We start from the raw sequence: 57,671 nt of genomic DNA on the forward strand, positions 1-57,671 counted from the left end.
TAAGCAAACCATCAGCATCAACCTGGAACGTGACACGAATATGTGCAGCGCCTGCCGCCATCGGTGGGATACCCCGCAAGGTAAACCGCGCCAGCGAGCGACAATCCTGAACCAGTTCACGCTCCCCCTGCATAACATGAATAGCCATCGCAGTCTGGCCATCTTTAAAGGTAGTGAACTCCTGGGCTTTGGCGACTGGGATCGTGGTATTACGGCCAATGACTTTTTCTACCAGCCCTCCCATGGTTTCAAGACCCAGTGACAGTGGAATGACATCCAGCAGCAGCATTTCACTATCAGGCTTATTACCAACGAGGATATCAGCCTGGATGGCTGCGCCCATGGCAACCACTTTATCCGGGTCGATAGAGGTGAGTGGCTGGCGGCCAAAAAAATCACCCACTCGTTCACGGACCAGCGGTACACGCGTTGAACCACCGACCATAACGACTTCCAGAATATCTTCGGCCTCAACGCCTGCGTCACGCAAGGCACGACGGCAAGCGAGCAGTGTCCGTTTAACCAAACCGGCAATTAGCGTTTCAAATTGCTCCCGGGTGACCTCAGTCTGCTTACCGGCCAGTTCAACTTTCACGCTTGGTGCATCGCTAAGGGCGATTTTTGCCGAGGTAGCCGCATCCAGCAATTGACGCTGTAAGCTCAAGTCACCCTGGACATCAATGCCCAGTTTTTCGCCCAGCCAGTCAGCCAGAAGGTGGTCAAAATCATCCCCCCCTAAAGCGGAATCGCCTCCCGTGGCTAATACTTCAAACACACCGCGGCTCAGGCGTAAAATAGAGATATCAAAGGTACCGCCACCTAAGTCATAGACCGCGATAACACCTTCCTGACCGGAATCCAGACCATAGGCTATAGCAGCAGCGGTTGGTTCATTAAGTAAACGTAATACATGTACCCCTGCCAGCCTGGCGGCATCTTTTGTTCCCTGACGCTGGGCATCATCAAAATAGGCTGGGACCGTGATAACCACACCATCGAGAGGCCCGTCCAGACTTTCCTGAGCACGCTGGATCAGCGTAGCCAGAATATCGGCAGAAACCCGTACCGGATTCAGTAATCCTGCAGGGGTATTGATCAAAGGTAGTCCGCTTTCGCTGGCGCTGAACTGATAAGGAAGATGAGGATAGCGGGTTTGAATATCCACCAGTGAACGCCCCATCAGGCGTTTGACTGAACTGATGGTATTCACCGGATCTTGTGCCGCCTGAGCGCGCGCATCCCAGCCAACACGGTGACTTTCGGATTGATAATGCACGACGGAAGGGAGCAGATACCGTCCCTCACTGTCTGGCAACGTTTGGGCTTGCCCACTGCGCACGGTGGCAACCAGAGAATGGGTTGTGCCGAGATCAATACCCGCAGCCAGTCGACGCTGGTGGGGCGCAGCCGCCATTCCTGGCTCACTAATTTGTAATAACGCCATATTAAACTTCCAAAAATCCAGGCCCTAGATTAGGCATTAAAAATCGCTGAGCTTCTCTTCGAGTTGTTCTATGTGATGCTGTAATTTATCGAGAAAGCGTAGCTTACGCACAGTATCCGCCGCGAGTGTCCATTCCTGGCTGTCTAGCTCGCGCACCATTTGCGAACTGCGCGTTTTGACCATGTCAGCAACACGGGTAGCAAAAGCATCGAGCTTGTCACTGTCGCCAGATTGTTCGATACTGTCCAGCTCTTCACGTAGCTCAAGCTGTTCCATTAAGAAGACGGTATCACGAACAGTGTGCTGCTCATTTGCAAGATCAAAACCATTCAGCAACAGCAAATACTCAGCACGTAACAATGGGTGGCGTAATGTTTGCCATGCCTGATTGATCGTTGCAGATTGATTGACGGCCAGGAGCTGCTCCGCCTGAGGGCGGCTGGCATATTTGTCAGGGTGGAATTGACGCTGCAATTCTTGGTAACGCGCAGCCAGTTGCTGCATGTCTACAGCGTAGCCTGGTGCTAGTCCAAACAGAGTAAAATAATCCATAACAGACTCGAGTTTTATCAGGTAAATGCTGAATGGGTTATGTGGAGTCACAGGCTATCTGCTTGCGCGGATAGCCTGCTATGCTGATTCAGACGTGGAAGCTTTCGCCGCAGCCACACTCATCTTTCACGTTAGGATTGGTGAACTTAAACCCTTCGTTAAGACCTTCTTTGACAAAGTCGAGTTGGGTTCCGTTTAAGAATTGCAGACTTTTACCATCGACAACGACTTTTACACCTTTATCTTCAAAGATGGTGTCATCTGCCTGAGGTTCGTCAACAAACTCCAGAACATAAGCCATACCGGAACAACCAGAAGTGCGAACGCCTAAGCGTAAACCAAATCCTTTTCCACGATTAACAAGGAAAGAATTCACACGATCTGCAGCACTATCGCTGAGGGTAATTGACATACCACAACCTCAATCAGATATTATCTCTCGCCATACCTCTGTTGCATAAATAACAATGGTATTCATGCAACATCACCTACCTGAGTAAGCTTTCAGGGACTCCCGAGCTTGCCGTCTGACGACAAGCTCTTGCGTCTATTATTTTGAATCACGCTTGCTTTTATAATCCGCAATAGCTGCCTTGATAGCATCTTCTGCAAGAATTGAGCAGTGAATCTTAACGGGTGGCAACTCAAGTTCGTCAGCGATATCAGTATTTTTAATCGCCTGTGCTTCATCCAGTGACTTGCCCTTTACCCATTCGGTCAGCAAAGAACTGGACGCGATAGCAGAACCACAGCCATAGGTCTTGAAGCGTGCGTCTTCAATGATACCTTCATTATTAACTTTAATCTGCAACTTCATGACATCGCCACAAGCCGGGGCGCCTACCATGCCAGACCCTACGCTGGTATCAGCATTGTCAAAAGAACCCACATTACGTGGATTTTCATAATGATCGATTACTTTTTCGCTATAAGCCATTTTTACTTCTCCTGAGTCCGAAACGGATTAATGATGCGCCCATTCGATGGAATTAAGATCAACACCCTGCTTAAACATTTCCCACAGAGGAGAAAGATCGCGCAAACGACCGATAGAATTTCTTACCAGTTTAATGGTGTAATCAATCTCTTCTTCCGTGGTAAAACGGCCTAAAGAGAAACGGATAGAACTGTGTGCCAGTTCATCATTCATACCCAGAGCACGTAACACATAAGAAGGCTCAAGGCTTGCTGATGTACAGGCTGAACCAGAAGAGACTGCCAAGTCCTTCAGGGCCATAATCAGAGATTCACCTTCAACATAGTTAAAGCTGACGTTAAGAATAGTCGGAACACCATGCTCCAGGTCGCCGTTCAGATACACCTCTTCCATATCTTTCACGCCATCCCATAGACGCTGGCGCAAAGCACCCAGCCGCGCCATTTCCGTTGCCATCTCTTCTTTAGCAATACGGTAGGCTTCACCCATACCGACAATCTGATGAACAGGCAATGTACCAGAACGCATACCACGTTCATGACCGCCACCGTGCATCTGTGCTTCAATGCGGATACGCGGTTTACGACGAACAAACAGGCCACCGATACCTTTAGGACCATAAATTTTATGGCCAGAAAAGGACATCAGATCCACTTTCAACTGGCTTAAATCAATAGGTAATTTACCCACGCTCTGGGTCGCATCAACATGGAAAACAATGCCACGTGCACGGCACATTTCACCAATAGTCGCGATATCCTGTACCACACCGATTTCGTTGTTAACATGCATAACAGAAACCAGAATAGTGTCATCGCGCATAGCCGCTTCCAGCACTTTCAAGTCAAGGATGCCATTAACCTGTGGAGACAGGTAGGTGACTTCAAAGCCTTCGCGCTCTAACTGACGGCAAGTATCCAGCACCGCTTTATGCTCAGTTTTAACGGTAATGACATGCTTGCCTTTCTTCTGGTAAAAATTCGCAGCCCCTTTAATCGCCAGGTTATCTGACTCAGTGGCACCAGAAGTAAAGACAATTTCACGTGGATCTGCACCGATCAAGTCTGCAACTTGATTACGGGCAATATCAACGGCCTCTTCTGCTTGCCAGCCGAAACGGTGTGAGCGAGATGCCGGATTCCCGAAGGTGCCATCCATTGTTAAAAACTGCATCATTTTCTGCGCAACACGCGGATCGACCGGTGTGGTAGCAGAGTAGTCGAGGTAAATCGGTAATTTCATTGCTCTTAAGCTCCGTACATCACTTCAATATGAAGAACCAGACTTAAAAGGTTGTAGCCGTTATCAGTTGCGGTCTGCCTGTCTGATTCTAAAATTCGTTTTTCTGCTTATGCGCGCAGTTTTACGTCAATCGCATCCTGAGGACGCAGTGTACGATGATTTTCACTATGCTGACGGTCGGATACATCCAGAACTTCCTGGTGATTAACCAGTTCACCCAATGTGATATTGTTCAGGAAACCCGTCAGGCGATCACTTAAGTCGCGCCACAGGGCATGAGTCAGACACTTGTCTCCCCCCTGGCAGCCGCCTTTACCCTGACAACGCGTGGCATCCACAGATTCATCGACAGCGCTGATCACTTCACCAACGGCGATACTACCGGCTTCTTTACCCAGCAGATAACCACCACCCGGCCCACGGACACTAGCAACGAGACCATTTTTACGCAGGCGCGAAAATAGCTGCTCCAGGTAAGAAAGCGAAATGCCCTGACGCTCAGAGATGTCGGCCAGTGGTACTGGACCCGATTCCGAGTTCAATGCGACGTCAAGCATTGCGGTAACGGCATAGCGCCCTTTAGATGTCAGTCTCATGTCTTACTTAGCCTCAAATAGCCCCTCGTTCCGGGGGGTTCCAAAAATGATAGTTCACATAGCAAGAGACAAGTCTGACATTCCTGAGTGATTTGGTCAACTATTTAACCTAGTAATTTACTCAAGTATTATTTCTCTGATTTATTATGCTGTTCCAGTGAAGTGAGCATCCCACGGAGGATGTTCAGCTCCTGGCTTTCAGGGCGAGCGCGAGTAAACAGACGACGTAATCTGCTCATTACTTGCCCAGGATGGGTCGGACGAATAAAGCCACTATTTGACAGGGCTTTTTCCAGATGGCCGTAAAAACGCTCAAGATCGTCGACCAGAGGATAATGCTCCTCTTCCGGATTCTGTTGCGCCTCCTGGCCTTCGTTTTGTGTCGCCAGCCAGGCAATACGAACTTCATAAGCGAGGATTTGTACTGCCATCGCCAAATTCAGAGAACTGTATTCAGGGTTTGCCTGAATGGCAACGTGATAGTGGCATTTTTGCAATTCATCATTGGTTAGCCCGACACGCTCACGGCCGAAAACAATCGCCACTGGGGTATTCTGCGCTTCGGTAACGCTTTTAATACCACACTCACGTGGATCAAGCATTGGCCAGGGCAAGGTACGGGAACGAGCGCTCGTCCCAACAACCAGGCTACATCCGGCTAATGCTTCATCGAGCGTATCAACAATTTGAGCATTGCCAATCACATCACTGGCACCCGCCGCCAAAGCTATCGCCTGTGAGTCCGGTCTGACCAATGGATTCACCAGCCAAAGATTGGTTAACCCCATGGTTTTCATTGCGCGGGCTACGGAGCCCATATTGCCAGTATGTGAAGTTTCAACCAGCACAATTCGTACATTTTGCAGCATTATCATTCAAAGCCTGAAGAAGAATATCGTAATATCTTATCATATCATTGGGACATATTCCGAACGCTCTGCTATACTCCGCCGCGTTTTCCGTTCTTTAAAATCCAGTGAGAGAGACCGATGCATCCGATGCTTAACATCGCCGTGCGCGCTGCGCGCAAGGCGGGCAATTTAATTGCCAAAAGTTACGAAACACCTGACGCTGTTGAAGCTAGCCAAAAAGGCAGCAATGACTTTGTGACTAACATCGATAAAGAAGCCGAGCGCCTGATTATTGAAGTTATCCGTAAGTCTTATCCAAAACATACCATTATCACCGAAGAAGCTGGTGAACTGGCAGGTGAAGATCAAGATGTGCAATGGGTTATCGATCCACTGGATGGCACTACTAACTTCATTAAACGTTTACCGCATTTCTCTGTTTCTATCGCGGTGCGTATTAAAGGCCGCACCGAAGTTGCCGTTGTTTATGATCCTATGCGTAACGAATTGTTCAGTGCTGTCCGTGGTCAGGGCGCGCAACTGAACGGCTACCGCCTGCGTGGCAGTAATGCACGTGATCTCGACGGCACTGTTCTGGCAACAGGTTTCCCATTCAAACAGAAGCAGTACGCCGCGACTTACATCAATATCATTGGCAAATTGTTTACTCAATGTGCTGATTTCCGCCGCACAGGTTCAGCCGCTCTCGATTTAGCTTATGTCGCCTCTGGCCGTGTCGATGGTTTCTTTGAAATTGGTTTGAAGCCTTGGGATTTCGCTGCAGGAGAACTGCTGGCTCGTGAGTCAGGCAGCCTGGTTTGTGACTTCACTGGTGGCCATAACTACCTGCTGACTGGCAATATTATTGCCGGTAATCCACGTGTGGTAAAATCAATGCTGGCATTGATGCGTGATGAACTGAGCGAAGCCCTGAAACGCTAAGGTTTACCCTCATGTTCAAGTCCTCTTTGAGGGGACTGGCCTTTATTCAAAGGGGAAATACATTTCCCCTTTGTCTTTACTGGCCTTAAAAAGGACGTATGCCCCGGACTACGGGCTGTAAACTGTTCCACATGATCAGGGCCGCCACGACCAGGATTACACCTCCAGCCAGTGCCAGCGTTGACCACCCCACCTGTTGCCACAATACCGAACCACGATTTTTGCTCAGTCTGACAGCCAGAGATCTGCACCCCTGCACCAGCACTGCCAGCCCGGAAAGCGTAAGCGCCGTCCCCACGGCCATCGCGAGGACAGATACTACCCCCCAGCTAAAAACACCAATAATTTTACTGAACAGCAGCACCATAATGGCTCCTGAACATGGTCGTATTCCCATGGATACGACGACCATCAGGTGAGCACGCCAGTCATCCCCCGCGTTAAGCTGTTGTTGATTCGGGATATGCTGATGGCCACAACCACAATGTTCGTTATGGGCATGAACGGGAACAAAAGATCGAAATGTTGACGGTCGGCGGAGCAAGACCCGTAAACGCTGTATGGCACGCCAACAAAGCAATACGCCCAGTCCACCAACCAGTAAATAGCTGCCCTTTTCCAGCCAAAAGCTGCCAAGATGTAATTGCCGGGAGGATAACTGCAGCACAACCAGCATCACGGTTACCAGGGCAATAGCCACCAGCCCCTGCAACAGTGAAGCGGCAAAAGTCAGCTTTAAACTTGTTTTCAGTTTTGAGGGGTGTGTCGCAAGCCAGGTAGTAATAACAATTTTACCGTGCCCGGGTCCCAGGGCATGCAATACCCCATAACTAAAACTTACCGTTAAAAGTGTCCATCCTGCCTTGGCCGGGTTTTCAGCCATCAGACGTAATAGCCCACTCAACTCCTGATTAATAGCGCGCTGCCACTGAGTCGACTGCATTAAAATTTGCGGCCAATAGACCCAAAGTGAAAAGACAGAGAAAGTCGCCACAACAAGAAAAATCAACAATGGCCACCAGTGGAAACCCACCCGTTTCAGGGGCGTTATCATTGACATTGTAAGGTTACCTGTTGAGCGAATTGCTGGCCTAATGCCATATCTTCCGGTGGGGCGTCTTCTTTATCCAGCGCAGCGGCATAAAGTAGCATCTCTTCACTTGGCTCTGGTGTTGCAACAGATATCTGACAACGAGGTGCTAAAGATGGAGGTAAAAAAGCATCTGTATCATGGTCATATTTCATATCAACATAAAATGAGGGATCAAAAGTCGAAAACGTAAAACGGGTTCCCTCAAGCGCCAGGGGCCTGGCCAGCGGTAATACAAAACTAAGCATCGCCTGGTTCCCAACCCGCTCTAACCGATATTCTGGCGGGTTGGAGGTAAACTTCACTTTATTTCCTTGATGCCAGACTTCAGTAAAATAATGCTGCGCCAGCACATTAGCCATGACTTCAGCAGCCAGCTTCTTCCAGACAGGGGAATCTGGTGCCGCATCCCCCGCATCATAGAGCAGGTCTGCGGAGGTGAGGTCATCCATCAACCACTGCATTTTTAGCCCAGTAAACCGTCCCTGATCAATCACTGGGGTCGTTTTAAGGGAAATAAAGCTATGTGGATGGGCTTGTGCAGGGAATGAAACCAGCCCACTCATTAGCAAGATGAACCCAATAATCAGGCCCCGTTTATCATTCATAGATTCCTCTGGATGAATATTTTTTTCGTCAGTAAGGCAAAAAGATACACGCCCAAACCGTGTAAGCATTTCACCCCTGGAAACATATGGTCTGTACCATGTTAAAATCCAGAATGCTTACCGGTTTTTACTTTCACGATAAGCGAGGCAGGTACACCCTGTCTGTATCTGCCTTGATTATCAAAATACTACGATCTGGCACTGACTTTGGGACGTATAAACAGAGCGGGCAAGGCTATCAATGCCATGATCCAGAACATCTGCCCTTGCATATGCTGGTACAAATAGCCCGATAGTAAGGTCATAATTGCGATCCCCCCCCCCATTGCCACCGCTGAATAGACCGATTGCAAACGAATCACTTCATGACCATGGCGAGCCGAGATATAACGCATGGCAGCAAGATGGCAAACGGTGAAACTACCACAGTGCATGATTTGCGTGACAATTAACCATGAAAGTTCAGTGCTCGATGCCATTAACCCCCAGCGCAGAATCCCCGTAATACCCGAAAGTAACAGCAAATCACGCGTCGTCCAGCGGCGAAAAATTCGATGGCTCAAGGCAAAAATGATAATTTCAGCTACCACACTCAGCGACCACAGGTACCCGACCACCGAGGCAGAGTAACCTTCACTCTGCCAGTAAATGGCACTGAAACCATAGTAAGCAGCATGAGCCCCCTGCAATAAAGTGGCGCACGCTAAAAATCGCCAGTCGCCGATAATCAAACGCTTCCATGACGCCCAACCCATCGTTTCCTGATGGGCGATTTTCCCCTCAGGCATAATCGAGGGACGAAGCATCATACCAATCAGCATTGAGGCAATACCAATGCTCATTAACACCAGAATCGCCTGATAGCTGAACTCACTCACCAGTTTTCCGGTAATGGCTGACCCAATCACAAATGCCAGCGATCCCCATAATCTGACACGGCCATAATCAAGGGGAAACTGGCGCTGCCAGGTTCCTGCCAGGGCATCGGTGAGGGGAACCAAAGGTGAAAAGAAGAGGTTAAAACCAACCATAACCATCAGTAACCAGGCTGAGGTCTGGCCGAGCCAAAAGGCCACCATGAAAACAAGAGAGAGTAATGCTAACAGACGTAATGCACTAACCAACCAGCAAGGATTAGTCACCCTGGGGGCGAGTAATAAGCTCCCGAGAAAACGTGCGATGAGCCCTGCTGCCAGTAAAATGCCGATAGTTTCTGGTGATAAGCCGACACCTTCCAGCCACAAACTCCAGAACGGCAAAAAAATGCCGTAACTAAAAAAATAGGTGAAGTAACTCAATGCTAACCAAAGCGTGGATTGAACAACCATGTTTCCTCCCATTTTCAGGGAGCTAGTGTCGGGGATAAGTTATTGTCTTGCAAGTCATCTACGACAATTATGTGGCATATTCACAGGTCATGTGATGACCATATTTAAGCAAGTCACGTGGGACTCAGGTATGAAGATTTTCAGCGGCAGGAAAACAAAAAAGCCATCACACCATGGTGATGGCCTTTTTATTCATCCCATGTTTAGCAACATAGGGAAATTACAGGACCAGAACTTACGCATAAACCGGGAAACGAGCGCAGATATCAAGAACCTTTTGTTTTGTCGCTTCAATGATGGCTTCATCATTAATGTTGTCCAGGATATCACACATCCAGCCAGCCAGTTCTTTCGCTTCCGCTTCTTTAAAACCACGACGAGTGATTGCCGGGCTGCCAATACGAATACCAGAAGTGACAAATGGGCTCTTCGGATCGTTAGGCACACTGTTTTTGTTAACAGTGATATTTGCACGGCCCAGCGCTGCATCAGCTTCTTTGCCCGTCAGGTTTTTATCGACCAGGTCCAGCAGGAACAGATGGTTATCAGTACCACCGGAAACCACGTTATAACCACGTTCCAGGAAGACTTCTACCATTGCTTTAGCGTTTTTAGCCACTTGTTGCTGATAGACTTTAAATTCTGGCTCCAGCGCTTCTTTCAGGGCAACAGCTTTACCGGCGATAACGTGCATCAACGGGCCGCCTTGTCCACCAGGGAACACTGCAGAGTTAAGTTTTTTGTATAACTCTTCACTGCCATCTTTCGCCAGGATCAAGCCACCGCGTGGACCAGCCAGCGTTTTATGGGTTGTCGTGGTAACCACGTGAGCGTGAGGAACTGGGTTTGGATAAACATCAGCAGCGATAAGCCCCGCAACGTGTGCCATATCAACAAACAGATAAGCCCCGACTGAATCAGCGATTTCACGCATTTTAGCCCAGTCAACAACCCCTGAATAGGCAGAGAAACCACCGATAATCATCTTAGGTTTATGTTCTTTAGCCAGTTTTTCCAGCTCGACATAATCAATATGGCCGGTTTCATCGATACCGTAAGGGACGATATTGTATAATTTACCGGAGAAGTTTACCGGGGAGCCATGTGTCAGGTGACCACCGTGAGCCAGATTCATGCCCAGTACAGTATCGCCTGGCTCCAGCAACGCGGTGTAGACGGCAAAGTTAGCCTGAGAGCCTGAGTGAGGTTGAACGTTAGCATAGTCAGCGCCAAACAGTTCTTTAGCCCGGTCGATTGCCAGTTGTTCAACAATATCAACGTACTCACAGCCACCGTAGTAACGTTTGCCTGGGTACCCTTCAGCATATTTGTTCGTCAGCTGCGATCCCTGTGCCTGCATAACACGCGGGCTGGTATAGTTTTCGGAGGCGATCAGCTCGATGTGCTCTTCCTGACGTACTTTCTCTTGTTCCATAGCCTGCCACAATTCGGCATCATAATCGGCAATGTTCATTTCACGCTTTAACATTCGCATCTCCTGACTCAGCTGACGGTAAACTTTTACGACAATAATGGGGAGCCCTTTTGGGCGACAGGCAACAGTGTAAACCGAAATAGAGTTGGGTGATAGGGCTTGATTAAGGTTTTTACGCAAACGATTACCCAGGCATGAGATAAGGGTTCCTTGCAATAAAAAAATTTTCTGTTCGCTGGATAATTTCTCATCAGCATGATGCGCATTTTTCATGTTCAGTGCAACTTGTCCGCGCCTTTCACTGCTTGCCTCACCCTGTCATCCGCCACAGATAACAGCATAAAATAGAGAGTGAGATGAATCTTTAAATCAGAACAGTAGATAGTAGGGATAACGCTACATTAAACATGGTTAATATCTGATTTAATCCGATGATTCCTGCAGTGGAAAATAAAACCTGAAGTGACAGAAAAGGAAAACAGGAAGGAGTGAATATTAATTAACTGGCGAACCCTTAATTTAAAAATATGACAGCCCCTGGATCCGGGTTGAAACGCAGAGGCCTTTTAATAATCCGTTAAATCGCCGCGTCGTCTTCCTCACCGGTACGAATTCGTACCACACGAGCGACATCAAAAACAAAAATTTTACCGTCACCGATTTTCCCGGTCTGTGCCGTACGCACAATAGTGTCCACACAAATATCCACGATATCGTCAGTGACCACCAGCTCAAGCTTAACTTTTGGCAGAAAATCCACCATATACTCAGCGCCACGATAGAGCTCAGTATGGCCCTTCTGACGACCGAAACCTTTAACTTCGGTTACCGTCATCCCTGTGATACCCACTTCGGCCAGTGCTTCTCGCACATCATCGAGCTTGAATGGTTTAATAATTGCATCAATCTTTTTCATGTTATTACGCTTTCCCCAGACCCCATCGTATGCTGCTTTTTGTTATCAATCGGTGATCACTCACACTACCACAGCCTAGTCTTTAAAGTCATTGGCATCGAGTTCATGTCGGGCCAGTAGTTTATAGAACTCTGTTCGGTTTCGCCCAGCCATTCGGGCCGAGTGAGTAACATTACCTTTGGTGATATGTAACAGCTTGCGCAGGTAGTTCAGCTCAAACTGATTCCTGGCCTCAGCAAAGGTCGGCAGCGCACTGTTTTCCCCTTCCAGTGCCTGCTCGACCAATGCCTCATTGATAACCGGTGTTGACGTTAATGCGACACATTGTTCAATCACGTTAACCAACTGACGCACGTTACCCGGCCAACTGGCAGAAATTAATCGCTTCATGGCCTCAGTGGAAAAACTACGTACCAGAGGCTTATGCTTGTCAGCAGACTGGCGTAATAACTGACTTGCCAGCAAAGGAATATCCTCGGCACGTTCATTCAGTGCCGGTATCTTCAGGCTAACCACATTTAAACGGTAGAAGAGATCTTCACGGAACTCACCACGCTCCATCGCTTTTGGCAAATGACGGTGGGTTGCAGAAATAATACGCACATCAATATCTATATCTCGGTTACTGCCAAGCGGGCGTACTTTTCGTTCCTGTAATACTCGTAAGAGTTTCACCTGTAATGAGAGTGGCATATCGCCAATTTCATCAAGAAAAAGAGTGCCACCTTCAGCCGCCTGGAATAACCCTTCCCGCTGGCTAACCGCACCAGTGAACGCCCCCCTGGCATGGCCGAACAACTCTGACTCCAGCAGTTGTTCCGGTAACGCACCGCAATTAATCGCAATAAAGGGTTTTTTACTGCGCGGGCTCGCTTGATGCATCGCTTGCGCCAGCACCTCTTTACCGGTACCACTTTGACCATTAATTAGCACACTCACATCAGACTGGGCGACTTTACGGGCTTGCTCCAACAGACGTAGCATAATAGGGCTTCGAGTAACAATCGTGTCGTGCCACGTTTCATCCCCTGCTGGGATAGTCTGAGCCATGGCATCGTCAATAGCGCGATAGAGCGCGTCTTTATCGACGGGCTTTGTCAAAAAGCTGAAGACCCCTTGCTGTGTTGCCATCACCGCTTCGGGGATCGAACCATGGGCGGTGAGAATAATCACGGGCATGCCCGGCTGGGCTTTTTGAATTTCACCAAAAAGCGCCATCCCGTCCATTTCATCCATTCGCAGATCGCTAATCACCAAATCAATTTGGTCACGCCCTAATGCGCGTAATCCTTCCGCTCCACTCTCCGCAGTGGTGACAGTATAGCCTTCACTCGTCAGACGCATTCCCAGTAGCTTTAACAACCCGGGATCATCATCCACTAGCAATAAACGCGCCCGCTTATGTGACGTCATGGTTGAATCTCCTGAAGTGATTGGTCGCTTGTATCCTGGCTGTCCTTACTGTGGGCTTCTGGCACATAGTTACTGCCTGGTTTACGGTTGGAAAGTTGACGCTCAATATCAGATAGCGTCTCCAGTTTACGAGTGGTAACTTCCAGCTCACCGCTCAGTCGTTGCTGCGCCTGGCGCAGTTCATCAAGTTGTTCGTCTGTTACCTGCTGCAATTTACTGTAGCGATTACGCTCTTCTGACAGTTTTAGCTGTGAACGCTCCCCATCACGCCAGAGAATAAACAGGGATCGTACCTGCAGGGGAATGTCCGTTGCCAGCATATCGAGCTGCTGCATGTAGCGCCTTCTTTCAACCGGAGTTATTTTAGCCGGGGACAAAAGAATCCCCCGCTTAAAGGTATCTTGCCAGGTGAGAGCGGGCCACTCACGCGCCTCTGTTCTGGCCTCTGCAGGTGACAACCGCTGGGCGCACTCCATGCCCCGTAACCAGTAAAGCGGATTTGCCAGAGTTGACGGCTCTTCTTGTTGCCAGATATCAGCACATTGGGTCGAAAGATAATCCGGCAACTGCTTTTCAGGCTGGCGAGTCTGATTCGGGGTTTGTGGATGATTTAACTCAGGTAAAGACGCACAACTACTGAGCATACTGCACCCGGACACCAGTGTAATGGCTGCCAGACGTGATAATACCGTGCCACTTAACCGGGATAATAAACAGGCTTTCATAGAGTGACATTATCCTCGGGGAAAACAGGTAATTCGATGCGAAAACAGACGTCGGCTTTCCCATCATCGATTAAATAGAGTTTACCTTTCATACGATGAATACAATCTCTGGCAATACTTAACCCCAGGCCACTGCCTTTCACTGAACCTTTACGCTGTAACGTTCCTTGATAAAAAGGCTCAAAGATCATTTTTCTTTCTGATTCAGGAATCCCTTGCCCGGTATTAGCAACCTCAATATGCAACATACTGCCCGAAGGCCGGCTGCGTATGTAAATGGTACCGGATTCTGCCCCATAGTACACCGCATTGGAATAGAGATTATCCAGCACGCTCATTAACAGCACAGGCTCCGCAAGACAGGCAACGGTAGCCAGCGAGGATTCCGTATGCATATGCTTCGCCCTGGCAGGTAAACTATGGGCAGCAATAACGCCCTCAACCAAAGGAGTCAGGTCCACTTTTTCCCGTTCGACAATACCATCACTCACGCGGCGGTTATAATCCAGTAACTGTTCGATCAGTCTTTGTAAATGGCGGCTGCTGTTATCAAGAATTTCCACCACCTCTTTTTGCTCCAGGGTTAGCGGGCCGGCGACCTGATCAGCGAGTAATTCCGTCCCTTCTCGCATACTGGCAAGAGGTGTTTTTAATTCATGGGAGATATGCCGTAAAAATTCATGCCGCTGGGACTCCAGCCAGCGAAGACGTTCGCTTAACCATACAATACGCTGCCCGACGGAACGCAGCTCTCTGGGACCTTTAAAATTTTCATTCTCTTCCAGTAAGCGCCCCTCACCCAGGTGTTTAATCATTCTTTCAATGCTTTTGACCGGGCCGATTATCATACGGGTAAAAATGATCACCAGTGTCAGGCTCAGTAAGAACAAGACCAGGGCCTGCCAGCCAAAAAACTGACCTCGCTGGGCAATATCCTGCTGAAGTTGCTGTCCCCTGGAAAAGATGATATCCCGCGTCGCCTGAAGCATTTCCGCATTACTCGTGGCAAAGCGTTCCAGTTCATGGAGAGCTTCACTGTCCGGCGCATTATTATGGCACTGAAGCGTTGCGAGCTCGTCTAAGGTGTGGCTTAGTCTTTGGAGCAGATTAACATCCACAATGATGGTGGCATGCGCGTCCAGCATTTGAGCATAGCGCTTATGCTGATTCTGATAGACATTCGACAAACGTGAGTCATCCAGTACGCAATACTGGCGATAACTGCGCTCCATCTCCAGTGCAATATTCGTCATGGTTTCGCTACGGCGAGCATCTGCAAGCGTACTGCTGTTAGCTTGCTCAGCCTGAGCACTCAGCATATTCAGGCTTTGCCATGCCTGCCATGCAAGCACTAACAGGGGAACCAAAACCAAGAAAAAGGCCATCATCACAAGCTGTCGTAGTGATCGGGGAAAGAAATGCCACTGGTTCAATTGATTCATCTCATTTTATCGTTCAGACAAGATGCTAGCTGTGATTGAAACTGGTTTAAAGCTGAGTTTTCAGAAACAACAAAGGCAGGGTATAAACCCTGCCTTTGTTTATGAATTAGGCGGCGCCTTACTCAACGTTTCGCCCTGTGCATGATAAGCCCGAAAGCATTTATCAAAAGTTGGACGGCAGGCACCTTTATGTGCGTCATTCGGAGGTTTATGTAGTCTGTTTAAAAAACGCTGACATAGAAAGGTGAATGAGCAACGCACAGAATAATGCACGAAACGTGCCAGTATGTAAATACAATAATCAACACATTGATTAATAATAATTTTATTTATTAATAAAAAACATAAAGCAGGAATGACACCCCCTGAAGTGTCGCCAAAAAGAGACAAAAAAATGGCGTTATATTTATTTATATAAATAACAATATGTTACATGTCTCCATATTGAGACAGCTTACAGTGCTGGTGTCGTGATTTAGTGACAAAAAAAACCCTCGTGATTAAACGAGGGTTTTATTGATTTGTTACGTAGTTTATAACCGATTACAGCATCAGCCTAGCTGTTTGCGTGCGTTACGGAAAATACGCATCCACGGGCTGTCTTCCCCCCACTCTGCTGGATGCCAGGAGTTACTTACGGTACGGAATACACGCTCAGGGTGTGGCATCATAATCGTAACGCGACCATCTTCACTGCTTACCGCCGTAATCCCATCAGGTGAACCATTAGGATTCGCCGGGTAACGTTCGGTAACCGATCCGCTATTATCAATAAAACGCAAAGCGACCAGGCCTTTATTCTGCAGTGCCGTTAAGTGGGCTGCATCACGGACTTCAACACGGCCTTCCCCATGGGATACCGCAATCGGCATATGTGAACCAGCCATTCCCTGCAACAACAGTGATGGGCTGTCAGTAACTTCTACCAGGCTAAAACGTGCTTCAAAACGATCAGACTGATTGCGAACAAAACGCGGCCATAACTCGCTACCCGGGATGATTTCACGCAGGTTGGACATCATCTGACAGCCATTACAGACACCTAAAGCCAGAGTCTGTGGCCGCAGGAAGAATTCAGCGAATTCATCACGCACACGCGGATTAAACAGAATGGATTTCGCCCAACCTTCACCCGCTCCCAGAACGTCACCATAGGAGAAACCACCACAGGCTACCAAGGCCTGGACATGATCCAGCCCCGTGCGTCCGGCAAGCAAATCACTCATATGGACGTCAATTGCATCAAAGCCGGCGCGGTGGAATGCCGCTGCCATCTCAACATGGGAGTTAACCCCCTGTTCCCGTAAGATAGCTACTTTCGGGCGAGCCCCTGTGGCAATGAACGGCGCAGCAATATCTTCTGCGATATTAAAGTTTAGCTTAACATTCAGCCCGGGGTCCTTATCGTCCGCCTTCGCCTGGTGTTCCTGATCAGCACACTCCGGGTTATCACGCAGGCGCTGCATCTGCCAAGTGGTTTCAGCCCACCACATACGTAAAGTGGTCCGGCTTTCGCTAAAGACAGACTCACCGTCAGCGGTCAGGACAAAATGGTCCCCTGCGACGGCTTTACCAAGGTAGTGCACACAGCCAGCCAGGCCATGTTCAGCAAGACATTGCTCCACAGCTGGACGATCAGACTCACGAACCTGAATCACCCCGCCTAACTCTTCGTTAAACAAAGCAGCGAGTCGATCACGCCCAAGGCCGGTAATATCAGCCTCAATACCACAGTGACCACTAAATGCCATCTCAGCCAGTGTTACTAACAACCCGCCGTCAGAACGATCGTGCCACGCCAGTAACTTACGTTCAGCAACCAATGCCTGCATGGCATGCCAGAACCCTTTCAGCTGTTCAGTGCTACGGACATCTGCCGGTTTGTCACCGAGCTGGCGATAAACTTGTGCCAGCGCGGTTGCCCCCAGGGCATTGTGGCCTGCGCCTAAATCAATCAGCAGCAGTGCATTCTCTTCTGTGCTTAACTCCGGTGTCACTGTCCCACGGACATCTTCAACACGGGCAAAAGCCGTAATCACCAGCGACAACGGTGACGTCATCTCTTTAGTGGTATCATCCTGTTGCCAGCGGGTTTTCATCGACATGGAATCTTTGCCCACCGGGATAGTCAATCCCAGCGCAGGGCAGAGTTCTTCACCCACAGCTTTAACTGCTTCATAGAGACCCGCATCTTCCCCTGGGTGTCCGGCCGCTGACATCCAGTTAGCAGAAAGTTTCACGTGCTTAAGAGAACCAATTTGAGTCGCGGCAATGTTGGTCAGGGCTTCACCAACAGCAAGACGCGCCGATGCGGCGAAATCCAGCAATGCCACAGGAGCGCGTTCTCCGATGGACATGGCTTCACCGTAGTAGCTGTCAAGGCTTGCTGTTGTCACGGCGCAATCCGCAACCGGGATCTGCCACGGGCCAACCATTTGATCGCGTGAAACCATGCCGGTCACAGTACGATCACCAATTGTTACCAGGAAGGTTTTTTCAGCCACGGTAGGCAGGTGTAAAACCCGTTTAACCGCCTCAGCAAGGGTGACAGCACCCACATCCAGGGCGTCACCTTTGGCTGTCAGTGTTTCAACGTTGCGTTCCATTTTAGGCGTTTTACCCAGTAAAACATCCAGTGGCATATCAATAGGCTGATTGTCAAAGTGACGATCATTCAAGGTCAGTTGTCGCTCTTCGGTCGCTTCCCCGATCACCGCATAAGGTGCTCGCTCCCGGCGGCATAAAGCATCAAACAGAGGTAACTGTTCTGGCAGTACGGCCAGGACATATCGCTCCTGAGACTCATTACACCATACCTCTAATGGGCTCATTCCGGGTTCATCATTCAAGATGTCCCGCAACTCAAAACGACCACCGCGGCCACCATCACTCACCAGTTCAGGCATAGCATTAGAGAGACCACCCGCACCAACATCATGGATAAAGACGATGGGGTTCTGGTCACCCAGTTGCCAGCAGCGATCGATAACTTCCTGGCAACGACGTTCCATCTCTGGGTTATCACGCTGCACAGAAGCAAAATCCAGATCCGCATCAGACTGACCTGAGGCCATAGAAGAAGCTGCCCCCCCTCCCAAACCAATATTCATGGCCGGGCCACCAAGTACAATCAGCTTGGCTCCTGGAGGAATTTCACCTTTTTGTACATGGTCAGCGCGAATATTACCTATCCCGCCAGCCAGCATAACCGGTTTATGGTAACCACGGAGTTCAACACCGTTATGACTGTTGACTTGCTCTTCATAGGTGCGGAAATACCCCGTAAGGGCAGGACGACCAAACTCGTTATTAAATGCCGCTCCTCCGAGGGGGCCTTCAGTCATAATGTCCAGCGCACTGACAATACGGTCAGGTTTACCGAAGTCCTGCTCCCAGGGCTGTTCAAAACCAGGAATACGCAAATTGGATACGGAAAAACCGACTAAACCAGCCTTGGGTTTGGCCCCGCGTCCGGTCGCACCTTCATCACGAATCTCACCGCCTGAGCCTGTTGCCGCTCCAGGCCAGGGCGAAATAGCCGTTGGATGGTTATGGGTCTCTACTTTCATCAGGATATGGGCTTCTTCCTGATGGTATTCGTAGCTTCCTGAGTCATGGTCTGCAAAAAAACGCCCCACCGAGGAGCCTTCCATGACGGCGGCATTATCTTTATAAGCCGACAACACATGATCAGGCGTTTTTTCAAAAGTATTCTTGATCATTTTAAACAGCGATTTAGGCTGTTTTTCACCATCAATTATCCAGTCCGCATTGAATATTTTATGGCGGCAATGTTCCGAGTTCGCCTGGGCGAACATATAGAGTTCGATATCATTAGGGTTACGGCCCAGCTGGGTAAAAGCCGTTTGCAGATAGTCAATCTCATCGTCTGCCAGGGCCAGTCCGAGACGAATATTTGCTTCAACCAGTGCTTCACGACCTTTGCCTGACAGATCGACACTTTGAACCGGGGCTGGACTCTGCTGGACAAACAGCTGCGCGGCATCTTCAAGAGAGGGAAACACGCTCTCCATCATGCGGTCATGCAATAACTCAGCGACTGCTTTCCACTGGCTATCATTAAAATTGTCGGCATGAATGTACCAGGCAATCCCACGCTCCAGTCGTTTGATCTGTGGCAGGTCACAGTTATGTGCAATATCCGTGGCTTTAGAGGACCAGGGGGAGATGGTTCCAGGACGCGGTGTTACCAGCAGTAAATGACCACCAGGAGCGTGTTCTGCGAGGGTTGGACCATACTGAAGTAACCGTTGCAGGCGGGCAGACTCATCAGCATTTAGCGGAGCATCCAGATAAGCAAAGTGCACATACTCAGCGTAAATATCGCTGACAGGTAAATGAGCTTCGTTAAATCTGGTCAAAAGTTTGTTAATACGAAATGCCGAAAGTGCAGGTGAACCACGCAGAATTTCCATCATTAAAGATCTCTCGTCTTCAGGGCGAAGGGGGGGAAAACGGGGCCATTATAAAGAATCATCAGCTTCTACGAAACCGTTTGCGTATAAATATCCGCAGATGTTTTTATTGATTGTTTTTTGAACACCAATTTCTTAAATGTTGCTTACTGCCGTTTTCTTACGCAAAATGCGCCTCATATTATGAAGAGACTCCTCCACACTTATGTTTATTGTTGGCTAAGACCTTATCGTTGCAGACCTCTATTTCTTTGAAAAAAATTAAGATTTATTATCTGCTTATCGGTGTCGTCACCTTGTTGCTGGCAGTGGCATTATGGCCCTCCCTCCCAGGTTTCAACCAAACCGAAAACCGTATCGCCGCTATAAAATCGCGGGGGATTTTGCACGTCAGTACGATTGTTTCCCCCGTGACGTATAACATCATTAATGAAAAAGCCTCCGGTTTTGATTACGAACTGGCCCAGCTCTTTGCAGACTACTTGAATGTTAAACTGAGCATCACACCACGTAACACGATCAGTGATTTGTTTGATGATCTTGATAAGGGCAGTGCTGACTTACTGGCCGCAGGATTGATCTACAACACCAAACGCAGCCAAAACTATCAGCCAGGCCCAACTTACTATTATGTTTCCCAGCAGATGGTCTCCCAGGTTGGTCGCCCGCGCCCAAAAGATTTATCTGGAATGAATGGCAGTCAGCTACTGCTTTCTGCTGGGCATGGTGTCATTGACGTACTCGAACAACTTAAAGAGAGCCGCTACCCGGATTTGAGCTGGTCAGTTTCTGACAAACAGACCAGTAACCAGTTACTGAAAGATGTCGTTGACGGTACTGTTCCCTTCACCATTGCAGACTCCATTGCTGTTGGCCTGTTCCAGCGGGTTCACCCGCAACTGGCCGTGGCCCTGGATATTACCGATGAACAGCCGGTAACCTGGTTCTCTGCACGGGATAATGACGACAGCATGAGTGCGGCGTTACTCGACTTTTATAATCAAATAAGCAGTAACGGTACCCTGGCAAGGCTGGAAGAAAAATACCTCGGACATATTGGTAATTTTAATTATGTGGATACGCGTACCTTTCTTAATGCAGTTGACAGAGTTCTTCCGGATTTACAGCCGTTATTTGAGCAATATGCGGATGAGATAGACTGGACTTTACTCGCCGCCATCTCCTATCAAGAGTCACACTGGGATACCCATGCCACCTCTCCAACAGGAGTACGTGGCCTGATGATGCTGACAAGAAACACAGCCCAGAGTGTCGGCGTCACCGACCGTCTGGATGCAGAACAGAGTATCAGTGGCGGGAGTCGATACCTGAAGGATATGATGAGTAAAATCCCGGATTCAGTACCGGAAGATGAGCGCATCTGGTTTGCGCTAACGGCTTATAATATTGGGTATGCTCATATGATGGATGCTCGCCAACTCACATTGTTGCAAAAAGGCGATCCCGATAGTTGGGCTGAGGTAAAAACCCGTTTACCACTACTCAGTCAGAAGCCGTATTATAGCCAGACCAGTTATGGGTATGCCCGTGGTCACGAAGCTTACGCCTACGTGGAAAATATTCGCAAATATCACCTGAGTCTGGAGGGCTATTTGCTGGAAAAAGAGAAACAAACAGCACAGGAAGAAAAATTCGCCGAAGCCTATCCTCTGGTCACCCAGGATGAACTCGCTACTCTGCCACCTTATGGACCTTTTCCCTTAGGGCTTTCTTTTCCAGACGACGTTCGCGAAAAAAATCGCTCAACATGGATGAACAGTCCGCTGCCATTATTCCCTCAGTGATCTGGATTTTATGATTCATTCCTGGATGTCCTAACACATCCATCAACGAACCACTCGCCCCTGTTTTTGCATCTCTGGCACCAAAAACAAGCCGGCCTATACGGCTGTGTACCATGGCACCAGCACACATCACACAAGGTTCTAGCGTGACATAGAGAGTCGTATTCAGCAGGCGATAGTTTTGCAGTACCAGCCCTCCTTGACGCAGGGCCATGATTTCAGCATGCGCAGTAGGATCATGGTGACCAATGGGCCGGTTCCAGCCTTCACCTATTACTCTGCCTTCATATACCAGCACTGCACCTACGGGGATTTCACCCTCCTCCCAGGCACGCTGTGCCAGCGTCAGAGCATGGCGCATCCAGTATTCATCTGTTGCTTCGGTTTCCGACACTTTTGTCTCCCTACGGGCTATAGCGGGCGCGCATTATACACAGCCTGCCCCGGATACGAAATGGCGTCACTTCAGGGTTTGCAGTTGTCCATCAGCCGTAACGCGAAAACGGTGCTGACAAAACTGTAACACCACATCATCAAGCAGGCTGTCACTGTAACCACTATACAGTCGCAAGGGTTTACCGAGCCGTTGCTCTAACTGGATCACCTTTTCACTGGACAGACAGCGGAGGGTGAGTACGCGTCCACCAAAAGCCCGGGACATCTCACTCCCGATGGTTTTGACTTGCGGTAACCATTGCGTGTCACCATAAACCTGTTCGACCAGTGTCAGCGGCGATCCCGTCACGAGCCAAACTTCAGCATCATCCAGTAAGTAATCATGCAAGCGTTGTTGCACCAGTGGGAAAGGGGTGACATAAGCACGGAACTGACGGGTAAAATCCTTTTCCAGTTGCTGAAGATGGCGTTCACTGCGACCGAACGTCATCCCCCATAAAAGCAGGCTCATTGGCCAGCGAGTCGCACGCCCCTGAGCCATAAGACCAAAGGTAACTACGGGTAAGAGGCAAATGACCAGTGGTAAGTTCAGTGGAAGATGACGTAATAAATAGCGCAAAAAACGACCAAAAAGATCCTCCTGATGTAATGTGCCATCGAGATCAAAAAAGACCGCCCGCTGTGCATGGTTCTGTATCAAGGCTGACTCCTGAAGCTTGCTAGCTTATAATTATATCGAGTTTGCAAAGAGTAACAGATAGCACAATCCTTTTCTGAAACTATTATGTGCCTGGGGTCTGGTGAGCAAAAGCGACAATATATTTTCTCCAGCAAGATTGATATGCACTATAATTAATTGTTAAATCAGCTAATTAAAATAGTATGTGGACATTTAAAACGCTGCCTCGGAGATAGAATGAACTGTTTATTGCGAATAAGAACCCGCTACCCGACACTGGCGCAAAGTGATCGTAGACTGGCTGACTTTTTACTTGCCGATCCTGAACGGGTGCGACATTTAAATTCTCAACAACTTGCTGAAGAAGCAGGCGTAAGCCAGTCAAGTGTGGTGAAATTTTCGCAAAAACTCGGTTTCAAAGGTTTTCCTGCATTAAAGCTGGCGATCAGTGAAGCCCTGGCCAGTGGTCATAATCCACACTCAGTACCGGTTCACAATCATATTCTTGGCGATGACTCGTTACGTACTGTAGGCGATAAACTAATCAAAGAAAATACTGCTGCGATGCATGCGTCTCTGGACATCAATAGCGAAGAAAAATTGCTCGCCAGTGTCATCCTGCTGCGTAATGCTCGGCGAATATTAATAGCAGGCATTGGGGCATCCGGATTGGTGGCAAAAAATCTTTCGTGGAAGCTAATGAAAATTGGTATTAATGCCGTGGCTGAACAGGATACGCATGCTTTACTGTCAACCGTTCAAGCCATGTCATCAGAAGATCTGCTACTGGCGATTTCCTACTCTGGCGAACGGCGTGAAATCAATCTTGCCGCCGATGAAGCTTTGCGTGTGGGGGCAAAGATTCTTGCCATAACGGGTTTCACACCAAATGCCCTGCAGCAACGCGCAACAGAGTGCCTGTATACTATTGCAGAGGAACAAACGACTCGCAGTGCGGCTATTTCATCAGCCTCTGCACAAATGCTGCTGACGGACCTTCTGTTTATGGCATTAGTCCAACAAGATCTTGAAAATGCACCGCTGCGAATACGTCACAGCGAAGCATTAGTAAAACGCCTGCTTTAACGATAACGGTTAGCCGACTATATTTAGATTTAGTGATGCATAGCGATTATATATACAAAATCGTTCACACCGCAGGGAAAGGGTGACGTAAGGAGCCCGCGGCAACTAATAATAGCTCGTGCCTAAAGCCAGCCAGTAAAAATAAACTTCCCATAGCAGCAATGAATATTTATATCGTTACAGTTAATACGTCTCTACCCAAAAACCTGGCACCATTCATATTTTATATGAAATAAAGTCGCCCTCATTATTTAATCATGAATGTGAAAAATCACCGTTTATGATGTTAAATTGATATATTCATACTATTTACCCTTTCCCTTCCTGTTTAAAATAATAATACCTGAATAGCACGAAGAAATTAAATGGGTTCCATTCTTCAATTAACCAAATTGCAGAGTACCAACATTATAAGTAAGATCAGGAAGCCGCGCGTATTTTCCGGTTATCAGATTTTCAAGTGCAACCATGTCGCCCCAGAGCGCAGAGCTATGATGATAGCCCAATTTGGGAACCGAAATATGAAAATAACCTTCGTGTGAATTATGGGTCTGGCTGTTTACTTTACATTCAACCTCATGGTAAGCCATTACTTTTTTTATATACTGATCACGGTCATGAATGGTAAAGCCATCTTTTAAAATGCCATAAACTTTATCAGTATTTCTATTTACAATATTAAAAATAAACCCTCTCATTTTTGAAATTTCATTCTGCATATTTTCAATCTCACTGACTATTTCTTTTCTTAACCTAATAGTTTCTTTAATGGAATCACTATGACAAAATAAGTGCAGTAATGATAATACCTTGGTACTCATTGTTTCATCAGGATAATGATGTGGTTCCAGTTTAGTAATAAATGAATTTTTTATCCTTTCATTCATTTTACATTTATGAGCCAACAATGAATTCACATCATAATTAAATACATCATTAAAAGAAAGCTTATCCATAATATCCTCTGGCATTAACAATATTAAGCTTATGATAAAAACATTTCATCATTCTTTATCATCGCTTACATTGTCACTTAGTAAGGAATAAAACACTATAAAGAAACGCTTTCCTTTATTTACATTTAACCATGTAAAACAACAAAAACCTCGTTATTTAATAACATAAAGAATATAGTTACGTTATTAAAATTATAAATTTTTTGATCTTAATATCATCAAATAATAACTAAAACACCGCAATAATTGGGGATATCTTACTTATGTGCTAGAATGCAAAAAGTCAGTTACCCTTTACAGGCTTGCAGCATCTTATCGGTGTAATGTTGCCAGTCCTGCTTGTACATTAACGCACTCATTTTATATGAGCCTGAAGATAACCTTCTAAAATGTCATTACTTATTACTAAACGCTGTATCAATTGCGATATGTGTGAACCCGAGTGCCCAAACCAGGCAATCTCTATGGGGGATGTCTTCTACCAGATCGATACTGAAAGATGTACCGAATGTATTGGGCATTATGAGGCACCGACCTGTCAGCAAGTGTGCCCCATTGCTGGTACTATCATTAGTGACCCACATAACCCGGAAAGCGAAGAACAACTTTGGGATAAATTTGTGCAGCTACACCACGCTGACAAAATTTAGCTTTCAATAATGACTGTCGCGCAAGCGTAATGCCGTTCATCTGCCAGGGTCACATGTATCGAACGAACACCTAACTCTTGCGCCATACGCTGAGCCTGTTCATGAAAAAGCAATAATGGCTTTCCCAGGGGATTATTGCTCACTTCAAATTGGTTAAAAGCCAGACCATTACGAATCCCTGTCCCGAATGCTTTTGCAGCGGCTTCTTTAACAGCGAACCGCTTGGCCAGAAAGCGGGCTGGCTGTTGGTGAGCCTGGTACTGTGCCCATTCATCAGGACTTAATATTCTTTTAGCCAGCCGATCACCAGAACGAGATATTGCACCTTCAATACGTGCGATCTCTACAATATCGGTACCAATTCCCAGAATAGCCATTAACGACGCGCTTCTGTCATCAGGTGTTTCATTTCCGCGACCGCTTCCTGCAACCCACTAAAAACAGCTTGCCCGATGATCGCATGGCCGATATTTAACTCATACATTTCGGGAATGGCCGCAATCGCCTGAACATTGTGATATGTCAGGCCATGCCCGGCATTAACCTTAAGACCTTTTGATGCAGCATAGGCGGCTGCATCAGCGATACGAGCCAGTTCCTTCCCCCTGATGATGTCATCCTGAGCATCCGCATAACAACCGGTATGGATTTCAATATAGGGCGCTTTCACCGCAACAGCGGCATCAATTTGCTGATAGTCCGCATCGATAAACAGAGAAACTTGAATACCTGCATCAGCCAGGCGGGTGCACGCATCGCGCATTTTATCCAGCTGCCCAGCGACATCAAGCCCCCCTTCAGTGGTCACTTCCTGGCGATTTTCGGGTACTAAACAACAAAAATGGGGGCGTGTTTCACAAGCAATAGCAAGCATCTCTTCGGTGACTGCCATTTCAAGATTCATACGGGTTGCCAGTGTTTCTCGCAGAATGCGCACGTCACGATCGGTAATGTGGCGGCGATCTTCTCGCAGGTGTACAGTTATCCCGTCGGCACCGGCTTGTTCAGCAATAAAGGCCGCCTGAACGGGGTCAGGGTAACTGGTTCCACGTGCATTACGCAGTGTCGCAATATGGTCGATATTTACGCCTAATAATAACTGAGTCATGCTATCCCCCTATTTTCACAGTAGCCACTAATGTACATCTGGCTACACCATAATAGCTATGCTTGTCCGCAGGCTGGCAGCTATTTTGTGGCCAGCTGAATTATTTTTTAATACTCCACTGGCGAAACAACTCACGGCTTTTTAGCGGTTTGCCTTGCAGATAAGGTTTCAAAGCCATGCGGGTAAAACGTTTTGCTGCGCGTAATGTATCAGCTTCGGCAAAAGTTCTTTCTGCTAAAGCCTTAAGCTGATGCCCGGTAAAGCTGCGGTTATTATTTACCATACTGGCAATAAAACCTTTTTCTTCACGGTAGAGATAGGTCATGTCATCACTGACAACTTCACCACTCCCGGCGCAATGCAGGAAATCAACACCGTAACCAAGATGTGACAATAACGCGAGCTCAAAGCGCCGTAATGCAGGCTCCGGAGTCCCTTCTGCGGCCGCAAGTTCCTGGATACAATGGAGGTAGTCAAAGAATAGATCAGAAAAGCAGGTTTCCTGCTCAAGTACCCGGGCCAGTAGCTCGTTAACATACAGGCCGCTATAGAGTGAGATACCATTGAGTGGCAAAGCAAGGGAAACCGCTTCTGCACCGCGTAAGGTTTTTACTTCTCCCCTACCACCGAAACGTATCAGTAACGGAACAAAGGGCTGTAAAGCCCCTTTCAGATTAGAGCGACGGGCACGAGCACCTTTTGCTATCAAACGCACTCGCCCGGACTCTTGTGTAAAAACGTCAAGTAGCAGACTGGTCTCGCTCCAGGGGCGAGTATGCAGAACAAATGCCCTTTGCCAGCCTTCCATTGCCTGGCCTTTATAAGTCGTCGGTATAACCGAGACTACGCAAAGCACGTTCGTCGTCAGCCCAGCCTGATTTCACTTTCACCCACAGCTCAAGGTGGACTTTCGCTTCAAACATCTCTTCCATGTCTTTTCGGGCTTCAATACCAATCGTTTTAATCTTGGTACCTTTATTACCGATGACCATCTTCTTTTGCCCCTCTCGTTCCACGAGAATCAGGCCGTTGATGTCATAACCACCGCGTTCATTCGTCACAAACTGCTCAATTTCGACAGTGACGGAATAAGGTAATTCAGCGCCGAGAAAACGCATCAGTTTTTCACGGATAATCTCTGAAGCCATAAAGCGCTGGGAGCGATCGGTGATGTACTCTTCCGGGAAATGATGAATCGCTTCAGGTAAGTGTTTGCGCACAATACTGGCGATGGTATCCACATTCATCCCTGTTTCTGCAGAAATAGGAACAATATCAAGGAAATTCATCTGGCTGCCAAGGAACTGTAAATGAGGCAGCAGTGCAGTTTTATCTTGCACATTGTCCACTTTATTCACCGCCAGAATCACCGGAGCACGGCAATCACGCAGTTTATTGAGAACCATCTCATCATCAGCTGTCCAGCGAGTGCCTTCCACAACAAAAATAACCAGCTCAACGTCACCGATTGAGCTGCTGGCAGCACGGTTCATCAAACGGTTAATGGCTCGCTTTTCTTCCATATGCAAACCCGGGGTATCAACATAAATAGCCTGGTATGGCCCTTCTGTGTGGATCCCCATAATACGGTGACGTGTGGTTTGTGCCTTACGTGACGTAATGGAGACTTTCTGCCCAAGCAGCTGGTTTAATAACGTGGATTTACCAACATTTGGTCGCCCGACAATGGCCGCAAATCCGCAATAGGTTTGTTCTTCACTCATTCCAGCTCCAGCTTTTTAAGCGCCTGTTCAGCTGCAGCCTGTTCCGCTTTACGGCGGCTAGAGCCAACTCCGACAACCGGTTCAGACAGGCCACTAATCTGACAGTGGATAGTAAACTCCTGATCATGAGCTTCACCACGAACCTGTACGACCAGGTAAGAAGGTAAAGGCAAATGACGCCCTTGCAAATATTCCTGCAAGCGCGTTTTAGGATCTTTTTGTTTATCACCCGGGCTAATTTCATCCAGGCGTGTCTGATACCAGCATAAGATCAGACGTTCAACATTTTGAATATCGCTATCAAGGAAAACACCACCAATTAATGCCTCAACGGTATCAGCGAGAATAGACTCTCGACGGAAACCACCACTTTTTAATTCTCCCGGCCCCAGACGTAAACACTCACCGAGATCAAATTCCCGGGCAATTTCTGCAAGAGTGTTACCACGAACCAGTGTGGCACGCATACGGCTCATATCCCCTTCATCAACACGGGGGAAGCGAGTATAAAGTGCATTAGCAATCACATAACTGAGGATTGAATCCCCTAAAAACTCCAGACGTTCATTATGTTTACTGCTGGCACTACGATGAGTTAACGCTTGTTGCAACAGTTCCTGATGTTGAAAAGTATAGCCCAACTTGCGTTGTAATCTATTTATGACGATGGGATTCATGCGATACCAAAATTAATTAATACATCGACTATTTTCAGCACAGGAAACAGACCTGAAAAATACACAACGCTGTTTCGTGTGCTGTGGCTCCCTAATGGGAGCCATCCTTTAAAGCGGGGTTATTCTATACACAACGACCGAGGATGTCGTTAGTTTGTGGGATAAAATTGCTTAATGAATGCCACCGATACGATTTAAGCGAACACCCGTTGGCCATTCACCTTCTTGTTTCTCAAAACTCATCCAAATCGCTGTCGCTTTACCCACCAGATTCTGCTCAGGGACAAATCCCCAGTAGCGGCTATCAGCGCTATTATCCCGGTTATCACCCATCACAAAATAATTACCCGGTGGCACAATCCAGGTTGCTGGCGGTAAACCGGGTTGATGGTAGTACATCCCCACCTGATCCTGCGCGATCGGTAATAACAGGATACGATGTGTCACATCACCCAGCGTTTCGTTACGTACGTTAAGACGCTCGCCATTTTCCAGTGTTTTATCCAAAGGCTCACTGAAGAACCCAGATGTCGCTTCTGAACCGTCACGGTGTGTAAAGGTTTGCACGAACTCGCTGGGTTCAATGTTTGAGTAACTGATCGGCAACGTGGATTCACATGCCTGACCAGAGCGACAGTTCGGATAGATAGTCAACTCTTTAGACTGTGGATCATAACTTACGCGGTCACCTGGCAAGCCAATGATGCGTTTAATATAATCAAGACGTGTGTCACGCGGATATTTAAATACAGCAATATCACCGCGTTTAGGATGCCCTGTCTCTATCAAAGTTTTTTGATAGATAGGATCTTTTATTCCGTAAGCAAATTTCTCCACCAGAATAAAATCACCAATGAGCAACGTCGGCATCATAGAACCCGAAGGGATCTGGAAAGGCTCATAAATAAATGAGCGAATGATCAGAACAATCGCCAACACGGGAAAAATAGAAGCCAGTGTTTCCATCACTCCCTGTTTTTGCCCCACTTTTTTCAGCGTCTTTTTATCCAGCGTACCACCCGTAGCAGACTGAGCTGCTGCCTGCTGTTGTCGACGCTTTGGTGCAAAAATAAACTTATCCATACACCAAAATATGCCCGTGACCAGCGTGGCAAGCACGAGGATCAGGGCAAACATATTCGCCATGCAAACTCCTTAGATTATTTGCCGTCTTTACCGACATGAAGAATGGCAAGGAATGCTTCCTGAGGCAGTTCAACGTTACCGACCTGCTTCATACGTTTCTTACCGTCTTTCTGTTTCTGCAACAGTTTCTTCTTACGGCTGACATCACCACCATAACATTTTGCCAGTACATTTTTACGTAACTGCTTAACTGTCGAACGTGCAATGATGTGGTTACCAATCGCCGCCTGAATAGCAATATCAAATTGCTGGCGTGGGATCAGATCTTTCATCTTTTCTACAAGCTCACGACCACGATATGGCGCATTATCATTGTGCGTAATTAACGCCAGGGCATCTACACGTTCACCGTTAATCAATACATCAACACGCACCATGTTTGAAGCCTGAAAACGTTTGAAATTGTAATCCAGAGAAGCATAACCACGAGACGTTGACTTCAGGCGGTCAAAAAAGTCGAGTACTACTTCAGCCATAGGGATTTCATAGGTCAGCGCGACTTGGTTACCGTGATACACCATATTCGTCTGTACGCCACGCTTTTCAATACATAGCGTAATAACATTACCCAGGAACTCCTGTGGCAGCAGCATATGACATTCAGCAATAGGCTCACGCAGTTCGTCAATATTGTTCAGTGCTGGCAACTTGGAGGGGCTATCGACATAGACAGTCTCTTTGCTGGTAGTCAGGACTTCATAGACAACTGTCGGCGCTGTGGTTATCAAATCCAGATTGTATTCACGTTCCAGACGTTCCTGAATGATTTCCATGTGTAATAAGCCAAGGAAACCACAACGGAAGCCAAACCCCAGCGCAGTAGAACTTTCTGGTTCATAGAACAAGGATGCATCATTGAGGCTCAGTTTGCCCAGAGCATCCCGGAACCCTTCATAGTCATCGGAACTGATTGGGAACAAACCAGCATAAACCTGCGGTTTAACCTTTTTAAAACCCGGTAATGCTTTATCTGCCGGATTCCGTGCCAGTGTCAGGGTATCCCCCACAGGTGCACCAAGGATATCTTTAATAGCACACACCAACCAACCCACTTCACCACACTTCAGTTCCGGGCGATCAATTTGCTTCGGTGTAAAAATGCCTAATCGGTCAGCGTTATACGTCTGGCCCGTACTCATGACTTTAACTTTATCACCTTTACGCAAAGTGCCATTTTTCACACGAATCAATGACACAACGCCTAAATAGTTATCAAACCATGAGTCAATAATCAGAGCCTGCAGAGGGCCATCAGGATCACCTTCCGGTGGTGGAATATCCCGTACCAGACGCTCCAGCACATCCGGAACGCCAAGGCCAGTTTTTGCGGAGCAACGCACCGCATCCGCGGCATCAATACCGACAATATCTTCGATCTCTTCGGCTGCACGTTCAGGATCAGCAGCAGGCAAGTCAATCTTATTAAGGACCGGAACGACTTCCAGATCCATTTCCATGGCGGTATAACAGTTTGCCAGGGTTTGTGCTTCAACTCCCTGCCCGGCATCAACTACCAGTAATGCACCTTCACACGCCGCCAAAGAACGAGACACTTCATAGGAGAAGTCAACGTGCCCTGGGGTATCAATAAAGTTGAGCTGATAGGTTTCCCCATTCTTTGCCTTGTAATCCAGCGTTACGCTCTGCGCTTTAATAGTAATACCACGCTCACGTTCCAGATCCATTGAGTCCAGCACCTGAGCGGCCATTTCGCGATCGGAAAGACCGCCACAAATCTGGATAATACGGTCGGACAGCGTCGATTTGCCATGGTCGATATGGGCAATGATAGAAAAGTTTCTTATGTTCTTCATAGTTAGCGTTTTTTATGCCTTACAAATGCCTGAAAGCTCGGCGCTCGCGCTGTACTGCGCATGATGTGGTGGCTATCTCGTGCCTGAAACGCCGCATTCTACACTACAACCTTAAAACGGGGAAACTGCTCATTCCTCAGTCATTACTGAATGATAAGCAGAAATTTTCCCCGCCGGTCGATGTAAAAGAAATTATGGGTGATTTAAAGGGGGTGTGGAGGTCTCAACACGTAAAGCATCTGGCCCCAGAGCAACACTCAGAATAACAGGCTGCCAGTTATCACGCTGACTGAAACGGTGTGAAAAAATACGCGCCATAAGAAAACCACCTATGCCGCCAAGTAAAGCGCCAGACATTGCTGCTATATCCGTTCCAAAAAGCCATTGAAACAGTCCGGCAAAAATAAACAGTCCGGCAAGCGGAAGCATGTAAACGATGACCGCAGAGGTTAACAAGCTTTTTTCAGCGATGCCTAGCTCAACTTTCTGGCCGGCCATTAAGGGTTTATCACTTGTCACCGTCAAAAAATGTTCTGTTTGCGGCCCCAGTTTATTCAATACACGGGTACCGCATCCGGAGCGTGAAGCACAACCATTGCATGACGTTTTAACATCACACTTCAGCAGTGCCTCACCATTTTGCCAGGATACCACTGTTGCCCACTCTTTAATCATGGTGCTGTCTCAAATTTTACACTGTCTGCGATACGTTTAGCTGTCTGTGGTGGCAGCTCCCCAACGACGGTAATTTCTGCTTTATCACGGTGTTGAGTATCAATAGTACGACGTCCTGTACGGATCAACTGATCACTATGATTAACTGAGCCCGTTATCTCATTCACATTCACCGAGAAGCTAAATAACCCGTCGCTATAAAGGCGAGACTCAATCGGCGTGCCCACTACCGGCAAAGGCCGGCGACTACTGGAAATCTCTTTGAAACCTTCAGGTATCCAGGATACCTGCCAGGCAATACTCGACGTCTCGCTTTCTGGTACAGAAAACACAGGAGGTAAGTTAGCCTTTTCCAGTTCACTCATTAAGTGCACAAGACTTTCACCAACAGAAAAAGAGATAACCCTGAATTGCTCTAAGGTTTCGCCGTCTCTGTCCAGTAAATCGACTCTCAGTGGGAGCTTCGTTTCCGTATCGAGCCATACAATATAACTGTAACGCGTTCCATCCCTGGCGACGATACGTAACACGTCACACAGACGATTAGCAATACGGGTTCGCCCTACTGGGATGAAGTCATAATAGGCAGCTAACTGGCTAAAATTGCTATAAACAATGGAGGGTAATGAGTCGACAATGTAATCGCCGTTTAAGGTAAAAGGTTCAAGCCCTGGTTCAAAATAGCTAATTTCGTCACCACGCTGAACAACCTCCCGCAGTGGGCCATCCATTTGTAATAATTGGGCAAGCGTCTGGTCATTCAGTCGAATATGACGATAGCGCTGGGATTCGATTCCCTGTTTATTTACGCTTATGAAAGACAGCTCATAATTGAGTGACTGGCTAGCCTGGTTCATCTCCTGCAACAACGCCTCAGACGAATTTTCTTTCGCTGAGGCGCTTGCGGTAAACAACAGGCTGCTTGTCACGACAGACAGGACACACCAAAGTTGCTTCATTACTGCGATTGCGTTCCTAAAGTTTGCGTTCCAGGCACCTGGATTGCCGCTTGCTGAGGCGATACTTGTTCAAACTGTGATTGCCCGGCGTGTAAACGACGTTGCAGCTCATAATCTTGTAGCATCGCATTAATACGACGACGCTGCTCTTGTGCCTGTTGCTGTGTTGCACTCCCTGACATGGAGGTATCAGAAGGCACCCCCAGGCTCACAGGGCTAGCCTTGCCGATCATCGGCATGGTATTAAATACCGGAGAGTCTGGCTGTAACTCAGCCTCAGGCGAACCATGATACTGTTGCACGCCGACAATAACAGCCAGAGAAACACAAGCAGCGACGCCAGCCTGGGTTAAATGACTCGCCCAAGGGCGAACACGCCGCCAAAACGGCATTTTCTGCCACTGCTCTGGTTTAGGCTGAGACTCTGTTATTAATGGCACAGCACTTTTTGCTGATTCATTAGCAATTGCTGCCATCACATTGGTAGATATATCGAAATGAAGAACATCACTGCTGTCGCCACGCAATACGTCGCGAATTAGATGATAACTCTTCCAGCTTTCTTGCAGCGACGTGTCTTTAGACAAATCACTTAACAATTCACTGTCAAGAGACTCACCATCCATTAAAGCGGAAAGCTGTTCTTTCTGCATGTCTAATACCCTTCCAGTAATCCGACATCTCAACGCTTAATAAGCGGTTGAACTTTATTATCAATAGCTTCACGAGCACGGAAAATCCGTGAACGAACCGTTCCTACTGGGCAATCCATAATGGCGGCTATTTCTTCATAGCTCAATCCATCCAGCTCCCGCAACGTAATTGCCATACGTAAATCTTCCGGGAGCGACTCAATGGTACGGAAAACTATCTGCCTTAGTTCTTCTGACAACATTAAGTTCTCAGGGTTCGAAATTTCTTTCAGTGCGTTGCCACTTTCATAATTTTCAGCATCGCTGGCGTCCACATCACTTGACGGAGGACGTCGTCCCTGGGCGACGAGGTAATTCTTTGCCGTATTGACAGCAATACGGTACAACCAAGTATAGAATGCGCTATCGCCACGGAACGAATCCAGTGCACGATACGCTTTTATAAATGATTCCTGCACAACGTCAGGTACATCCCCGGAAGGTACATATCGGGAAACCAGACTGGCAACTTTGTGTTGATAACGCAACACCAGTAAGTTAAACGATTGTTGATCGCCCTTCTGGACCCGTTCGACGAGAACCTGATCTGTTAACTGCTCGCTCATCGAAGGTAACGCCTCCCAAAATCATATATCCACACATCAACAACTACACACCACTCGGGCCCTGCATTTTTGAGCAAGCTCAGGCTTTGAGTCGCCGTTATGCGTAAAGTTCCATTACACCTTTTTTTTCTTATATATTCAGCAGATTTCATTTTTTTGATTATCGGTTCCGCTATACCAAACGTGAATATCGATTTGTTTTTGAGTCAAGATTAAGAAAACCAACCGCCAGAGTATCGCATGAATACGCATTTTTCATCACTAAATCTGGCACCTCGGGCTATGTACCCGTGTTTTTTACTATCCAGTCATAATGATGTTCAGAAGCCACACACCAATAAGTTTAGTTTATAAAACAAATCATCAAAAAAATATTTATTTCTGGTTATTAAGTGATATTGTTTTTTTAATCTTGTTTAACGCAGTAAACAATAATGAATGTAAATAACAATCTGATTTGTGATGTGCTTATTATCGGTAGTGGTGCGGCCGGCCTTACTGCAGCTTTGCACCTGGCCCCTCACTGTCGGGTACTGGTTTTGAGCAAAGGGCAAATAAAAGAAGCGGCAACATTTTATGCCCAAGGTGGGATTGCTGCAGTTTTTGACGAAACTGACACTATTGAGTCACATATTCAGGATACCCTGGTTGCCGGTGCTGGTCTCTGTGATCCCCATGCGGTTAGTTTTGTCGCCACACATGCCAGAATGTGCGTTGAATGGCTTATTGCTCAAGGGGTGAAGTTTGATACCCATCCAGAAGATGAAGCTAAAAAAAGTTATCACCTGACACGCGAAGGGGGACACAGTCACCGTCGTATACTGCACGTCGCTGATGCAACAGGAAAAACGGTACAAACTACGCTTACGGACCAGGCATTAGCCCATCCCAATATCACTATTCTTGAATATCACCAGGCGACAGATTTAATACTTTCTCCTCCCCTGCCGGGAGCGACTCAGGGGCAACTCCAGGGGGCACAAGCACTTAATCACAAGACGGGCCATATTGAAAACTACTATGCCAAATCGGTTATTCTGGCCACTGGCGGAGCTTCACGTATTTATCAATATACCACGACCCCTGATATTGCTGCCGGCGAGGGTATAGCCCTGGCCTGGCGTGCAGGCTGTAGGATGGCTAATCTTGAATTTAATCAGTTTCATCCAACCGCACTGTACCACCCACTGGCTCGTAACTTTTTACTGACTGAAGCGCTACGGGGTGAAGGGGCATTACTCAAGCGTCCTGATGGCTCACGTTTCATGCCTGAAATAGATGAACGGGCAGAGCTGGCTCCTCGAGATATTGTGGCACGGGCAATAGACAATGAAATGAAACGTCTCAATGCTGAGTGTATGTACCTGGATATCAGCCATAAACCCCCTGCCTTTGTTCTTGAGCATTTCCCCAATATCTACCAGAGGTTGCTGGAGCTTGGCATTGATTTAACCAAAGAGGCAGTACCTATTGTTCCCGCTGCACACTATACCTGCGGGGGAGTGGTGGTGGATGATCATGGCCGTACAGATATTGAACGACTCTATGCGATAGGTGAGGTCTCTTATACCGGCTTACACGGGGCAAATCGCCTGGCTTCAAATTCGTTACTGGAATGTCTGGTGTATGGCTGGTCTGCAGCGACGGATATTCTGAAACACTTACCCATAATATCCCCCGTCAATGTTCCGGCTTGTCTGCCCGCACAACAAGCCGGAACCGATGATAATCAGGTTCTGCTACAGCACAGTATTGATGAACTGCGCACGTTAATGTGGAACTATGTCGGCATCATTCGTAGTGATTTGGGCCTTGAAAGCGCCTTGAGGCGGATTCAGCTTCTGCAACAAGAAATCGCACTACATTGCCAGACGTTCCCCCCCACCGCGCAACTATTTGGGCTACGTGATCAGACACAGGTCGCGGAACTGATTGTACGCTGTGCAATACTGCGTAAGGAGAGCCGGGGACTGCACTACTCCCTGGACTATCCTCCGCTATTGACAAATGGGGCTTCTCACCACGGTTCTCCCAGCATTCTGACCCCCATTACATCGATAAATAAAAATCCCCTGTCAGCTGGCAAAATGCCGCTGAATAGTGCTTGTCAGGCCCACGGATAACTAATCTTGTGTCCACCAGCCTGCCTTCCTGAAGAGACAGGGCCAATAATGTGCGATGTGGTGGGCGGAGCTCCGTCTCTGCCACATCGGTACGCTGACGCAGATGCCACCCCAGCTGAATGGCTTGTGCAATAAAAGTATCAGCAGTCTGCAGGGGTAACACCACACAAAACAGCCCATTGGCGGTGATCCTCTGCTGCGCACACCTCAACAAGGCCGGATAACTCAGGGTGGTCGTATAACGAGCTTGTTCACGAGCCTGGGAGGCACAGGCAACACCTTTCTCATAGTAGGGAGGATTACTGACGATCAAAGAATAGCGACGCCCTTCTGGCGGAATCCAATGCAGAATATCCGCTTCATGAACAACAATACGGGCCCCCCAAGGAGAGCCAAGGACATTTTCTCTGGCTTGTTGCATCGCTGCGGTGTCTAACTCAACGGCATCAACCGGGATAGTATCCGATGTTCTCTGTGCCAGCATCATCGCCAGTAATCCAGTGCCACAGCCAATATCAAGTATGCTATCAGCACGGGATACCGGTGCCCAGGCACCGAGCAATATGGCATCGGTTCCCACTTTCATGGCACAACGATCATGGGCGACAAAAAATTGTTTGAACGTAAAACCCCCGCCACGTAACGCTACCTTTTGCACCGATACCTCCCCAATAAGAACCGAAACCACCAGCATAAGTGAAATGGTTACTGCCCGGAAGACACAAACAGATGAAGATTGCCGCCATAACGTCTATAATCGGCGCCTCACATAGAGGTAGACCATGACTGTTAGTACATTTTCCGAACTCGAACTTGACGAAAGCCTTCTGGATGCACTCCAGGATAAGGGCTTTACTCGCCCGACAGCCATTCAGGCTGCGGCTATTCCCCCTGCGCTTGAAGGGCGCGATGTGCTGGGCTCCGCGCCAACGGGTACCGGTAAAACAGCAGCATATCTGCTGCCAGTGTTACAGCATCTGGTCGACTTTCCGCGCAAAAAATCTGGCCCGCCACGAATTTTGATCGTCACGCCAACCAGGGAACTCGCAATGCAGGTCGCTGACCATGCCCGTGAACTGGCTAAGCACACTCACTTAGATATTGCGACGATCACCGGTGGCGTAGCCTACATGAACCACGCCGAAGTTTTCAGTGAGAACCAGGATATCGTGGTCGCCACTACAGGGCGGTTGCTGCAATACATCAAAGAAGAAAACTTTGATTGCCGGGCTGTGGAAACACTGATTCTCGATGAAGCTGATCGCATGCTCGACATGGGCTTTGCTCAGGATATTGAAACGATCGCTGCAGAAACTCGCTGGCGCAAACAGACCATGCTGTTCTCTGCCACCCTTGAAGGGGATGCAATTCATCATTTTGCCGAACGCTTACTGGAAGATCCGGTGGAAGTTTCCGCCACACCGTCAACCCGTGAACGTAAAAAAATCCACCAGTGGTACTACCGTGCCGATGATGTTCAGCATAAAACCGCGTTACTGGTTCATTTATTACAACAACCCGATGTGACACGTTCAATTGTGTTTGTCCGCAAACGTGAACGCGTGCATGAACTGGTATCATGGTTACATGATGCAGGTATAAAAACCTGTTATCTGGAAGGCGAAATGGTCCAGGCAAAGCGTAATGAAGCAATTCTGCGCTTGACGGATGGCCGCGTTAACGTGCTGGTTGCAACCGATGTCGCTGCTCGTGGTATTGATATCCCGGATGTGAGTCATGTGTTCAACTTCGACTTGCCCCGTACTGCCGATATCTACTTACATCGTATTGGTCGTACCGGACGTGCTGGGCTTAAAGGGACAGCTATCTCATTAGTTGAAGCTCATGACCATTTACTGCTAGGTAAAATCTCGCGTTATATGAATGAGCCACTCAAATCACGCATTATTGACACGCTGCGCCCGGTGACCCGAGCACCAAGTGAAAAATTGAACGGGAAACCATCCAAAAAAGTACTGGCAAAGCGCGAAGATAAAAAGAAAGAGCAAAATAAAGATAAGCCCCGGGTTAAAGTGCGCCATCGCGATAAGAAAAATGTCGGTAAGCGGCGTAAGCCAAGTGAGAGTAAAACACAAGGCACCGAATAATCGTCGTCGTACCGTAACGATGGCTAGCCTGAGGCATCTGCACTCGCCTGATACAATAAAAAACGCCTGATATTTTTATCAGGCGTTTTTTATTGTGTATTCAAAAAGGATTACCCGCCTCTGCAGTGTCATTTCCCCCTTCCAACGCCTGCCTGACGTTTCACTTCCCCTGTTAATTAACCGTTTTGTGACGGAGACAAAAAATAGTGTAACCGATACCACTGCTTTGCTATTTATTCTGTTGGCAAAGATCTGCTATGTTATAGACAACCTATACTTAAAAGGTCACGGAGATAAAATGAGAGTTCTTGTTACAGGTGGTAGCGGTTACATAGGGAGTCATACTTGTGTACAATTGCTGCAAAATGGGCACGATGTCGTTATCCTGGATAATCTGTGCAACAGCAAACCCAGTGTCATACCGGTTATTGCACATCTGGGGGGGAAATCGCCCTTGTTCATTAACGGTGATATCCGTAATGAAGCCCTGCTGGCTGAAATCTTTCACGAACATCAGATAGATGCGGTCATCCACTTCGCGGGTCTGAAAGCAGTGGGAGAGTCGGTTAATAAACCGCTTGAATACTATGATAATAATGTCACCGGTACACTACGCCTGATTACGGCAATGCGTGCTGCCAAGGTCACTCACTTTATCTTTAGCTCTTCTGCTACCGTGTACGGCGACCAGCCAACGATCCCTTATATGGAAAGTTTCGCCACTGGAACACCTGCCAGCCCCTACGGCCGCAGTAAGCTCATGGTTGAACAAATCCTTAGTGATCTACAAAAAGCCCAGCCGGAATGGAACATTTCCTTGTTGCGCTATTTTAATCCGGTAGGTGCCCACCCTTCCGGCGATATGGGGGAAGATCCTCAGGGTATTCCCAATAACCTGATGCCTTACATTGCACAGGTTGCCGTTGGTCGGCGCGATTCCCTGGCTATTTTTGGCAATGATTATCCGACACCTGACGGTACTGGAGTGCGTGATTATATTCACGTAGTGGACCTTGCTGATGGACACGTTGCCGCCATGCAGGCCCTACAAGGAAAACCTGGAGTACATATTTATAATCTGGGTGCAGGTGTTGGCAGTAGCGTGCTGGATGTGGTCAATGCCTTCAGTAAGGCCTGCGGTAAAACGATCAATTTCCATTTCTCACCACGCCGTGATGGGGATCTGCCTGCTTACTGGGCTGATGCATCGAAAGCGGAACGCGAATTGAACTGGCGTGTCAGCCGTTCATTGCAGGATATGGCAGACGATACGTGGCGCTGGCAATCCCGTCATCCCGAAGGCTATGCAGACTAAGGAGCTCTTTATGACACAGTTTAATCCCGTTGATCATCCGCATCGCCGATTTAACCCACTGAGCGGGCAATGGATCCTGGTTTCCCCCCACCGCGCTAAACGTCCATGGCAGGGGGCACAAGAAACCCCCGTATTGACACAACTTCCGACGCATGATCCGGACTGTTTTCTTTGCCCTGGAAATACCCGAGTGACCGGGGATAAAAATCCAGACTATACCGGTACTTTCGTGTTCACTAATGATTTTGCTGCTCTGATGACAGACACACCAGAAGCAAAGCAAACTGATGATCCTTTACTTCGTTACGAAAGCGCCCGTGGCACGAGTCGTGTGATCTGTTTCTCACCGGATCACAGTAAGACATTGCCTGAATTGTCCGTGTCTGAACTGGAAGGCGTGGTAAAAACCTGGCAAGAGCAAACCTCTGAACTGGGTCAGACCTATCCATGGGTGCAGGTATTTGAGAATAAAGGAGCAGCAATGGGCTGCTCGAATCCGCATCCCCATGGACAAGTGTGGGCAAACAGTTTTATCCCTAATGAAGTGGCACGCGAAGATAAGCAACAACGCGAATATTATCTTAGCCACCATTCCCCCATGCTGCTCGATTATGTCCAGCGTGAAATGGCTGACGGCAGCCGCACCGTTGTGGAAACAGATCACTGGCTGGCCGTGGTGCCTTACTGGGCAGCATGGCCATTTGAAACCTTACTGCTGCCAAAAGCGCATGTATTACGCATTACCGATCTGACTGACGCACAGCGTGAGGATCTTGCTCTCGCCTTAAAAAAACTGACCAGCCGTTACGATAACCTTTTCCAGTGTTCTTTCCCCTACTCGATGGGTTGGCACGGAGCTCCCTTTAACGGCGAAGAAAATCAACACTGGCAATTGCATGCCCATTTCTATCCGCCACTGTTACGTAGTGCCACCGTGCGTAAATTCATGGTTGGCTACGAAATGTTGGCCGAAACACAACGGGATCTCACTGCCGAACAGGCCGCAGAACGCCTGCGGAGTGTCAGTGATATACACTTTCGCCAATCCGGAGAATAAACATGAGCCTGAAAAATATTACGCAACAGCTATTTAAAGAAAAATTTGGTTATGCTGCCAGCCATACCATTCAGTCTCCCGGCCGTGTTAACCTCATTGGTGAACATACTGACTACAATGACGGTTTTGTGCTCCCCTGCGCCATTGATTACCAGACCGTGATTAGCTGTGCCAAACGTGACGACGGCATCGTTCGTGTTATTGCCGCTGATTATGATAATCAGGAAGACAGCTTCTCTCTGAATGCGCCGATTACCCCCCACGAGACGCAACAATGGTCCAACTATGTCCGGGGCGTTGTTAAACACCTGCAACTGCGTGATAACAGTTTTGGCGGCGCTGATTTAGTTATCAGTGGTAATGTTCCTCAAGGAGCAGGCCTGAGCTCTTCAGCCTCTCTCGAAGTGGCCGTAGGCAAAACGTTCCAGCAGCTCTATCACCTTCCTCTCGATGGAGCACAGCTCGCGCTCAACGGTCAGGAAGCCGAAAATCAGTTTGTCGGCTGTAATTGCGGCATTATGGATCAACTGATTTCAGCATTAGGGAAGCAAGGTCATGCTCTACTGCTCGATTGCCGAGATCTCACCACCCGTGCGGTTCCTGTGCCAGAACATTCAGCCGTTGTCATTATCAATAGCAACTTTAAACGCACACTGGTCGGCAGCGAATACAACACCCGTCGGGAACAATGTGAAACCGGGGCAAAATTTTTTGGTAAAAAAGCACTGCGTGATGTTGCCCTCGACGATTTTAATCTTGCCGCCGATGCACTAGATCCCATCGTCGCAAAACGTGTTCGTCACGTACTGACTGAGAATATACGCACTCTGGAAGCGGCAGATGCCTTAGCAAAAGGGGATTTGGTTCGTATGGGGCAGCTGATGGCAGAGTCACATGCCTCCATGCGAGATGACTTTGATATTACTGTGCCACAAATTGATACCCTGGTTGATATTGTTAAAGCCGTTATTGGTGAACAGGGTGGTGTGCGCATGACTGGGGGCGGTTTTGGTGGCTGTGTTGTGGCACTGGTTCCTCAAGAATTGGTTCCTGCCATTAAGCAGGCTGTTGCCGAACAATATCAGGCAAAAACAGGCATTAAAGAAACATTTTATGTCTGTCATGCTTCTGCTGGAGCCGGTGAATGCTAAACAATACTCCAGGGCTGGCACCTGATGGCCAGCCATTTTGCCTCACCAGACTGCAGAATAAGTCAGGGATGGTAGTATCCGTCATGGACTGGGGAGCGACCCTGCTTTCTTGCCGGGTACCCATGAAAGATGGCAGCATCAGAGAGACGTTGCTCGGCTCACCTTCACTGGAAGCTCAGGTACAGCAGCACGTTTATCTGGGTGCCAGCGTGGGCCGTTATGCTAATCGTATTGCTAACGGGCAGCTACAGTACAAAAATGAAATCATTCATCTGGCAATGAGTCATCCCCCCCATCAGCTCCATGGTGGTCCTGAAGGGTTTGACAAACGACGCTGGCGTATCCTGAGTCAAGATCAGCAACATATTGTCTATGCGCTAGATTCTGTGGATGGTGATCAAGGCTTTCCCGGGAGATTACAGGTTACGGCCCATTACCACCTGACAGAAGACAACCGTATTCGTATTGCCTACCATGCCACTGTTGACAAGCCATGCCCGGTAAACCTGACTAACCATGCTTACTTTAACCTCGACAGTAAACCCGGAGATATTCGCCAGCACCAGCTCCAGATCAATGCCGATGAGTATTTGCCTGTGGACGGCACGGGGATCCCTACCGCTGGGTTAAAATCAGTCACAGAGACCAGTTTTGATTTTCGTTCCGCCAAAACTATTGCCCGTGATTTTCTCAAAGAGAGCGACCAGCTAATCGTAAAGGGTTACGATCATGCATTCCTGCTGCAAACCAAGGGGGATCTGACTCAACCTGCCGCCAGGCTTTGGTCGAATGATGGGCTATTGGAAATGGTGATGTATACCACTGCACCGGCACTCCAATTCTACAGTGGTAATTACCTTGAAGGAACGCCCGCACGTGAACAAGGCATTTACCATGATTACCATGGACTAGCCCTGGAGAGTCAATTTTTACCGGACAGCCCTAATCACCCGGAATGGCCACAGCCTGATTGCTGGCTACAGCCGGGAGAACACTATGAGAGTATTACGGAATACCAGTTCCTGCCTCAGTAACGCGTTTGCCCTCCATTAATGGAGGGCAAACTTTTTCAGCCCCTTCCCTCTCTGAATATATTTCTCAGAATTGAACTGGTTAAGTGCCGCTATTATTTTAACGTGATACACAAGAACAAGCCGTCTTCCCCTACTGGCGAGTCATCACCAGCAGGGAAATGGGGGATCAATTATGGGCAGGCACCGGAGTAGAGGCACTAATGCGCAAGCCATCGGCATTAAAAACCATACAGTTCATTGGGTCAAAACGCAGTTTAACATTCTGATAAGGCCGGAAGTGCACATCCCCTGGTAACAACATTTTAAAACTGTCATGCCCGTAACACTGCCCGAACAAATAGGTATTATTTCCTAAACGCTCCACGACTTCACAATAGAAATCAAGCACCGGTGACGCCGAATCAGCAACGGTTAAATGCTCCGGGCGCAGGCCAAGTGTAACGGTATCACCTGGTTGTAATGGCTCTGTTTTGATCCCCAGAGTCAAGCTTTCCGTCTCAGAAACCTCCAGCGTGATCTCATCCGGTTGCCAGTTTTTTACCACTGCCGACAGAAAATTCATTTTTGGTGAGCCAATAAAACCAGCCACAAATTTATTGACTGGATTATAGTAAAGTTCCATGGGAGAACCCATTTGCTCGACTTTACCGTAATTCATCACCACGATTTTATCTGCCAGGGTCATCGCTTCCACTTGATCATGGGTGACATACACCATGGTGGTTTTCATCTCCTGATGTAATTTTGCAATATGCAGCCGCATATCGACACGCAATTCCGCATCAAGGTTAGAAAGCGGTTCATCGAACATAAACACACGTGGGTTACGAACAATAGCACGCCCAATGGCAACCCGCTGACGCTGCCCACCGGAAAGCTGTTTTGGTTTTCTGTCCAGAAGATGTGAAAGCTGCAACGTTTTTGCCACCATTTCGACCTGATGGTTAATTTGTTCTTTTGGAACTTTATTAACTTTCAAACCGTAGCCCATATTTTCAGCCACGGTCATATGAGGATAAAGCGCATAAGACTGGAACACCATCGCGACACCACGGTGTGATGGAGCAACGTCATTAATCACTTCATCGCCAATCAGTACCTCACCACCGCTGATATCTTCAAGCCCGGCAATCATACGCAATAACGTTGATTTACCACAGCCAGATGGGCCGACAAAGACAGCAAACTCCCCATCTTCAATATCAAGGTTGATATCATGCAGTGTTTCGGTTTTCCCGAAGCGTTTAGTCACGTTCCTGAGTCTAATGCTGGACATTAGGTAATCCTCGAAAGTTATCAGTCAGATGCTATGAATCGTTATGCTGTCATCATTTACCTGAAGAATGTATTACGTATAACAACAGTATGGAAAAATACAGAGTACGGATAGCGCATGGAATAACTATAACTTCCCTTAATTTATGCCCCTATCCCACGATTTCATTTCTGCAACCACGATCACACAATAGCCACATTTATCTAGAGTTAAACGGCATCAAAGCGTAGCGTATAACATCGTAACGCATTATCAGTATCTTTACCCCACTCGCTGCAAACAGGGTTGCTGACATTGAATGACCTCATTTGCCGTTAGATAAAAAACAAAATAATGTTATACCTTCACAAGAGGTTCAGAATGAAAACAAAAAAAATAACCGCGATCGTATTAAGTGCATTAGCCATAGCTCAATGTGCCAGCTTCTCTGCACAAGCGGCACAAAAGCAACTCACAGTCTGGGAAGACATCAAAAAATCTGACGGCATCAAACAAGCCATTGCCGACTTTGAGAAACAGCATGATGTGAAAATTAAGGTGCAGGAGATGCCTTATGCCCAGCAAATTGAAAAACTACGCCTGGATGGGCCTGCTGGAATTGGTCCCGACATCCTGGTTATCCCCAACGACCAGCTTGGTGGTGCTGTAATACAAGGATTACTGGCACCACTGGATGTGAACAAAGCCACTGTCGAGAGTTTTACCGCGCCTTCTGTCGCGGCATTTACCATGGATAACGTACTTTATGGTTTGCCGAAAGCGGTAGAAACCCTGGTAATGATTTACAACAAAGACATACTGCCCGCGCCCCTCGCAAGTCTGGATGACTATGCTCAATTTTCAAAAAAACAACGTGCAGAAAATAAGTACGGCTTACTGGCAAAATTTGACCAGATTTATTACTCATGGGGTGTTATTGGCCCGATAGGAGGATATATCTTCGGTAAAAAGGCTGACGGAAGCCTGAATCCGGCAGACATTGGCCTGAATACCCCGGGCGCCGTCGATGCGGTTACCTATCTGAAAACCTTCTACACCGAGGGCCTCCTGCCGTCAGGTATCCTTGGGGATAATGGCCTTAATGCCATTGATTCGCTGTTTACCGAGAAAAAAGCCGCTGCGGTAATCAACGGCCCATGGGCATTCCAGCCCTATGAATCTGCAGGCATCAACTACGGTGTCGCCCCGCTACCTACACTGCCGAATGGTAAAGAAATGAGTTCTTTCCTTGGGGTTAAAGGTTATGTGGTATCAACCTGGAGTAAAGATAAACCGCTGGCGCAGCAATTCATTGAGTTTATTAATCAACCGCAGTACGTCAAAACCCGCTATCAAGTGACCAAAGAGATCCCGGCACTGACAGCAATGATCGACGATCCATTAATTAAAAATGACGAAAAGGCCAGTGCTGTTGCAATACAAGCCAGCCGTGCTTCCGCGATGCCCAGCATTCCAGAAATGGGTGAAGTTTGGGGCCCCGCTAACTCCGCACTCGAGTTAAGTGTCACTGGTAAACAAGCACCAAAAGAAGCGCTTGATAACGCCGTCAAACAAATTCATATGCAAATTGAAGCCATGCAAGCGAGTAATCAATAAGTCTTGTTATACCGGCGGCCCGTTGAGGTCGCCAAATATGATGACAGAAGGAGCAGTATGTGAGTATTAGTCCAGGCGATAACGTCGCACTCGCCCCACAACATATCCGCCATGCTTTGACTGGGGCACTCTGCGCAATAGTACCCGGCTTTGGTCAGTTCTATCATCGTCAGTGGGTGAAAGGACTTATCTTCCTGGTCTTGATCGGAAGTTTTCTTGGTGTTTTTTACGACTTTCTAAAACACGGGTTGTGGGGGCTGTATACGCTTGGTGAACAAGTCCCACGGGATAACTCTATTTTCCTGCTCGCTGAAGGGATAATCAGTGTTCTTATTGTTTGCTTTGGTGTTGGTCTCTATTTTCTGTCATTTCGTGACGCATGGATAAACGGTAAAAAACGCGATGCAGGCCTTCCCCTGAACAGTGTCCGTAAACAGTATCAGTTACTTCTCAGTGAAGGTTTTCCTTACCTGATGATAACACCCGGATTTATCCTGCTGGTATTTGCTGTCATCTTCCCCATTTTATTTGGTTTCTCTATTGCTTTTACCAACTATAACCTTTACCACACACCACCAGCCAAACTGGTGGACTGGGTGGGGTTTAAAAACTTTGTCAATATTTTCACGCTGAGTATCTGGCGTTCAACCTTCTTTGATGTGCTCCAGTGGACTGTGGTGTGGACTTTGCTGGCGACAACGCTGCAATGTTCCGTGGGTGTCCTGCTAGCTATTCTGGTAAACCAGAAAGATCTGCGCTTTAAGCCTTTGATTCGTACAATTTTTATTCTTCCATGGGCAGTTCCTGGATTCGTCACTATCCTGGTCTTTGCCGGGATGTTTAACGATTCCTTCGGAGTGATTAATAATGCCATTCTGGGTTTCTTTGGCATTGAGCCCAAAGCGTGGATGACCGACCCATTCTGGACAAAAACTGCGCTAATCATGATGCAGACCTGGCTTGGTTTCCCTTTTGTTTTTGCCATGACAACGGGCGTACTGCAAGCGATTCCTGATGATTTATATGAGGCGGCTACCATGGATGGCGCGAGCACATTCACCAAGCTGCGCACTATCACATTACCCCTGGTGATGTACTCCATTGCGCCGATTATCATCACGCAATACACCTTCAACTTTAATAACTTCAATATTATTTATCTGTTTAATAACGGTGGTCCCGCAGTCGCAGGATCAAATGCAGGTGGGACAGATATTCTTGTGTCGTGGATTTATAAACTGACGATGTCATCGTCCCAATACGCAATAGCAGCCACGATCACTATTTTGCTGTCAATCTTTGTGGTTGGCATCGCTCTGTGGCAATTCCGTGCCACTAAATCATTCAAAAATGATGACATGGCATAGAGGGCAGAACATGGCTAAGTCACAAAGTATTAAACAGGAAAAATGGATCCGACTCTCTCTGACCTGGCTGGTTATCATCCTGGTGTCGGTCATCATTATTTATCCTCTTATCTGGACCGTTGGAGCATCGCTCAACGCAGGTAATAGCCTGCTCAGTACCTCAATTATTCCTGAAAATTTGTCATTCCAGCACTATGCCGACTTGTTTAATGGACAAGTGGATTATCTTTCCTGGTACTGGAACTCAATGAAAATTAGCTTTCTGACTATGTTTTTCACACTGATAAGCGTCAGCTTTACGGCCTATGCCTTCTCGCGCTTTCGGTTTAAAGGACGTCAAAATGGTCTCATGCTGTTTCTGCTATTGCAGATGATCCCACAGTTTTCAGCACTGATCGCTATTTTCGTTCTTTCACAATTGCTCGGCCTGGTTAATAGCCACCTTGCACTGGTGTTGATCTATGTCGCCGGCATGATCCCGATGAATACCTATTTAATGAAAGGTTATCTGGATGCGATTCCCAAAGATCTTGATGAATCAGCACGTATGGATGGTGCCAGTAACTTCCGTATTTTCATTGAGATAATCATGCCACTGTCAAAACCGATTATCGCAGTAGTGGCGCTATTTTCCTTTACCGGTCCTCTGGGTGATTTCATTTTATCAAGCACCATCCTGCGGACACCGGACAAATACACTCTCCCGATTGGCCTCTATAACTTAGTGGCACAAAAGATGGGTGCCAGTTACACCACATATGCCGCAGGCGCGGTATTAATTGCGGTCCCTGTAGCGATTCTCTACCTGGCATTGCAAAAATACTTTGTGTCTGGGCTGACATCAGGCAGCACTAAGGGATAAGACGATGAAAAAGTTTGCACCGACTTTACTGACAATCTGTTTATCGCTCGGCGCGATGAGCACCGCTTCTGCAACAAACACGGTGGTTACCCCGCCCTTTAAAAATATGCCCGCTGATTTTATTAAAGGTGCGGACATATCCACACTGGCTGAAGTGGAACACCAGGGGGCCAAGTTCTATAACGAACAAGGTGTCCAGCAAGATGCCATCGCTATTTTGAAGCATAACGGTATTAACTATATTCGTCTTCGTTTATGGGTCGATCCTAAAGATGCTAACGGTAATAGCTACGGTGGTGGTAGTAATGACCTTCAAACAACCCTCGCACTGGCTAAACGAGTGAAAGCCCAGGGAATGAAACTGCTGCTGGACTTTCACTACAGTGATTTCTGGACTGATCCTGGTAAGCAGTTCAAGCCAAAGGCATGGCAAAATATGAATTACGATCAGCTGAAAGTCGCTATTCATGACTATACTCGTGACACTATCGCCACTTTCAAAAAAGAGGGCGTATTACCCGATATGGTACAGATCGGTAATGAAATTAACGGTGGTATGCTGTGGCCAGAAGGAAAAAGCTGGGGACAAGGTGGTGGGGAATTTGATCGTTTAGCTGGCCTGCTCAATGCAGCTATTAGTGGCCTGCGTGAAAACCTCAGTTCACCGTCGGATGTCAAAATAATGCTACACCTCGCTGAAGGGACCAAAAATGATACCTTCCATTGGTGGTTTGATGAAATAACCAAACGTAATGTGCCATTCGATATTATTGGCCTGTCAATGTACACCTACTGGAATGGTCCTATCAGCGCCCTTAAAGCTAATATGGATGATATCAGTAAGCGTTATAACAAAGATGTTATTGTCGTTGAAGCTGCCTATGGTTATAGCCTGGAAAATTGTGATAACGCAGAAAATAGCTTTTCTGAAAAAGAAGCAAAAGATGGAGGTTATCCGGGTACCGTCCAGGGGCAGGCAAACTACATTCATGATCTTATTCAGGCAATACTGGATGTTCCAAATGGCCGGGGTAAAGGTATCTTTTATTGGGAACCAACCTGGATTGTCGCACCGGGAAATACCTGGGCTACCCCAGTGGGTATGGAATATATAAAAGACCACTGGAAAACAGGTAATGCCCGCGAAAACCAGGCGTTATTTGACTGTAAAGGTAAAGTCCTTCCCTCTATTAAAGTTTTTAATTAAATACAGTTCTTCTGCTGGTTCAGTATAAAGAATTATTTTAAGGATATATTATGTTTAAATTCCCACCTTTAAGTAAAAAGGTTCCTGCACTATTACATGGTGCTGACTACAACCCGGAACAATGGGAAAATTATCCTGGCATTATTGATAAAGATATTGCCATGATGAAAGAAGCAAAATGCAATATTATGTCTGTAGGAATATTTAGCTGGGCAAAACTTGAGCCGCAAGAAGGTTTATTTGACTTTGCCTGGCTCGATGAAATAATTGATAAACTTTATAACGCCGGTATCCATATTTTTCTGGCAACACCGAGTGGTGCTCGCCCGGCGTGGATGTCGCAAAAGTATCCGCAAGTACTGCGGGTTGGGCGTGACAGAGTACCTGCCTTACATGGTGGTCGTCATAATCACTGTATGACCTCCCCTGTTTATCGCCAGAAAGTACAATTGATCAACCAAAAACTTGCGGAACGCTATGCCCACCATCCAGCAGTAATTGGCTGGCATATTTCTAATGAGTATGGTGGTGAATGCCATTGTGATCTTTGCCAGCAAAAATTCAGACTGTGGATACAAGATCGCTATCAGACACTGGATGCGTTGAACGAAGCCTGGTGGAGCACTTTCTGGAGCCATACCTACACTGACTGGTCACAAATTGAGTCACCATCTCCACAGGGCGAAGTCTCCATTCATGGTCTTAACCTTGACTGGAAACGTTTTAACACCGCACAGGTTACTGAGTTTTGTCGTGAAGAAGCAAAACCATTGAAAGCGGTGAATCCGGCAATTCCAACCACCACAAACTTTATGGAGTACTTCTACGATTACGACTACTGGAAGCTGGCTGACGCTATCGATTTTATCTCCTGGGACAGCTACCCAATGTGGCACCGGGAGAAAGATGAAACGGCGCTTGCCTGCTATACCGCCCTCTATCATGACATGATGCGATCCCTTAAGCAGGGTAAACCCTTTGTTCTGATGGAATCAACGCCAAGCGCGACAAACTGGCAACCGCTTAGTAAGCTGAAAAAGCCCGGTATGCATGTGCTTTCTTCACTACAAGCAGTGGCACACGGGGCGGATTCCGTTCAGTACTTCCAGTGGCGAAAAAGCAGAGGTTCTGTCGAGAAATTCCACGGTGCCATTGTTGACCATGTTGGCCACATTGATACCCGAGTGGGGCGTGAAGTTTGTGAACTTGGACGTATCCTGGAAGCCATGGCACCAGTGACAGGTAGCCGTGTAGACGCCAGAGTGGCGCTGATATTTGATCAGGAAAGCCGCTGGGCAATGGATGATGCTCAAGGACCGCGTAATCTGGGTCTTGAGTTTGAAAAAACGCTGGCGGAGCACTATCGTCCATTCTGGGAACAAGGTATCGCCGTTGATGTGATCAACGCCGACTGCGATATTTCAAGCTATGCACTGGTGATCGCCCCCATGTTGTACATGGTACGTGATGGCTTTGCCGACAAAGTGACACGCTTTGTCGAGCAAGGTGGTCAGTTTGTTACCACTTACTGGAGTGGTATTGTCAATGAATCGGATCTCTGCTATCTCGGCGGTTTCCCCGGACCATTACGCCAGTTACTGGGGATCTGGGCCGAGGAAATAGATTCCTTGGGTGATGATGATAGCAATGCCGTGCAAGGTTTAGCGGATAATCAGGTTGGTCTGGAAGGCCCTTATCATGTGCGTCAATTGTGCGAACTGATTCATTTGGAAACTGCAACAGCCGTCGCACAGTACCGTGAAGATTTCTATGCTAATCGCCCGGCAGTCACCGTCAATCAAGTGGGAGCAGGAAAAGCATGGTATATCGCCTCACGTAATGACATTGCATTTCAGCGCGATTTCTTTGGTAGCCTAATCCGGGAGCTCAAACTGCCGCGGGCTCTGGAAAGCACCTTCCCCTATGGTGTGACCGCGCATCGCCGTACGGATGGCGAAAGTGAGTTTATTGTGGTGGAAAACTACAGCGATAAAACGCAGACCCTGACATTACCGGCCACCTTTGTCGATATGGTCACCCAACAAGAAATTAATGGCGATATCACCCTTTCGCCATGGGGAAGCCAGGTCTTAACCCGCCGTATTGCCTAACCGTATTAGCTATTTTTTCACTGCCCATTCCATTGAGTGGGCATTTTTTTATCTGCCATCCAATGTAAAAGGTATCCATTATGGTCAGTTTAAAATCTTTAATACACTATTCCACACAGTCCACGCCAAGCCAACCACTAACAGCGGAAGAGCAACAGCAGGCTGAAGATCTATTAGCGTATTTCGGCGGTCGGGATAATATAAAGCAAATAGATGCCTGCATTACACGGCTTCGTATCACCGTCGAGTCACTATCAAAGGTTAACTCCGAGGCTTTGCAACATGCAGGGGCACTGGGTGTTATTATTATAGGTAAAGAGGTGCACGCAATATTTGGCAAGCAGTCAGATAACCTACGCAAAATATTGGATGAACGATTTTCTCAGAACTAATAAAAAAGGGGTAACATCATTGTTACCCCTCAAAAAAACCATAAAAACAAATCATCAGGTAATGTCGTGCTACTTACCTCTGAAAAATAACAAAGACAACCCCAGACACAAATATGGCAACAACAATAATGAAAATATCCATTAAAATGGGAGCGTAGAAATAATCACCACCATGCTTCGACTTGTACCCCAAAGTTCCAGTCATTATTTGCTGTGTTATCTTTAAACGGCTTCCCATCTTCAGAATCATTCAGATAAGAAACAAAAACACGTAATTCCGGGCGTGCCATAAACTCTGTCGTAGGAGCCAAACCAAGCGCAACTGTATATTTCTCACCCGCCTGTTTATAATTTGAGCCATTATTATAACTATCTTTTTGATAGAAACCGCCGACTTCACCGATAGCACGAACATATTCTGTAAATTGATACTGAGCACGCCCAACTAATGAGACCAAACGGACTTTATCGGTATATTCAGTCGTTTTATCTGCTGCGCCTAATGTTAATACATGGTTTAAAGAGAATTTATCAGTGATAGGAATAAGCCCTGTGTTAATCATACGATAACCGGTGGCATCATCAGACATATTCCACATGTCATACCAGCCTCCCCCCTGGGACACCATATTCTGTGCGAGGCCTTTATTCGCAAACTGAATAGCGGTCTTATTGTATCCTCCCAGCATATCCTGGCTAATTTCTCCGGTCACCATGACACCGTTTTTGGCATCATACAGGCCACCGTACTCTTTTTGTTTTTTCGTTGGGTTTGGCATGGCATAGTCTATACCAAACTCCGTCCAGGCTCCCTCCCAGGGCTTGAACCCGGCATAACGCACATCAATGTAGTTGATGTTGACATTATTTGTATTGTCTTCACGCTTATCTACGTCCTTTGCGTCACCACGGAACCAGGCAAGGGAGATAGCCCCGGGGCCTAAACTGTAATTTTCAATCCCTGCACCGGAACCTGAAATATTCCAGTATTTGGTATCAATGATATGTAAATCATGACGTTGGTAATAACGTTTACCGCCCCAGATAACGGCGTCTTTATTGTCCGGGATGAGTCCCTTAATCTGCAAATTTAACTGGCGCAGGCCAAATTTCGCATCGTCATTGAAGGTCGTTTCATTGTCAACTGAACCATCAGATTGCATACTGACCATACTGTTCACATAAAAACTGACATCATCTTTTTGGTATACATTAGCGCCGAGTTCGATTTCGCCGTAGGTGTCATTTTCATTCCCCAGGCGACCCAGTTTATTCTTTTGCCACTCGACCATGCCGCCATCCTGCGACACACCAACGCCACCACGTAAGTAGCCATGAAAGTCCATTTTTTCAACTGCGAGAACCGCGGGAGATGCAAGTGCTGAAGCCAATGCAACAGATAAAACGCGCAATTTGGTGTTCATATCATCCTCTGTATTATTTTGTTTTTGTATTACGTTCACACATGTATTGATATAAAATGCTTAATTATAATAACTGGCAATATACAGAGTGATTTATTGTGATTTACTGCAAATAAATCAGGGTTAAAAATAACAACAAGTGACAACCCTCACTGATTTTTGCAATGTGATCGTAGTACATTTAATTATCATCCTATGTGACTCAATATTGGTACCAGGTTTTTTCGCTATACCCCTGTTACAATCAGGGAAAATACTTACAGGGAATCGGATAATGAAGTCCAAAAACGCTACATTAGAGGATGTTGCCCGCCATGCTGGGGTGTCATATCAAACAGTCTCAAGAGTAATAAATAAGTCTGCTAACGTCTCAGAGAACACACGCCGCAAGGTTGAAAGGTCAATTGAGGAATTACGTTACGTGCCAAACAGGCTGGCCCAGCAACTGGTAGGCAAGCAGAGTATGACCGTGGGATTGGTGACCACATCACTGGCACTGCATGCCCCTTCACAGGTGGCTGCGGCGATTAAGCAGTATGCGAATGCTGAAGGCTATCAGGTGCTGATCTCTATGATTGATGAGAACGTCTACCAAAGCATTCAGGACTCTGTCAATGAACTGAAATCACAGCGTGTTAACAGAGTTATTATTAATGTGCCATTAGAATCTGATATTGCAGAAAAAATTTCAAAAAACAATGATGATATCATCTGCCTTTTTCTTGATGTCGATCCTTACAGTTCCGTGTTCAACGTTTCATTTAACCCGGCTGATGGTACACGGGCAAGCGTGAAATATCTCTATGATCTCGGGCATCGTGAAATTGCATTACTGGCGGGGCCAAAACAGTCTGTTTCGGCCAATTTACGCCTTAAAAGCTGGCTGGATACACTGGAGGATTACGGTTTGCCGCCGGTCATTGTGCTGCATGGCAATTGGGATGCCCAAAGTGGCTATAATTGTGCGTTACAAATGTTACATGAGGTCCAACATTTCAGCGCGGTCCTGGTGGCTAACGATCAGATGGCCCTCGGCGTATTAAGTGCATTTCATCAGCATCAATTGAGTATTCCCGGGCAAAAATCCGTTGTGGGATATGATGATACTTATGAGAGTTCCTTCTTCTACCCGGCACTGACCACCGTATCCCTTGACCTCGACCTACAGGGGAGAGAAGCCGTGCGGCACATTCTCAGTGCCAGTGAAAATGATAAACAGCGCCTGTCCTCTATTTTACCGGCAAAACTGGTTGTCAGGAACTCGACAGGGCCTGAGGCAAAAGAACAGCGTGACTTGCAACGAATTGCTGAAGAGCTGCGTGCCATTGCCCAGCGGCTGTCAGACTGACACACCGCTCAGTCAGGATCTGCCACTGTATGCCGCGTGATTAAAATAATCTCGTAAATCAGAGGGATATTCATTGCTCTATTTGTTCTGCTAGACCGATACACGATATGACCTATTATCAGCATTGCTGAAAAGAACAGAATGACAAATTAAGCAATTGATTTTAAAAATAAAATTTCATTACGTGATTTTTATAATAGCTAATAAACCTGAATGGCCTGGTTAATTCAGATTTGAACCGGCTGACGCAGGTCAGCTGACATATCAACAGCCCTGAATGGGGTCTGTCATCATACTGCACGGTAAAAAGAGCCCAAGGCAGGTTATTGCACGGCGTCTTAAAAAAGGTATGGAATCGAGCATGCATGCTACGGACTGTTCGCTAAAAACATTCTGACAATATTAATGCCAGCCAGTCATTCCAGGGAAAGTCTATGGGTGAATACAGTAATGTACTTTCCCATACCACACGGGAAATAAAGACTGTAACCGCAACTGACAGTAAAAAAAAAGCCCCTTATTTTTCTGAGTTTTCAGTAAATAAGGGGCATTTATTTATGAACTAAAAGCATCTAACATATTGAATAATAGATATTACAAGCTTTCAGTAAAGGTACGGGTGATAACATCACGCTGTTGTTCAGGTGTCAGGGAGTTGAAACGTACTGCATAACCTGAAACACGAATAGTCAACTGTGGATATTTTTCTGGGTGCTTAACCGCATCTTCCAGAGTTTCACGACGCAGAACGTTAACGTTCAGGTGTTGTCCGCCTTCTACTCGCACTTCCGGTTTTAATTCCATTGGAATTTCACGGTACTCGAACTGTCCCAGTGCGTTGATAGCCACAACTTCATCTTCAGCGTAGCCAGCTTTAGCGCAGACACAACGTGCCTCACCTTTGTCTTCATCCAGCAACCAGAAAGAATTCAGAAGTTGGTTATTAGCAGCTTTAGTGATCTGGATACCTGTAATCATTGTATTTCTCCCCAAGGGCTCATATTGCTGATTTTAGGGCCAGCACGCTGGCTCATTGGTATAACCTTTGTCTTAATGGTGATTTTATAACAGCCTTTAGGGCATGATTCTTTGACATAAATCAAGAAAAACCTGGGGGCATTCAGTGTCTGGAGGGGATTTATTTGTTTTACATCAACTTAGTTAATGAGCAGATTTATAAAATAATTTGTAAATTATCAACTTTTATTAGCTTTCCTTCCCGGGCAATTCCGCAGATATTTTACCCTGAGGCAAGAAGTCGTTAAGCTACGGGTTGATGACTTCGCAGGAGAGCGAGATGAGCACGACCCTCACATGGCATGATGTGCTGGCTGAAGAGAAACAGCAGCCCTACTTTATTAATACGCTCGGCGCGGTCGCTGCTGCACGTGCTGCTGGTATCACCGTTTACCCCCCTCAAAAAGATGTCTTTAATGCTTTTCGTTTCACCGAACTCGGCCAGGTGAAAGTCGTGATTCTGGGCCAGGACCCTTACCATGGTCCAGGACAGGCTCACGGGCTATCATTTTCGGTACTCCCGGGGGTGGCTTCCCCTCCGTCGCTGGTGAATATGTATAAAGAGCTTGAAGCCTCGATCCCTGGTTTCACACGCCCTAAACATGGATATCTTGAAAGCTGGGCACGCCAGGGGGTCTTATTGCTCAACACTGTATTAACTGTTGAAGGAGGCCAGGCCCACTCCCATGCCAAATTAGGCTGGGAAACCTTTACCGATAAAGTGATTGCTTTAATTAATGAGCATTGTGAAGGTGTAGTCTTCCTGTTATGGGGAGCCCATGCACAAAAAAAAGGGCGTTTTATCGACCGTCAGCGTCACTATGTTCTGGCCGCCCCGCATCCCTCTCCACTCTCAGCCCATCGTGGATTTCTCGGATGTGGCCATTTTGTACAAGCCAACCAGTATTTGGTAGAGCACGGGCTGGCCCCAATTGACTGGACTCCGCAACTCCCCGAATAGCCTGGAACGAAAAACGCCTGATGATATTCACCAGGCGTTTTATCAGCAACAATACGGTTGCCCTGCATAAAAATGATTATATTTTATTTTGACGCCACCACTCCGCCAATAGTACACCTGTAGCGACAGAGACGTTCAAACTTTCAACGTTACCTGTTCCATCAATCGCGACACGCATATCAGCATTATCGAAGGTTGAGTCAGAAACACCATCACGTTCCTGACCAAGTACCAGCACCATTTTTTTCGGCAGTCGGGCACTAAATAACGGCGTTCCCTGATGGCTGGAAGTGGTCACGATGGTATAACCTGCACGGCGGAAAGCTTCCAGCCCATCACTGAATGTTTCACCACTGATGGCCACCACATGTTCAGCACCACCTTCTGCGGTACGAACGGCTGCCCCTGACTCCAGTAAAGAAGCATCCTGTA

Annotated in this window: 53 protein-coding genes (2 of these 53 running past the window's edge); 18 read left to right on the plus strand and 35 right to left on the minus strand. The window is 47.3% G+C overall.

Features of this window, described 5'->3' with window-relative positions; translation table 11 throughout:
• The 7 genes from hscA to trmJ all read right to left on the minus strand — a co-directional run.
• Positions 1 to 1,444, minus strand: partial view of a Fe-S protein assembly chaperone HscA gene (hscA, locus tag JK154_RS11775; RefSeq protein WP_211992726.1) — the 5' portion only. Its footprint begins 407 nt before the window's first position; the window shows 1,444 of its 1,851 coding nt (coding positions 1-1,444); it begins with the start codon at positions 1,442 to 1,444; the stop codon falls past the left edge of the window.
• Between the two features lie 36 nt (positions 1,445 to 1,480).
• Positions 1,481 to 1,996 (minus strand): co-chaperone HscB, encoded by a 516-nt coding sequence (gene hscB, locus JK154_RS11780; RefSeq protein WP_211992727.1) that lies wholly within the window; start codon positions 1,994 to 1,996, stop codon positions 1,481 to 1,483.
• An 88-nt stretch (positions 1,997 to 2,084) separates the two neighbouring features.
• Entirely contained in the window at positions 2,085 to 2,408 is a 324-nt protein-coding gene (gene iscA / locus JK154_RS11785) for an iron-sulfur cluster assembly protein IscA (protein WP_211992728.1), read from the minus strand.
• Positions 2,409 to 2,546: 138 nt separating this feature from the next.
• Positions 2,547 to 2,933, minus strand: coding sequence for a Fe-S cluster assembly scaffold IscU (gene iscU / locus JK154_RS11790; protein WP_211992729.1), 387 nt, complete (start codon positions 2,931 to 2,933; stop codon positions 2,547 to 2,549).
• A 27-nt stretch (positions 2,934 to 2,960) separates the two neighbouring features.
• The gene (locus JK154_RS11795) at positions 2,961 to 4,175 is read right to left on the minus strand and encodes an IscS subfamily cysteine desulfurase (protein WP_211992730.1); all 1,215 of its coding nucleotides are present in this window, start codon (positions 4,173 to 4,175) and stop codon (positions 2,961 to 2,963) included.
• A gap of 107 nt (positions 4,176 to 4,282) precedes the next feature.
• A complete protein-coding gene (gene iscR, locus JK154_RS11800; protein WP_211992731.1) occupies positions 4,283 to 4,771 on the minus strand; it encodes a Fe-S cluster assembly transcriptional regulator IscR in 489 nt (162 codons plus the stop codon).
• A 128-nt stretch (positions 4,772 to 4,899) separates the two neighbouring features.
• Entirely contained in the window at positions 4,900 to 5,640 is a 741-nt protein-coding gene (trmJ, locus tag JK154_RS11805; protein ID WP_211992732.1) for a tRNA (cytosine(32)/uridine(32)-2'-O)-methyltransferase TrmJ, read from the minus strand.
• Between the two features lie 120 nt (positions 5,641 to 5,760).
• Here trmJ and suhB point away from each other — a divergent pair, with 120 nt between their 5' ends.
• Positions 5,761 to 6,564 carry an inositol-1-monophosphatase gene (suhB, locus tag JK154_RS11810; RefSeq protein ID WP_211992733.1) on the plus strand — a complete coding sequence of 268 codons (804 nt, stop codon included), beginning with the start codon at positions 5,761 to 5,763 and terminating at the stop codon, positions 6,562 to 6,564.
• Positions 6,565 to 6,649: 85 nt separating this feature from the next.
• On the opposite strand, the gene JK154_RS11815 is transcribed toward suhB, so the two are convergent.
• The 9 genes from JK154_RS11815 to purL all read right to left on the minus strand — a co-directional run bounded on the left by JK154_RS11815 (position 6,650) and on the right by purL (position 19,960).
• Positions 6,650 to 7,624: a nickel/cobalt transporter gene (locus JK154_RS11815; RefSeq protein WP_211992734.1), complete on the minus strand. Its 975-nt coding sequence runs from the start codon at positions 7,622 to 7,624 to the stop codon at positions 6,650 to 6,652.
• Positions 7,615 to 8,262 (minus strand): DUF1007 family protein, encoded by a 648-nt coding sequence (locus JK154_RS11820; RefSeq protein WP_211992735.1) that lies wholly within the window; start codon positions 8,260 to 8,262, stop codon positions 7,615 to 7,617. The genes JK154_RS11815 and JK154_RS11820 overlap by 10 nt, the downstream gene beginning before the upstream one ends.
• Before the next feature lie 188 nt (positions 8,263 to 8,450).
• On the minus strand, positions 8,451 to 9,590 hold the full coding sequence (locus tag JK154_RS11825; protein ID WP_211992736.1) for a 3-phenylpropionate MFS transporter: 1,140 nt from the start codon (positions 9,588 to 9,590) through the stop codon (positions 8,451 to 8,453).
• A gap of 235 nt (positions 9,591 to 9,825) precedes the next feature.
• Positions 9,826 to 11,079 (minus strand): serine hydroxymethyltransferase, encoded by a 1,254-nt coding sequence (glyA, locus tag JK154_RS11830; protein WP_211992795.1) that lies wholly within the window; start codon positions 11,077 to 11,079, stop codon positions 9,826 to 9,828.
• A gap of 523 nt (positions 11,080 to 11,602) precedes the next feature.
• Positions 11,603 to 11,941, minus strand: a complete 339-nt coding sequence (gene glnB, locus JK154_RS11835; protein WP_211992737.1) for a nitrogen regulatory protein P-II — start codon at positions 11,939 to 11,941, stop codon at positions 11,603 to 11,605.
• A 75-nt stretch (positions 11,942 to 12,016) separates the two neighbouring features.
• Positions 12,017 to 13,354 carry a two-component system response regulator GlrR gene (glrR, locus tag JK154_RS11840; RefSeq protein ID WP_211992738.1) on the minus strand — a complete coding sequence of 446 codons (1,338 nt, stop codon included), beginning with the start codon at positions 13,352 to 13,354 and terminating at the stop codon, positions 12,017 to 12,019.
• On the minus strand, positions 13,351 to 14,079 hold the full coding sequence (qseG, locus tag JK154_RS11845) for a two-component system QseEF-associated lipoprotein QseG (RefSeq protein WP_211992739.1): 729 nt from the start codon (positions 14,077 to 14,079) through the stop codon (positions 13,351 to 13,353). Before qseG ends, glrR begins: the two co-directional genes overlap by 4 nt.
• Positions 14,076 to 15,512, minus strand: a complete 1,437-nt coding sequence (locus JK154_RS11850; protein WP_211992796.1) for a HAMP domain-containing sensor histidine kinase — start codon at positions 15,510 to 15,512, stop codon at positions 14,076 to 14,078. The genes qseG and JK154_RS11850 overlap by 4 nt, the downstream gene beginning before the upstream one ends.
• A 560-nt stretch (positions 15,513 to 16,072) precedes the next feature.
• Positions 16,073 to 19,960 carry a phosphoribosylformylglycinamidine synthase gene (purL, locus tag JK154_RS11855; protein WP_211992740.1) on the minus strand — a complete coding sequence of 1,296 codons (3,888 nt, stop codon included), beginning with the start codon at positions 19,958 to 19,960 and terminating at the stop codon, positions 16,073 to 16,075.
• A 248-nt stretch (positions 19,961 to 20,208) separates the two neighbouring features.
• Here purL and mltF point away from each other — a divergent pair, with 248 nt between their 5' ends.
• Complete coding sequence (mltF, locus tag JK154_RS11860) at positions 20,209 to 21,762, plus strand: membrane-bound lytic murein transglycosylase MltF (protein ID WP_211992741.1); 1,554 nt, start codon at positions 20,209 to 20,211, stop codon at positions 21,760 to 21,762.
• Here the strand turns inward: mltF and tadA are convergent.
• Both tadA and yfhb read right to left on the minus strand, forming a co-directional pair.
• Positions 21,650 to 22,156: a tRNA adenosine(34) deaminase TadA gene (gene tadA / locus JK154_RS11865; protein WP_211992742.1), complete on the minus strand. Its 507-nt coding sequence runs from the start codon at positions 22,154 to 22,156 to the stop codon at positions 21,650 to 21,652. The two genes, mltF and tadA, sit on opposite strands and share 113 nt — an antisense overlap.
• Before the next feature lie 66 nt (positions 22,157 to 22,222).
• Positions 22,223 to 22,855 (minus strand): phosphatidylglycerophosphatase C, encoded by a 633-nt coding sequence (yfhb, locus tag JK154_RS11870; RefSeq protein WP_211992797.1) that lies wholly within the window; start codon positions 22,853 to 22,855, stop codon positions 22,223 to 22,225.
• 219 nt (positions 22,856 to 23,074) lie between these two features.
• On the opposite strand from yfhb, the gene JK154_RS11875 reads away from it, so the two are divergent.
• Positions 23,075 to 23,923 (plus strand): MurR/RpiR family transcriptional regulator, encoded by an 849-nt coding sequence (locus JK154_RS11875; protein ID WP_211992743.1) that lies wholly within the window; start codon positions 23,075 to 23,077, stop codon positions 23,921 to 23,923.
• A 383-nt stretch (positions 23,924 to 24,306) separates the two neighbouring features.
• On the opposite strand, the gene JK154_RS11880 is transcribed toward JK154_RS11875, so the two are convergent.
• A complete protein-coding gene (locus tag JK154_RS11880; protein ID WP_211992744.1) occupies positions 24,307 to 24,879 on the minus strand; it encodes an NleF caspase inhibitor in 573 nt (190 codons plus the stop codon).
• 389 nt (positions 24,880 to 25,268) lie between these two features.
• Between JK154_RS11880 and JK154_RS11885 the strand changes: the two genes are divergently transcribed.
• The gene (locus tag JK154_RS11885) at positions 25,269 to 25,529 is read left to right on the plus strand and encodes a YfhL family 4Fe-4S dicluster ferredoxin (RefSeq protein WP_211992745.1); all 261 of its coding nucleotides are present in this window, start codon (positions 25,269 to 25,271) and stop codon (positions 25,527 to 25,529) included.
• Here JK154_RS11885 and acpS read toward each other — a convergent pair.
• From acpS to rpoE, 11 genes are all read right to left on the minus strand, one after another.
• On the minus strand, positions 25,526 to 25,906 hold the full coding sequence (gene acpS / locus JK154_RS11890; RefSeq protein ID WP_211992746.1) for a holo-ACP synthase: 381 nt from the start codon (positions 25,904 to 25,906) through the stop codon (positions 25,526 to 25,528). The two genes, JK154_RS11885 and acpS, sit on opposite strands and share 4 nt — an antisense overlap.
• Entirely contained in the window at positions 25,906 to 26,637 is a 732-nt protein-coding gene (pdxJ, locus tag JK154_RS11895) for a pyridoxine 5'-phosphate synthase (protein ID WP_211992747.1), read from the minus strand. The genes acpS and pdxJ overlap by 1 nt, the downstream gene beginning before the upstream one ends.
• A 100-nt stretch (positions 26,638 to 26,737) precedes the next feature.
• On the minus strand, positions 26,738 to 27,445 hold the full coding sequence (gene recO / locus JK154_RS11900) for a DNA repair protein RecO (RefSeq protein WP_211992748.1): 708 nt from the start codon (positions 27,443 to 27,445) through the stop codon (positions 26,738 to 26,740).
• Positions 27,446 to 27,455: 10 nt separating this feature from the next.
• Positions 27,456 to 28,361, minus strand: a complete 906-nt coding sequence (gene era / locus JK154_RS11905; RefSeq protein ID WP_211992749.1) for a GTPase Era — start codon at positions 28,359 to 28,361, stop codon at positions 27,456 to 27,458.
• Positions 28,358 to 29,038, minus strand: a complete 681-nt coding sequence (gene rnc, locus JK154_RS11910) for a ribonuclease III (protein ID WP_211992750.1) — start codon at positions 29,036 to 29,038, stop codon at positions 28,358 to 28,360. Before rnc ends, era begins: the two co-directional genes overlap by 4 nt.
• Before the next feature lie 171 nt (positions 29,039 to 29,209).
• Complete coding sequence (gene lepB / locus JK154_RS11915) at positions 29,210 to 30,184, minus strand: signal peptidase I (RefSeq protein WP_211992751.1); 975 nt, start codon at positions 30,182 to 30,184, stop codon at positions 29,210 to 29,212.
• Between the two features lie 14 nt (positions 30,185 to 30,198).
• Complete coding sequence (lepA, locus tag JK154_RS11920) at positions 30,199 to 31,998, minus strand: translation elongation factor 4 (RefSeq protein ID WP_211992752.1); 1,800 nt, start codon at positions 31,996 to 31,998, stop codon at positions 30,199 to 30,201.
• 192 nt (positions 31,999 to 32,190) lie between these two features.
• Complete coding sequence (rseC, locus tag JK154_RS11925; RefSeq protein WP_211992753.1) at positions 32,191 to 32,673, minus strand: SoxR-reducing system protein RseC; 483 nt, start codon at positions 32,671 to 32,673, stop codon at positions 32,191 to 32,193.
• Complete coding sequence (rseB, locus tag JK154_RS11930) at positions 32,670 to 33,632, minus strand: sigma-E factor regulatory protein RseB (RefSeq protein ID WP_211992754.1); 963 nt, start codon at positions 33,630 to 33,632, stop codon at positions 32,670 to 32,672. Before rseB ends, rseC begins: the two co-directional genes overlap by 4 nt.
• Positions 33,632 to 34,285 carry an anti-sigma-E factor RseA gene (rseA, locus tag JK154_RS11935; protein WP_211992755.1) on the minus strand — a complete coding sequence of 218 codons (654 nt, stop codon included), beginning with the start codon at positions 34,283 to 34,285 and terminating at the stop codon, positions 33,632 to 33,634. The genes rseB and rseA overlap by 1 nt, the downstream gene beginning before the upstream one ends.
• A gap of 29 nt (positions 34,286 to 34,314) precedes the next feature.
• The gene (gene rpoE / locus JK154_RS11940) at positions 34,315 to 34,890 is read right to left on the minus strand and encodes an RNA polymerase sigma factor RpoE (RefSeq protein ID WP_211992756.1); all 576 of its coding nucleotides are present in this window, start codon (positions 34,888 to 34,890) and stop codon (positions 34,315 to 34,317) included.
• Positions 34,891 to 35,324: 434 nt separating this feature from the next.
• On the opposite strand from rpoE, the gene nadB reads away from it, so the two are divergent.
• Positions 35,325 to 37,013 (plus strand): L-aspartate oxidase, encoded by a 1,689-nt coding sequence (gene nadB, locus JK154_RS11945; protein ID WP_211992757.1) that lies wholly within the window; start codon positions 35,325 to 35,327, stop codon positions 37,011 to 37,013.
• Here nadB and JK154_RS11950 read toward each other — a convergent pair.
• On the minus strand, positions 36,940 to 37,671 hold the full coding sequence (locus JK154_RS11950; RefSeq protein ID WP_349291107.1) for a tRNA1(Val) (adenine(37)-N6)-methyltransferase: 732 nt from the start codon (positions 37,669 to 37,671) through the stop codon (positions 36,940 to 36,942). The genes nadB and JK154_RS11950 overlap by 74 nt on opposite strands.
• Positions 37,672 to 37,795: 124 nt before the next feature.
• Between JK154_RS11950 and srmB the strand changes: the two genes are divergently transcribed.
• From srmB to galM, 5 genes are all read left to right on the plus strand, one after another.
• Positions 37,796 to 39,121 (plus strand): ATP-dependent RNA helicase SrmB, encoded by a 1,326-nt coding sequence (gene srmB, locus JK154_RS11955; RefSeq protein WP_211992759.1) that lies wholly within the window; start codon positions 37,796 to 37,798, stop codon positions 39,119 to 39,121.
• 298 nt (positions 39,122 to 39,419) lie between these two features.
• Positions 39,420 to 40,436 carry a UDP-glucose 4-epimerase GalE gene (gene galE, locus JK154_RS11960; RefSeq protein WP_211992760.1) on the plus strand — a complete coding sequence of 339 codons (1,017 nt, stop codon included), beginning with the start codon at positions 39,420 to 39,422 and terminating at the stop codon, positions 40,434 to 40,436.
• A gap of 10 nt (positions 40,437 to 40,446) precedes the next feature.
• Positions 40,447 to 41,493 (plus strand): galactose-1-phosphate uridylyltransferase, encoded by a 1,047-nt coding sequence (gene galT / locus JK154_RS11965; protein WP_211992761.1) that lies wholly within the window; start codon positions 40,447 to 40,449, stop codon positions 41,491 to 41,493.
• 2 nt (positions 41,494 to 41,495) lie between these two features.
• Entirely contained in the window at positions 41,496 to 42,644 is a 1,149-nt protein-coding gene (galK, locus tag JK154_RS11970; protein ID WP_211992762.1) for a galactokinase, read from the plus strand.
• Positions 42,638 to 43,678: a galactose-1-epimerase gene (gene galM, locus JK154_RS11975; RefSeq protein ID WP_211992763.1), complete on the plus strand. Its 1,041-nt coding sequence runs from the start codon at positions 42,638 to 42,640 to the stop codon at positions 43,676 to 43,678. The genes galK and galM overlap by 7 nt, the downstream gene beginning before the upstream one ends.
• A 166-nt stretch (positions 43,679 to 43,844) precedes the next feature.
• On the opposite strand, the gene ugpC is transcribed toward galM, so the two are convergent.
• The gene (ugpC, locus tag JK154_RS11980; RefSeq protein ID WP_211992764.1) at positions 43,845 to 44,954 is read right to left on the minus strand and encodes a sn-glycerol-3-phosphate ABC transporter ATP-binding protein UgpC; all 1,110 of its coding nucleotides are present in this window, start codon (positions 44,952 to 44,954) and stop codon (positions 43,845 to 43,847) included.
• A gap of 360 nt (positions 44,955 to 45,314) precedes the next feature.
• Here ugpC and JK154_RS11985 point away from each other — a divergent pair, with 360 nt between their 5' ends.
• From JK154_RS11985 to JK154_RS12010, 6 genes are all read left to right on the plus strand, one after another.
• Positions 45,315 to 46,550, plus strand: a complete 1,236-nt coding sequence (locus JK154_RS11985; RefSeq protein WP_211992765.1) for an extracellular solute-binding protein — start codon at positions 45,315 to 45,317, stop codon at positions 46,548 to 46,550.
• A 104-nt stretch (positions 46,551 to 46,654) separates the two neighbouring features.
• Positions 46,655 to 47,917 (plus strand): sugar ABC transporter permease, encoded by a 1,263-nt coding sequence (locus JK154_RS11990; RefSeq protein WP_349291108.1) that lies wholly within the window; start codon positions 46,655 to 46,657, stop codon positions 47,915 to 47,917.
• A gap of 10 nt (positions 47,918 to 47,927) precedes the next feature.
• Positions 47,928 to 48,779, plus strand: a complete 852-nt coding sequence (locus JK154_RS11995; RefSeq protein WP_211992767.1) for a sugar ABC transporter permease — start codon at positions 47,928 to 47,930, stop codon at positions 48,777 to 48,779.
• Between the two features lie 4 nt (positions 48,780 to 48,783).
• A complete protein-coding gene (locus JK154_RS12000) occupies positions 48,784 to 49,986 on the plus strand; it encodes an arabinogalactan endo-beta-1,4-galactanase (protein ID WP_211992768.1) in 1,203 nt (400 codons plus the stop codon).
• Between the two features lie 50 nt (positions 49,987 to 50,036).
• Positions 50,037 to 52,097, plus strand: a complete 2,061-nt coding sequence (locus JK154_RS12005; protein WP_211992769.1) for a beta-galactosidase — start codon at positions 50,037 to 50,039, stop codon at positions 52,095 to 52,097.
• Positions 52,098 to 52,177: 80 nt separating this feature from the next.
• Entirely contained in the window at positions 52,178 to 52,489 is a 312-nt protein-coding gene (locus JK154_RS12010; protein WP_211992770.1) for a glucose PTS transporter subunit EIIB, read from the plus strand.
• A 164-nt stretch (positions 52,490 to 52,653) separates the two neighbouring features.
• Here JK154_RS12010 and JK154_RS12015 read toward each other — a convergent pair whose 3' ends face one another.
• Positions 52,654 to 53,913 carry a maltoporin gene (locus JK154_RS12015; RefSeq protein ID WP_211992771.1) on the minus strand — a complete coding sequence of 420 codons (1,260 nt, stop codon included), beginning with the start codon at positions 53,911 to 53,913 and terminating at the stop codon, positions 52,654 to 52,656.
• Positions 53,914 to 54,187: 274 nt separating this feature from the next.
• Between JK154_RS12015 and JK154_RS12020 the strand changes: the two genes are divergently transcribed.
• Positions 54,188 to 55,261: a LacI family DNA-binding transcriptional regulator gene (locus JK154_RS12020; RefSeq protein WP_211992772.1), complete on the plus strand. Its 1,074-nt coding sequence runs from the start codon at positions 54,188 to 54,190 to the stop codon at positions 55,259 to 55,261.
• A gap of 594 nt (positions 55,262 to 55,855) precedes the next feature.
• Here the strand turns inward: JK154_RS12020 and grcA are convergent.
• The gene (gene grcA, locus JK154_RS12025; protein WP_211992773.1) at positions 55,856 to 56,239 is read right to left on the minus strand and encodes an autonomous glycyl radical cofactor GrcA; all 384 of its coding nucleotides are present in this window, start codon (positions 56,237 to 56,239) and stop codon (positions 55,856 to 55,858) included.
• A gap of 319 nt (positions 56,240 to 56,558) precedes the next feature.
• On the opposite strand from grcA, the gene ung reads away from it, so the two are divergent.
• Positions 56,559 to 57,239, plus strand: a complete 681-nt coding sequence (gene ung / locus JK154_RS12030; RefSeq protein WP_211992774.1) for a uracil-DNA glycosylase — start codon at positions 56,559 to 56,561, stop codon at positions 57,237 to 57,239.
• 76 nt (positions 57,240 to 57,315) lie between these two features.
• Here the strand turns inward: ung and JK154_RS12035 are convergent, their stop codons facing one another.
• Positions 57,316 to 57,671: the end of a tRNA/rRNA methyltransferase gene (locus JK154_RS12035; RefSeq protein WP_211992775.1), read on the minus strand. It continues 709 nt past the right edge of the window; the window shows 356 of its 1,065 coding nt (coding positions 710-1,065); its start codon lies beyond the right edge, outside the window; its stop codon occupies positions 57,316 to 57,318.

This window comes from Citrobacter sp. JGM124, assembly GCF_018257795.1.
Taxonomy (GTDB): domain Bacteria; phylum Pseudomonadota; class Gammaproteobacteria; order Enterobacterales; family Enterobacteriaceae; genus JGM124.

Bases quoted from the DNA above. Each gene is read 5' to 3' on its own strand.
- JK154_RS12015 (WP_211992771.1), bottom strand. From the start codon at position 53,913: ATGAACACCAAATTGCGCGTTTTATCTGTTGCATTGGCTTCAGCACTT.
- iscR (WP_211992731.1), bottom strand. From the start codon at position 4,771: ATGAGACTGACATCTAAAGGGCGCTATGCCGTTACCGCAATGCTTGAC.
- era (WP_211992749.1), bottom strand. From the start codon at position 28,361: ATGAGTGAAGAACAAACCTATTGCGGATTTGCGGCCATTGTCGGGCGA.
- JK154_RS11995 (WP_211992767.1), top strand. From the start codon at position 47,928: ATGGCTAAGTCACAAAGTATTAAACAGGAAAAATGGATCCGACTCTCT.
- grcA (WP_211992773.1), bottom strand. From the start codon at position 56,239: ATGATTACAGGTATCCAGATCACTAAAGCTGCTAATAACCAACTTCTG.
- suhB (WP_211992733.1), top strand. From the start codon at position 5,761: ATGCATCCGATGCTTAACATCGCCGTGCGCGCTGCGCGCAAGGCGGGC.
- galE (WP_211992760.1), top strand. From the start codon at position 39,420: ATGAGAGTTCTTGTTACAGGTGGTAGCGGTTACATAGGGAGTCATACT.
- acpS (WP_211992746.1), bottom strand. From the start codon at position 25,906: ATGGCTATTCTGGGAATTGGTACCGATATTGTAGAGATCGCACGTATT.
- JK154_RS11815 (WP_211992734.1), bottom strand. From the start codon at position 7,624: ATGTCAATGATAACGCCCCTGAAACGGGTGGGTTTCCACTGGTGGCCA.
- JK154_RS11820 (WP_211992735.1), bottom strand. From the start codon at position 8,262: ATGAATGATAAACGGGGCCTGATTATTGGGTTCATCTTGCTAATGAGT.
- JK154_RS11885 (WP_211992745.1), top strand. From the start codon at position 25,269: ATGTCATTACTTATTACTAAACGCTGTATCAATTGCGATATGTGTGAA.
- JK154_RS11875 (WP_211992743.1), top strand. From the start codon at position 23,075: ATGAACTGTTTATTGCGAATAAGAACCCGCTACCCGACACTGGCGCAA.
- JK154_RS11880 (WP_211992744.1), bottom strand. From the start codon at position 24,879: ATGGATAAGCTTTCTTTTAATGATGTATTTAATTATGATGTGAATTCA.
- ung (WP_211992774.1), top strand. From the start codon at position 56,559: ATGAGCACGACCCTCACATGGCATGATGTGCTGGCTGAAGAGAAACAG.
- JK154_RS11795 (WP_211992730.1), bottom strand. From the start codon at position 4,175: ATGAAATTACCGATTTACCTCGACTACTCTGCTACCACACCGGTCGAT.
- JK154_RS12000 (WP_211992768.1), top strand. From the start codon at position 48,784: ATGAAAAAGTTTGCACCGACTTTACTGACAATCTGTTTATCGCTCGGC.
- srmB (WP_211992759.1), top strand. From the start codon at position 37,796: ATGACTGTTAGTACATTTTCCGAACTCGAACTTGACGAAAGCCTTCTG.
- galM (WP_211992763.1), top strand. From the start codon at position 42,638: ATGCTAAACAATACTCCAGGGCTGGCACCTGATGGCCAGCCATTTTGC.
- iscA (WP_211992728.1), bottom strand. From the start codon at position 2,408: ATGTCAATTACCCTCAGCGATAGTGCTGCAGATCGTGTGAATTCTTTC.
- glyA (WP_211992795.1), bottom strand. From the start codon at position 11,079: ATGTTAAAGCGTGAAATGAACATTGCCGATTATGATGCCGAATTGTGG.
- JK154_RS12010 (WP_211992770.1), top strand. From the start codon at position 52,178: ATGGTCAGTTTAAAATCTTTAATACACTATTCCACACAGTCCACGCCA.
- pdxJ (WP_211992747.1), bottom strand. From the start codon at position 26,637: ATGACTCAGTTATTATTAGGCGTAAATATCGACCATATTGCGACACTG.
- glrR (WP_211992738.1), bottom strand. From the start codon at position 13,354: ATGACGTCACATAAGCGGGCGCGTTTATTGCTAGTGGATGATGATCCC.
- lepA (WP_211992752.1), bottom strand. From the start codon at position 31,998: ATGAAGAACATAAGAAACTTTTCTATCATTGCCCATATCGACCATGGC.
- JK154_RS11825 (WP_211992736.1), bottom strand. From the start codon at position 9,590: ATGGTTGTTCAATCCACGCTTTGGTTAGCATTGAGTTACTTCACCTAT.
- JK154_RS11985 (WP_211992765.1), top strand. From the start codon at position 45,315: ATGAAAACAAAAAAAATAACCGCGATCGTATTAAGTGCATTAGCCATA.
- rseB (WP_211992754.1), bottom strand. From the start codon at position 33,632: ATGAAGCAACTTTGGTGTGTCCTGTCTGTCGTGACAAGCAGCCTGTTG.
- ugpC (WP_211992764.1), bottom strand. From the start codon at position 44,954: ATGTCCAGCATTAGACTCAGGAACGTGACTAAACGCTTCGGGAAAACC.
- rpoE (WP_211992756.1), bottom strand. From the start codon at position 34,890: ATGAGCGAGCAGTTAACAGATCAGGTTCTCGTCGAACGGGTCCAGAAG.
- iscU (WP_211992729.1), bottom strand. From the start codon at position 2,933: ATGGCTTATAGCGAAAAAGTAATCGATCATTATGAAAATCCACGTAAT.
- purL (WP_211992740.1), bottom strand. From the start codon at position 19,960: ATGATGGAAATTCTGCGTGGTTCACCTGCACTTTCGGCATTTCGTATT.
- JK154_RS12005 (WP_211992769.1), top strand. From the start codon at position 50,037: ATGTTTAAATTCCCACCTTTAAGTAAAAAGGTTCCTGCACTATTACAT.
- JK154_RS12020 (WP_211992772.1), top strand. From the start codon at position 54,188: ATGAAGTCCAAAAACGCTACATTAGAGGATGTTGCCCGCCATGCTGGG.
- trmJ (WP_211992732.1), bottom strand. From the start codon at position 5,640: ATGCTGCAAAATGTACGAATTGTGCTGGTTGAAACTTCACATACTGGC.
- qseG (WP_211992739.1), bottom strand. From the start codon at position 14,079: ATGAAAGCCTGTTTATTATCCCGGTTAAGTGGCACGGTATTATCACGT.
- hscB (WP_211992727.1), bottom strand. From the start codon at position 1,996: ATGGATTATTTTACTCTGTTTGGACTAGCACCAGGCTACGCTGTAGAC.
- recO (WP_211992748.1), bottom strand. From the start codon at position 27,445: ATGGAAGGCTGGCAAAGGGCATTTGTTCTGCATACTCGCCCCTGGAGC.
- rseA (WP_211992755.1), bottom strand. From the start codon at position 34,285: ATGCAGAAAGAACAGCTTTCCGCTTTAATGGATGGTGAGTCTCTTGAC.
- galK (WP_211992762.1), top strand. From the start codon at position 41,496: ATGAGCCTGAAAAATATTACGCAACAGCTATTTAAAGAAAAATTTGGT.
- galT (WP_211992761.1), top strand. From the start codon at position 40,447: ATGACACAGTTTAATCCCGTTGATCATCCGCATCGCCGATTTAACCCA.
- rnc (WP_211992750.1), bottom strand. From the start codon at position 29,038: ATGAATCCCATCGTCATAAATAGATTACAACGCAAGTTGGGCTATACT.
- rseC (WP_211992753.1), bottom strand. From the start codon at position 32,673: ATGATTAAAGAGTGGGCAACAGTGGTATCCTGGCAAAATGGTGAGGCA.
- glnB (WP_211992737.1), bottom strand. From the start codon at position 11,941: ATGAAAAAGATTGATGCAATTATTAAACCATTCAAGCTCGATGATGTG.
- nadB (WP_211992757.1), top strand. From the start codon at position 35,325: ATGAATGTAAATAACAATCTGATTTGTGATGTGCTTATTATCGGTAGT.
- lepB (WP_211992751.1), bottom strand. From the start codon at position 30,184: ATGGCGAATATGTTTGCCCTGATCCTCGTGCTTGCCACGCTGGTCACG.